Annotated in this window: 32 protein-coding genes and 1 pseudogene (2 of these 33 cut by a window edge); 28 read left to right on the top strand and 5 right to left on the bottom strand. The window is 40.4% G+C overall.

The features are described from left to right. The 26 genes and pseudogenes from AAHJ11_RS15720 to AAHJ11_RS15595 all read left to right on the top strand — a co-directional run. Positions 1 to 1025 carry the final stretch of an acetate--CoA ligase family protein gene (locus AAHJ11_RS15720; RefSeq protein WP_320979509.1) on the top strand. The gene continues 1036 nt to the left of window position 1, outside the view, so the window shows 1025 of its 2061 coding nt (coding positions 1037-2061); the start codon falls outside the window, past its left edge; the stop codon is at positions 1023 to 1025. Positions 1026 to 1124: 99 nt separating this feature from the next. After that, a complete protein-coding gene (locus AAHJ11_RS15715) occupies positions 1125 to 5141 on the top strand; it encodes a two-component regulator propeller domain-containing protein (protein WP_148365672.1) in 4017 nt (1338 codons plus the stop codon). Positions 5142 to 5197: 56 nt separating this feature from the next. Further along, positions 5198 to 6205 carry a family 43 glycosylhydrolase gene (locus AAHJ11_RS15710; protein WP_217720909.1) on the top strand — a complete coding sequence of 336 codons (1008 nt, stop codon included), beginning with the start codon at positions 5198 to 5200 and terminating at the stop codon, positions 6203 to 6205. Positions 6206 to 6244: 39 nt separating this feature from the next. After that, positions 6245 to 7540 (top strand): Gfo/Idh/MocA family oxidoreductase, encoded by a 1296-nt coding sequence (locus AAHJ11_RS15705; RefSeq protein WP_217720910.1) that lies wholly within the window; start codon positions 6245 to 6247, stop codon positions 7538 to 7540. Then, positions 7537 to 7779: a hypothetical protein gene (locus AAHJ11_RS15700; protein WP_117932775.1), complete on the top strand. Its 243-nt coding sequence runs from the start codon at positions 7537 to 7539 to the stop codon at positions 7777 to 7779. The genes AAHJ11_RS15705 and AAHJ11_RS15700 overlap by 4 nt, the downstream gene beginning before the upstream one ends. Before the next feature lie 26 nt (positions 7780 to 7805). Next, the gene (locus tag AAHJ11_RS15695; RefSeq protein WP_148365666.1) at positions 7806 to 9224 is read left to right on the top strand and encodes a Gfo/Idh/MocA family oxidoreductase; all 1419 of its coding nucleotides are present in this window, start codon (positions 7806 to 7808) and stop codon (positions 9222 to 9224) included. Between the two features lie 62 nt (positions 9225 to 9286). Further along, complete coding sequence (locus tag AAHJ11_RS15690) at positions 9287 to 10636, top strand: DUF1080 domain-containing protein (RefSeq protein WP_234133756.1); 1350 nt, start codon at positions 9287 to 9289, stop codon at positions 10634 to 10636. Between the two features lie 140 nt (positions 10637 to 10776). Further along, positions 10777 to 11580, top strand: coding sequence for an FAD:protein FMN transferase (locus AAHJ11_RS15685; protein ID WP_320975060.1), 804 nt, complete (start codon positions 10777 to 10779; stop codon positions 11578 to 11580). Between the two features lie 677 nt (positions 11581 to 12257). Next, on the top strand, positions 12258 to 15512 hold the full coding sequence (locus AAHJ11_RS15680; protein WP_148365660.1) for a SusC/RagA family TonB-linked outer membrane protein: 3255 nt from the start codon (positions 12258 to 12260) through the stop codon (positions 15510 to 15512). 19 nt (positions 15513 to 15531) lie between these two features. Further along, entirely contained in the window at positions 15532 to 17538 is a 2007-nt protein-coding gene (locus tag AAHJ11_RS15675) for a RagB/SusD family nutrient uptake outer membrane protein (protein ID WP_148365659.1), read from the top strand. 223 nt (positions 17539 to 17761) lie between these two features. Then, positions 17762 to 20716 (top strand): glycosyl hydrolase 115 family protein, encoded by a 2955-nt coding sequence (locus tag AAHJ11_RS15670; RefSeq protein WP_148365657.1) that lies wholly within the window; start codon positions 17762 to 17764, stop codon positions 20714 to 20716. A 120-nt stretch (positions 20717 to 20836) separates the two neighbouring features. Continuing rightward, positions 20837 to 21943: a glycoside hydrolase family 88/105 protein gene (locus AAHJ11_RS15665; RefSeq protein ID WP_413579779.1), complete on the top strand. Its 1107-nt coding sequence runs from the start codon at positions 20837 to 20839 to the stop codon at positions 21941 to 21943. 470 nt (positions 21944 to 22413) lie between these two features. After that, a complete protein-coding gene (locus AAHJ11_RS15660; protein ID WP_148365653.1) occupies positions 22414 to 24285 on the top strand; it encodes a family 43 glycosylhydrolase in 1872 nt (623 codons plus the stop codon). Between the two features lie 61 nt (positions 24286 to 24346). Further along, positions 24347 to 25765, top strand: a complete 1419-nt coding sequence (locus tag AAHJ11_RS15655; protein ID WP_148365651.1) for an IPT/TIG domain-containing protein — start codon at positions 24347 to 24349, stop codon at positions 25763 to 25765. 21 nt (positions 25766 to 25786) lie between these two features. After that, complete coding sequence (locus tag AAHJ11_RS15650) at positions 25787 to 28906, top strand: SusC/RagA family TonB-linked outer membrane protein (protein WP_413579778.1); 3120 nt, start codon at positions 25787 to 25789, stop codon at positions 28904 to 28906. 11 nt (positions 28907 to 28917) lie between these two features. Further along, positions 28918 to 30996 (top strand): RagB/SusD family nutrient uptake outer membrane protein, encoded by a 2079-nt coding sequence (locus AAHJ11_RS15645; RefSeq protein ID WP_148365647.1) that lies wholly within the window; start codon positions 28918 to 28920, stop codon positions 30994 to 30996. Between the two features lie 22 nt (positions 30997 to 31018). Next, entirely contained in the window at positions 31019 to 32068 is a 1050-nt protein-coding gene (locus AAHJ11_RS15640; RefSeq protein WP_259021695.1) for a DUF4973 domain-containing protein, read from the top strand. Between the two features lie 137 nt (positions 32069 to 32205). Further along, the gene (locus AAHJ11_RS15635) at positions 32206 to 34062 is read left to right on the top strand and encodes a hypothetical protein (RefSeq protein WP_148365645.1); all 1857 of its coding nucleotides are present in this window, start codon (positions 32206 to 32208) and stop codon (positions 34060 to 34062) included. Positions 34063 to 34116: 54 nt separating this feature from the next. Continuing rightward, positions 34117 to 35832 (top strand): endonuclease/exonuclease/phosphatase family protein, encoded by a 1716-nt coding sequence (locus AAHJ11_RS15630; protein WP_148365643.1) that lies wholly within the window; start codon positions 34117 to 34119, stop codon positions 35830 to 35832. Between the two features lie 42 nt (positions 35833 to 35874). Beyond that, on the top strand, positions 35875 to 38592 hold the full coding sequence (locus AAHJ11_RS15625; RefSeq protein WP_148365641.1) for a glycoside hydrolase family 2 protein: 2718 nt from the start codon (positions 35875 to 35877) through the stop codon (positions 38590 to 38592). A 60-nt stretch (positions 38593 to 38652) separates the two neighbouring features. Continuing rightward, entirely contained in the window at positions 38653 to 39804 is a 1152-nt protein-coding gene (locus AAHJ11_RS15620) for a glycoside hydrolase family 130 protein (RefSeq protein ID WP_148365639.1), read from the top strand. Between the two features lie 14 nt (positions 39805 to 39818). Next, positions 39819 to 42746 carry a glycoside hydrolase family 2 protein gene (locus AAHJ11_RS15615; protein ID WP_148365637.1) on the top strand — a complete coding sequence of 976 codons (2928 nt, stop codon included), beginning with the start codon at positions 39819 to 39821 and terminating at the stop codon, positions 42744 to 42746. 12 nt (positions 42747 to 42758) lie between these two features. Continuing rightward, complete coding sequence (locus AAHJ11_RS15610; protein ID WP_148365636.1) at positions 42759 to 43862, top strand: glycoside hydrolase family 105 protein; 1104 nt, start codon at positions 42759 to 42761, stop codon at positions 43860 to 43862. A 172-nt stretch (positions 43863 to 44034) separates the two neighbouring features. Then, the gene (locus AAHJ11_RS15605; protein ID WP_148365634.1) at positions 44035 to 46068 is read left to right on the top strand and encodes a hypothetical protein; all 2034 of its coding nucleotides are present in this window, start codon (positions 44035 to 44037) and stop codon (positions 46066 to 46068) included. A 31-nt stretch (positions 46069 to 46099) separates the two neighbouring features. Further along, a pseudogene (locus AAHJ11_RS15600) lies at positions 46100 to 47088 on the top strand (glycoside hydrolase family 43 protein). An 84-nt stretch (positions 47089 to 47172) separates the two neighbouring features. Next, positions 47173 to 48564: an FAD-dependent oxidoreductase gene (locus tag AAHJ11_RS15595; protein WP_148365632.1), complete on the top strand. Its 1392-nt coding sequence runs from the start codon at positions 47173 to 47175 to the stop codon at positions 48562 to 48564. 468 nt (positions 48565 to 49032) lie between these two features. Here the strand turns inward: AAHJ11_RS15595 and AAHJ11_RS15590 are convergent, their stop codons facing one another. From AAHJ11_RS15590 to xerD, 5 genes are all read right to left on the bottom strand, one after another. After that, a complete protein-coding gene (locus AAHJ11_RS15590) occupies positions 49033 to 50586 on the bottom strand; it encodes a sensor histidine kinase (protein WP_148365630.1) in 1554 nt (517 codons plus the stop codon). Positions 50587 to 50683: 97 nt separating this feature from the next. After that, positions 50684 to 52222, bottom strand: coding sequence for a YifB family Mg chelatase-like AAA ATPase (locus AAHJ11_RS15585; RefSeq protein ID WP_074558049.1), 1539 nt, complete (start codon positions 52220 to 52222; stop codon positions 50684 to 50686). Positions 52223 to 52235: 13 nt separating this feature from the next. Beyond that, positions 52236 to 53306, bottom strand: coding sequence for a TlpA disulfide reductase family protein (locus AAHJ11_RS15580; RefSeq protein ID WP_148365628.1), 1071 nt, complete (start codon positions 53304 to 53306; stop codon positions 52236 to 52238). Positions 53307 to 53418: 112 nt separating this feature from the next. Then, on the bottom strand, positions 53419 to 55113 hold the full coding sequence (locus AAHJ11_RS15575) for a tetratricopeptide repeat protein (RefSeq protein ID WP_167511802.1): 1695 nt from the start codon (positions 55111 to 55113) through the stop codon (positions 53419 to 53421). Between the two features lie 135 nt (positions 55114 to 55248). Further along, positions 55249 to 56208 carry a site-specific tyrosine recombinase XerD gene (gene xerD / locus AAHJ11_RS15570; protein WP_148365626.1) on the bottom strand — a complete coding sequence of 320 codons (960 nt, stop codon included), beginning with the start codon at positions 56206 to 56208 and terminating at the stop codon, positions 55249 to 55251. A gap of 73 nt (positions 56209 to 56281) precedes the next feature. Between xerD and aroQ the strand changes: the two genes are divergently transcribed. Both aroQ and pyk read left to right on the top strand, forming a co-directional pair. Then, a complete protein-coding gene (aroQ, locus tag AAHJ11_RS15565) occupies positions 56282 to 56701 on the top strand; it encodes a type II 3-dehydroquinate dehydratase (RefSeq protein ID WP_004311171.1) in 420 nt (139 codons plus the stop codon). Between the two features lie 38 nt (positions 56702 to 56739). Next, a protein-coding gene (pyk, locus tag AAHJ11_RS15560; RefSeq protein ID WP_148365624.1) for a pyruvate kinase crosses the window boundary here: on the top strand, positions 56740 to 57671 show its 5' portion. It continues 526 nt past the right edge of the window; only the first 932 of its 1458 coding nucleotides appear in the window; its start codon is at positions 56740 to 56742; its stop codon lies off the right edge, out of view.

Raw genomic sequence — 57671 nt, 5'->3', positions numbered from 1 at the left:
GTGCTGCCGTCGGGAATCCTATTGATATTCTGGCTACCGGAACACCGGAGCATCTGCGTCTTTGCATTGACTACTGCGAGGAGAAACTCGACAATATAGACGCCATGATGGCCATCTTCGGAACTCCGGGACTGGTTGCCATGTTTGAAATGTATGATGTGCTTCATGAGAAGATGCAGACTTGCAGGAAACCAATTTTTCCCATCCTTCCTTCTATTAATACAGCCGGGGCAGAGGTTGCCGCCTTTCTGGCAAAAGGACACGTGAATTTTGCAGATGAGGTGACCTTGGGCACTGCTCTTTCCCGTATTGTCAATGTTCCTAAACCGGCAGTTCCTGAAATTGAACTGTTCGGAGTAGATGTACCGAGGATTCGTCGCATTGTCGATTCTATCCCGGAGAATGGTTATATTGCTCCCAATTACGTACAAGCATTACTGCATGCTGCCGGTATCCCGCTGGTAGATGAGTTTGTTTCCGATAATAAAGAGGAGATAGTAGCCTTTGCCCGTCGGTGCGGATTCCCGGTAGTTGCCAAAGTCGTTGGTCCTGTGCATAAATCGGATGTCGGTGGTGTAGTTCTGAACATCAAAAGCGAGCAACATCTGGCACTGGAATTCGAACGTATGATGCAGATTCCTGATGCAAAGGCAATTATGGTACAGCCGATGCTGAAAGGTACGGAACTGTTTATCGGTGCAAAGTATGAAGAGAAGTTCGGTCATGTGGTACTTTGCGGTTTGGGAGGTATTTTTGTGGAGGTGCTGAAGGATGTGTCTTCCGGTCTGGCTCCGCTTTCCTACGAAGAAGCCTACTCAATGATTCATTCGCTGCGTGCCTATAAAATCATTCAGGGAACACGGGGACAAAAAGGAGTCAACGAAGATAAGTTTGCTGAAATTATTGTTCGTTTGTCCACTTTGTTACGCTTCGCTACAGAAATCAAAGAAATGGATATAAATCCGCTTTTAGCTACGCAAAAGGCAGTTATAGCAGTTGACGCGCGTATCAGGATAGAAAAATAGGACTATTCTTTCATTCATTGAGACATATTTACTATCTTTCCGCTGTGATTTTGCCTACATTTGGTAACTCAAACGGAAAGATAGAAAACACGTATGTTTATGAAGAAAGTTCTAATACTTTTGATCTGTTTAATAGGCTATCAGATAGGCTGCCATGCACAAATGGCGGACGAACATTACTATTTTAAAAATCTTAGTGTACAAAACGGATTATCCCAGAATACGGTCAATGCAATTTTGCAGGACAGACAAGGTTTTATGTGGTTCGGTACAAAAGATGGCTTGAATAGATATGACGGTTTGTCATTCCGTAGATTCAAACATGATGACCGTACGCGGCGGAGCATCGGTAATAATTTTATCACAGCACTTTATGAAGATGCGAAAGGAGATATCTGGGTAGGTACCGATGTAGGACTTTATATCTATCATCCTGAAAAAGATTCTTTCCGGCACTTTGCCGAATTGAGTGAGGAAAACACTAAAATAGAACATACTGTAACTGCAATTTCCGGAGACAACAAAGGATGTGTCTGGGTGGCGGTAGAATCACAGGGGTTATTTTGTTATGACCTGGAGGAAGGAAAACTCCGGAACTATACATTAAAGAATTTTTCTTTTCTTACCACCAATATCCAGTCTTTTGTCTTCGATAATAGCGGAACTCTCTGGATCGGTTGCTATGGTGACGGGCTTTTTTATTCGAAAGACCGTTTAAAAACTCTTCAGCCTTATGTTTCGCCCGTAGATAATCGGGAAATCTATGCCAATGATGTCGTGACATCTCTGGTGAGAGGAGCATATAATTGTCTATATGTAGGTTCTTTAAAAGGAGGAGTGAAAGAGTTGAACCTGACTTCCAACAAACTGCATGACTTGCTTTCGGAGGATGAAAGTGGAGAGTCTGTTTTTTGTCGTGAACTGCTGGTTGCTTCTGACAATGAATTGTGGATTGGTGCAGAATCGGGACTTTATATTTATAATCTCCGGACGGCCAAACATGTTCATTTGCGCAGCTCGATTAACGATCCTTATTCTTTGTCCGATAATGCTATCTATTCATTGTGCAAGGATCGTGAGGGCGGCATTTGGATCGGTTCTTATTTTGGCGGTGTGAACTACTATCCGCGTTTTTATACGTATTTCGAAAAATATTATCCGAAAGGAACAGATAATGGTTTGCATGGAAAACGGGTACGTGAGTTCTGCCTGGATAATCAGGGTATTCTGTGGATTGGTACGGAAGACGGTGGTTTGAACCGTTTCAATCCGAGGACCAAGACTTTCTCCTTTTTTACACCTAGCAGTGCTTTTACAAATGTGCATGGGTTGTGTTTGATTGATAATTATCTTTGGGTAGGAACCTTCTCAAAAGGAGTGAAAGTGGTGGATACGCATACAGGGGCTATTGTGAAAACCTATCAGAAAACAGATTCTCCCCGTTCATTGATAGACAATAGTGTGTTCTCTATTTGCCGTACAACGACAGGTGATATTTATCTGGGAACTTTATTCGGCTTGCTCCGATATAATAAACAGTCTGATGATTTCGACCGGATACCGGAACTGAACGGCAGGTTTGTATATGATATAAAGGAAGATTCCGGCGGTAATCTATGGCTGGCAACTTATGCAAATGGAGCTTATTGCTACAATGTGAGCGAAAAGAAATGGAAGAACTATTTGCACGATGAAAATAATCCGAAGAGCCTTCCGTATGACAAAGTATTGAGCATCTTTGAAGACTCTCACCGGCAAATCTGGCTGACTACCCAAGGAGGAGGGTTCTGTCGTTTTCAGCCGGAAACAGAAACATTCGTCAATTATAATTTGTCTGCCGGATTGCCGAACGATGTTGTATACCAGATTGTGGAGGACAAAGATGGATTTTTGTGGTTGACAACTAACAACGGTCTGGTTTGCTTCCGACCTACCACTGGAGTGATGAAAGTATATACCACCTCCAATGGTTTGTTGGGCGATCAGTTTAATTATCGTTCAAGCTTTGAGACCGAGGATGGTACGATCTATTTGGGTAGCATTGATGGTTTTATCGCTTTTAATCCTAAGAATTTCTCGGAGAATAAGTTCATTCCGTCTGTTGCCATTACTGATTTCTTCCTGTTTGGTAAGGAGGTATATGCCGGCGAACCGGGATCTCCGTTGGAGCAGAGTATAACTTTCTCCGACCAGCTTGTGCTTCAATCCAATCAGAACTCTTTTTCTTTCCGTGTAGCAGCATTGGATTTCCAGGCTCCGAAAACGAGCCGGATTATGTATAAACTGGAGGGCTTTGATACGGATTGGCTGACGGTTGGCGAAAGCCCTATCGTTACTTATTCCAATCTTCGTTATGGTGATTATACTTTCCGGGTGAAGATTGCTAACAGTGATGGTATATGGAGTGACAACGAAGTGTCATTAGGGGTACATATTCTTCCTCCTTTCTATCTCTCTATATGGGCGTATTGTGTGTATGCTTTGCTGATTATCGGCTGTTCCCTGTATACGGTTATGTACTTCAAGAGACGTAGTAACAGCAAGCACCGCAGGCAGATGGAGAAATTCGAGCAGGAGAAAGAGCGTGAAGTCTACCATGCAAAGATTGATTTCTTTACGAATGTGGCCCATGAGATACGTACACCGTTGACGCTGATTAAAGGTCCATTGGAAAACATTATATTGAAGAAACAGGTCGATGCGGAAACGCGGGAAGACTTGAATGTAATGAAGCAGAATACGGAACGGCTGTTGAACTTGACTAATCAGTTGCTTGACTTCCGTAAAACGGAAAGTCAGGGATTCCGTTTGAATTTTGCGAAATGCAATGTAACGGAGGTATTGAAAGAGACTCATGTGCGTTTTACTTCTCTTGCCAAACAGAAAGGCCTGGAGTTCACCTTGCAAGTGCCTGAAAAGGACTTCTATGCACATGTGAACCGGGAAGCGTTTACGAAGATTATCAGTAATCTGTTGAATAATGGGGTGAAGTATGCTGAAAGCTATGTACACATATCTTTGGAAGTGCCGGAAACGGATGATAACAATTCATTCTGTATTCGTACGGAAAATGATGGAGTGATTATTCCCAATGAGATGAAGGAGGAAATATTCAAGCCTTTCGTTCGTTTCAATGAAAAAGAAGACGGAAAGGTGACTACCGGAACTGGAATCGGCCTGGCTCTTTCCCGTTCATTGGCCGAGTTGCATCAAGGGACACTGGCTATGGGAGAAGGAGAGAAAAACAATACTTTCTGTCTGACCTTACCGATTGTTCAGGATATGACAATTACCTTGACTCCGGAACCGGAAGGTGAAGTAGACAAGATGAGTGAGATTCCTGCCGGGGAGCCGGAAAAGAAAGATAACCGACCTACAGTGCTGGTTGTGGAAGACAATCCGGATATGCTTGCCTTTGTAGTGCGCCAGCTGTCGAAAGAATATACAGTATTGACTGCTACCAATGGTGCGGAAGCGTTGCAAGTGTTGGACGGCAATTATGTGAACTTGGTGGTTAGTGATGTTGTGATGCCTGTGATGGATGGTTTTGAATTGTGTAAGACGATTAAGTCGGATTTGAATTATAGCCATATCCCCGTCATCCTGTTGACTGCGAAGACAAATATCCAGTCTAAGATAGAAGGAATGGAGTTGGGGGCCGATGCTTATCTGGAGAAGCCTTTCTCTGTGGAATACTTGCAGGCTTGTGCTTCCAGCCTTATCCAGAACAGGGAGAAATTGCGTAAGGCTTTTGCACAGTCTCCTTTTGTGGCAGCCAATACGATGGCGTTGACGAAGGCCGATGAAGATTTTATAAAGAAGCTGAACGAGGTGATTCAAATGAATTATAGTAATCCGGAATTTAGTATGGATGATATGGCGGATAGCTTGAATATGAGCCGTTCCAATTTCTATCGGAAGATAAAAGGAGTGCTGGATTTGAGCCCGAATGAATATCTTCGTCTGGAACGTTTGAAAAGAGCTGCCCAATTATTGAAAGAGGGAAAAAACCGGGTGAATGAGATTTGCTACATGGTAGGATTCAATTCTCCGTCTTATTTTGCCAAGTGTTTCCAAAAACAATTTGGAGTGCTACCAAAAGATTTTGTAAGTTAATATTGATTTAGAGCTATAAAGATAAGGTAAAAAGGAACTTTTAAAAGAATGATTTGATGAAAAAGTATGTAAATTTGTTCGTTTTCATTTTCATGGTGGGTACTTGTTTTTCGCAGAACAAAGCACAGACGAAATCTGCAGTGAGCTATAAGAATCCGGTTGTAGATATTGCTATGCCTGATCCTACAGTGATTAAGGCTGCGGATGGTTATTTTTATGTGTATGCTACCGAATCTACCAGAAACGTTCCGATCATGAAGTCGAAAGACCTGGTGCAATGGACTTTTTGTAACACGGCATTCACAAATAAAACTCGTCCCAGATTTGAACCTAAAGCTGGGATTTGGGCACCGGACATCAATTATATCAACAATAAATATGTACTTTATTATGCGATGTCGGTGTGGGGAGGAGAACAGACGTGTGGAATTGGAGTAGCTACGGCCGACTCTCCACAGGGACCTTTTACGGATCATGGTAAGATGTTCCGTAGTAATGAGATCGGTGTGCAGAATTCGATCGATCCCAGCTTCCTGCAATATGAAGGGAGAAACTATCTGGTATGGGGAAGCTTCCGGGGAATATATGTTATTGAGCTGACTGAAGATGGTCTGTCGTTGAAGCCGGGAGCGGAAAAAAAGAGAATAGCAGGAACTGCTTTTGAAGCTGCCTATATTCATAAGCACGGCGATTATTATTATATGTTTGCCTCTATCGGAAGTTGTTGCGAGGGGATTAGGAGTACTTATAAAGTTGTAGTGGGCCGCTCTAAAAAAGTCTGGGGACCATATAAAGATAAGTCGGGCAAACCGATGTTGAAGAATGGTTATTCTTTGGTGATAGGTGCGAATAATCATTTTGTAGGCAATGGACATGGCTCACAGATTATCCGGGATGATGCGGGGCAAGACTGGCTTTTGTATCATGGCTTTTCAAGATCGGCTCCGGAGAATGGACGTATCCTGTTGCTGGACCAGATCAAGTGGGATAAAGAAGGATGGCCTTATGTGGAAGGTGAAGCTCCTTCTTACGAAACACAAAAAGCACCTGTATTTAATAACTGATTTTCAGATAAACTAATTATAATCTTAAATACCACAAGCATGAAACATACCCCTATTAGCAGGCGGGATTTTCTAAAGAATTTAGGCATGGCTGGGGCTGGCACTCTTCTTGCAGCGAGCCCTTGGCTTTCTGCTTTTTCGGAGGTGACGAACACCTCAAACGAAAAGTGTCGTCTGGCAATTATCGGTCCTGGTTCCCGAGGACGTTTTTTAATGGGATTTTTGGCTAAGAATCCCAAAGTCGAGATCGTAGCATTGTGTGACATTTATAAACCATCTATCGAAAAAGCGTTGGAGCTTGTCCCTAATGCCAAAGTATATGGTGACTACCGGGAAGTGCTGGAAGATAAGTCGATAGATGCCATACTCGTAGCTACTCCTCTTAGCTCGCATTGTAAAATCGTATTGGATGCTTTCGACGCAGGAAAGCATGTGTTCTGTGAGAAGTCGATAGGCTTTACGATGGAAGAGTGTTACCGTATGTATCAGAAGCACCGTAGCACAGGGAAGATTTTCTTCACAGGGCAACAACGTTTGTTCGATCCTCGTTACATCAAAGCGATGGAGATGATTCATGCGGGTACCTTTGGTGAAATAAATGCAATCCGTACTTTCTGGAACCGGAATGGCGATTGGAGACGCTCGGTGCCTTCACCTAATCTGGAACGTCTGATAAACTGGCGTCTTTATAAGGAATTTTCGAAAGGACTGATGACGGAACTTGCTTGCCACCAGCTTCAGATTGGAAGTTGGGCTTTGCGTAAGATTCCCGAGAAGGTAATGGGGCATGGTGCCATTACTTATTGGAAGGATGGTAGAGATGTGTATGACAATGTGAGTTGTGTATATGTCTTTGATGATGGGGTGAAGATGACATTTGACTCCGTTATTTCCAATAAGTTCTATGGACTGGAAGAACAGATCATGGGTAACCTCGGCACGGTAGAACCGGAAAAAGGAAAATATTATTTTGAGAATGTGGCTCCTGCACCGGCTTTCTTGCAGATGGTGAATGATTGGGAAAACAAAGTTTTCGATTCTCTTCCTTTTGCAGGAACGAGCTGGGCTCCGGAAACAGCAAACGAGAATAAAGGAGAATTTATTATTGGAGAACGTCCCAAGAGTGACGGTACGTCCTTATTGCTGGAAGCGTTCGTTGAAGCCGTCATAACACAGAAACAACCGGAAAAAATAGCGGAAGAAGGATACTATGCAAGTATGCTTTGTTTGCTGGGACATCAGGCATTGGAGGAAGAGCGGACGCTCTATTTCCCCGATGAATATAAAATAGATTATCTGAACCATCAATCTGTAAAAACACCCGAAGCAGTATGAAAGACACGATTGTAACCGCACGACGAAAGAAAATAGAGTTAATCACTTTACTTATTTGTTTCGTAGTATCCAATTTGATACACCTCTATGCAATTATTGCTTATCATGCGCCATTTACGGAGATGATAACCTCTATTTTCTATATCATCATATTTGCTTTTGTGCTTTATGCTTTTTGGGGGATTTTGCGTCTCTTGTTTTATGGGCTACGGGCACTGTTTACTCGTTCACGAACTTAATCAATATCAATGAAAATAATTAACTTATGGTAACACGAAGAGATTTTCTGAAAACGATGTCAATGGCTTCTGCCGGATTGGCGTTGGGAGCAGGTGACTTGCTGCATGCTCAAACGATTTCACCCAAGAAAGGAAGGGGTGACAAGGTAAAGATAGCTTATATCGGTATTGGTAACCGCGGGGAGCAGATTATTGAAGATTTTGCGCGGACAGGTATGGTAGAAGTGGTAGCGTTATGTGATGTGGACATGGGTGCCAAACATACGCAAAAGATAATGGCTAAATATCCGAAAGCAAAACAGTTCAGGGATTTCCGCCAGATGTTTGATAAAGCAGGTAATGAGTTTGATGCTGTAGCGATTGCTACTCCCGACCATTCACATTTCCCGATCAGCATGCTGGCATTGGCATCCGGAAAACACGTATATGTAGAAAAACCACTGGCGCGTACTTTCTACGAAGCCGAGTTGTTGATGCAGGCTGCGCTTAAACGTCCTAACTTAGTTACCCAGGTCGGAAATCAGGGACATTCTGAAGCAAACTATTTCCAGTTTAAAGCTTGGATGGATGCGGGAATTATCAAAGATGTTACCGCTATCACTGCCCATATGAATAACCCGCGGCGTTGGCATAAATGGGATACTAATATCTATAAACTTCCTTCGGGACAGCAACTGCCGAAAGATATGGACTGGGACACTTGGCTCGGAGTTACCCCTTATCACGAGTATAATAAAGATTATCATTTAGGACAATGGCGTTGCTGGTATGATTTTGGTATGGGTGCATTGGGCGACTGGGGGGCACATATCCTCGATACGGCTCACGAATTTCTGGAACTGGGATTGCCTTATGAAGTCACCATGCAATACGCAAATGGTCATAATGATTATTTCTTCCCTTATTCTTCCACGATTCTCTTCCGTTTCCCGCAACGTAAAGGAATGCCACCGGTAGACATTACCTGGTATGACGGTCTGGATAATCTTCCTCCTATTCCTGCCGGTTATGGAGTTTCGGGATTGGATCCGAACATTCCTTCGACGAATCAGGGAGATACTCCTGCGGCTAAATTGAATCCGGGAAAGATTATCTATACGAAAGACTTAATCTTTAAAGGGGGGAGTCATGGAAGTACTTTGTCTATTATTCCGGAAGAGAAAGCGAAAGAGATGGCTGGCAAATTACCGAAGGTTCCTAAAAGTCCTTCCAATCACTTCGAGAACTTTTTATTGGCATGTAACGGCATTGAAAAGACGCGCTCACCGTTCGAAATCAACGGTGTTTTGAGTCAGGTGTTCTCACTGGGTGTAATGGCTCAACGTCTTAATACACAACTGTTCTTTGACAGCCGCACGAAGCAGATTACAAATAATGAATTTGCTAATGCCATGTTGGCGGGACTTCCGCCGCGTAAGGGTTGGGATGAATTTTATAAATTATAAATAAAAACAGCTTTTTCCATTCCTTTCTCCAGGAGAAGGGGATGGAGAAGGACCAATAAATAATCATGAAAAATATTGTATTAACTTTACTTTTATTTTGTGCCGCTTCGTTGGGTGCACAAAACTGGGAACCTCTTTTCAACGGGAAAAACCTGAAAGGATGGAAGAAATTGAATGGCAAAGCCGAGTATAAAATTGTAGATGATGCCATTGTCGGTGTATCTAAGATGGGAACTCCCAACACTTTCTTGGCAACTACAAAGAATTATGGTGACTTTATTCTTGAATTTGACTTCAAGATAGATGATGGTTTAAATTCCGGTGTACAGCTTCGCAGTGAAAGTAAGAAAGACTATAAGAAAGGTCGCGTACACGGTTATCAGTTTGAGATTGATCCTTCTAAGCGTGCTTGGTCGGGTGGCATTTATGATGAGGCACGTAGAAACTGGCTTTATCCTTTGACGCTGAATCCGTCGGCAAAAACTGCTTTTAAGAATAACGCATGGAATAAAGCCCGTATTGAAGCTGTTGGTAATTCGATCCGTACCTGGATAAACGGAGTACCTTGTGCTAATATCTGGGATGACATGACTCCTGTAGGTTTCATCGCTTTGCAAGTACATGCTATTGGAAATGCAGCAGATGAAGGAAAAACAGTTAGCTGGAAGAATATCCGCATTTGTACGACGGACGTAGAGCGCTATCAGACATCGGAAGCGCAAGCTGCACCGGAAGTGAATCTGATTGCCAACACGATTTCTCCTAGCGAAGCAAAAGAAGGCTGGGCTCTATTATGGGATGGCAAGACTACTGACGGATGGAGAGGTGCTAAACTTTCTACTTTCCCTGCAAAAGGCTGGAAGATAGAAAATGGTATTCTGAAAGTAATGAAGAGTGGTGGAGCTGAATCTGCTAATGGTGGTGATATTGTGACTACCCGTAAATACAAGAATTTTATTCTGAAAGTAGATTTCAAGATTACTGAAGGTGCAAATAGCGGAGTTAAATATTTCGTAAATCCGGGGCTGAATAAGGGTGAAGGTTCTGCTATCGGCTGCGAATTCCAGATTCTTGATGATGACAAGCATCCTGATGCAAAACTGGGTGTGAAAGGCAACAGAAAGTTGGGGTCTTTGTATGACTTGATTCCGGCTCCAAAAGATAAACCTTTCAATAAGAAAGAATTCAATACTGCTACTATCATTGTAAAAGGTAATCACGTAGAACATTGGTTGAACGGAGTTAAGCTGATTGAATATGATCGTAACAATGATATGTGGAATGCATTGGTAGCATACAGTAAATATAAAAACTGGCCTAATTTCGGAAATTCGGAGGAGGGTAATATACTTCTTCAAGACCATGGAGATGAAGTATGGTTTAAGAATGTAAAGATTAAAGAACTGGAATAGTTCCGTTTTCTAGTTATTAGGAGATACGTTAAAACTCTTTTATGATTTTTCAGGCACGGATTACACGGGTTTCACGGTTACGCTAATGAAATAAAAAACGTGTAATCTGTGTAATCCGTGCCTAATTTGTATTTTATACGATGCAGACCACTATTCAACATCTATACAAACCGTCAAATGATGATAATTCCTTGTTTTATGCCTGGTTTCTTGCCATGCATACGCGGGTGGATATTATCTTATGTAGCCGGAAGTCGGAAGGAGAATTGCTGCTTGTGGTCAATCGTATTTATGATGCATTGTGCCGGTTGGAAAAGATGGCGAACTTTTATGATCCGGCCAGTGAATTGTCTGTTGTCAACCGGACAGCCTTTGTCTCTCCGGTCGTTCTTAGCGAAGAACTTTATTCAATGATCGATTTATGTTTGGAATATAACAGCAAGACTTTGGGATGCTTTGATGTCACAGTTCATTCGGAAAATTATAACCAGAACACAATACATTCAGTACATTTATCAGCCGGAGATCATAGTATCTGTTTTTCACAGCCGGGAGTAACTATCAATTTGTCCGGCTTTCTCAAGGGATATGCTTTGGAAACAATCAGAGGTATATTGAATGAGGCTCTGATAGAGAATGCATTGATAAATATGGGAAACAGTTCCATTCTTGCTTTGGGTAATCATCCGGTAGGTTCGGGATGGAAAATTAATGATATACTTCTTCACAACGAATGCCTTACAACCTCCGGCAATGACTCTCCCAATCGTCGGCACATCGTTTCTCCCCGAAATGGGAAATTGGTGGAAGGCGTTAAACAAATTGCTGTAGTAACGACTGACGGATCAATAGGGGAAATCTTGTCTACCGGCTTATTTGCCGCTGATAGCGAACAGCGTGAAGCCTTGTTGGGTATATATCGACAATATCGCGTGTATATATAAGCTGTGCTGGTAAGTTTTTTTGTAGAGCATGCGCTATTCTTTAATTCTATTTTGGAAGGTTAATATTCTTTTCATAAGTATTCGTGTAGATTTTTCAAGTGTTTATGCTTCTTTTTTCGAGTTTGAATACTCCATACGCGGGTGTTAATATTTGAGAACTCAACTGTTAATATTGGATAGATGGGGTAGTAATGTTTGTGAAGAACAGATGCAATAAAGAAATGAAGACATCTTCTTGGTTTAACTCTCTTAAGTTATTCGTATAGTTTGGTAGGCTAATATGGTGGGACAAGATGCATAGATTATGAAAATTACTTTTATTACGGCTATATATAGTAGGGGGAATTGACTGAGAAGTGATTTTGATATTTATCCTTATTGTGCAAATTGGAACATTTTACGAAGTTTGAATTTTTAAATGTTGATTTGAACAAATATTTCTTTTTTTTGAGACTATTTTTATACTAGTGATTGCTAGTAGGTAAGTATATTTGCAGTGTGAGGGTTGAGAGAAAAAAGTGCGTGGAGAATGATTGAGGAATGGTTGATACTGTGCAAATGGAGAATAAAAATTGCATAAATAAAGAGCGATAAACATTCTAACTCAAATAGTAAACGGAATACGAAGCGATGAGTTACAATCGCATAGATGTAATATAAAACTTAAAATTAATAGTATGAAGAAGAAAGATTTAGTTTTCCTGAGGGGGGGCTTGATGCTACTATTGATGGCATTGTGTTTTTGTACAGTGCAAGCACAGGTTCTTAAAGTGACAGGGCAGGTGAAGGATCAGGCGGGTGAACCGTTGATTGGAGTAAATGTCATAGAAAAAGGTACGACAAACGGTACTGTGACGGATATCAATGGACAGTACAGTGTTTCTGTGAAAAATGCGAATGCGGTGCTCAGTTTCTCATACATTGGTTACAAGACGCAAGAAATCGCTTTGGCAGGAAAGAAAGTTGTGAATATTACGTTAAAAGATGATTCTGAAGCGCTCGAAGAAGTGGTAGTCATTGGTTATGGTACGGCGCGCAAGAAAGATCTTACGGGGTCCGTCATTCAGGTGCGTCCGGACAATATTGCAATGGATAACCCGAAAACGGTACAGGATATTCTGCGTGGAACAGCAGGTCTTTCCGTAGGGTATGATGCTTCTGCCAAGGGAGGCGGTTCCATGTCTATCCGTGGACAACGCTCGGTATATACGGATGGTGGACACAACGATCCGCTACTTATTCTCGACGGAATGATGTTTTATGGTGAACTCTCCGAGATTAATCCTGACGATATCGAGCAAATTGATATCCTTAAGGATGCCTCCTCTGCAGCCGTATACGGAGCGAAAGCTGCCAATGGTGTCATCATTGTGACAACTAAAAAAGGTAAGCAAGGCAAACCGGTCGTAAACCTGAGTGCTAACGTAGGTTTTGTGCAGCGTGCAGGGTATCGCAAGCGCTGGGAGACACCTGAAGCCTATCTTCAACATTATCAAGACTGGAAAGAGGTTTCTACATATGGTTCCAATCCTGAGACAGGAGAGTGGGAGGCTTACCGCTCTGGCAATTATATAGACCGCCCGGGGTACTACGCTAATCCCGCTCACCTTTCGGGAGTATCTCTTGAACAATGGAGAGGATACTCCGGTAACGATGCCGATGAATCTGACCTAAGTATTTGGGCTCGCCGTCTAGGCTTTAACGCCGGAAGTAACGCTTTGCAGAACCTGTTGGATGGTCGGTGGACGGACTGGGATGACATTACCTTTCGCACAGGTTTACAACAAGATTATAATGCCAGCGTCAGCGGAGCTACAGAGAAGGCGAACTACTACCTTTCTGTAGGCTATCTCAATAATCAAGGTGTGAAGATTGACGATGACTATACATCAATACGTGCCAATATGAAGGTGAACATGAATGTCAATAAGTACCTTGAAGTAGGTGCCAATGTGAACTTCCAGAATCGTTCGGATGGTTCTATCGGTGTGGACGAAGACTATCAAATGCGTAATTGTCCATATGCTGACTACAAGGATGCTGATGGCAACCTCGTGCAATATCCGCTGGATGGTAGCTATAGTCAGCGCGGATACAACTATGAGTTTCAGAAGCAATATCTCGAACTGGAGAAGGGATATACCACTTTCAACACTGTGTTTGATGCGAAGTTGAAGCTGCCTTTCGGTATTACATATACGTTTAACATCGCTCCGCGCTTTCAGTGGTTCTACGACCGTTACTTTATGTCAGCGGATCTTCCCGGATCTGTTGCCACAGATCGAGGTGTGAATCGTGAACAAGCAAAGCGCTTCGACTATTCACTCAACAATACAATTAACTGGGATTATACATTCAGTAAGGTGCATCACGTGACATTAACATTGGTGCAGGAGGCGGAGGAACGCCGTTACTGGTCAGATCGTATCGAGGCGCGTAACATTCTGCCTTCTGATGCACTAGGATTTCATAATACACAGAATGCTTCAAAAGATGCAAGTTCGTTCTCTACCAACGACACTCACTCTACGGCTGATGCCTTGATGGCACGCGTGTTTTATGCATATGACAATCGTTACATGTTGACTGCCTCCGTACGTCGAGACGGTTACTCTGCATTCGGTTCTTCCAATCCGTACGCTACTTTCCCTTCCATAGCTCTCGGTTGGACATTCACTAACGAGAAGTTCTGGAAGTGGGACAATATTATGGACAATGGTAAGTTGCGCCTGTCTTACGGTAAGAATGGTAACCGTTCGTTGAGCGATCCTTATGTTGCCCTTGCCAACTTGTATTCTGGTGCAGGCAAGACGATGGGATATATTCAGGCGGACGGTAAGATGGAAGAGGTGAAATATCTCATGGCGCAGCGTCTGGCCAATCCGAATTTGCAATGGGAAAAAACGGCTTCATGGAATGCAGGTTTGGACTTTAGTTTCTTGCAAGGGCGTATCACTGGTGCACTGGATGTTTACGTTATGCAAACGAAGGATATGATTATGAGTCAGAAGCTGCCTAACTTCACGGGATTTTCTACTATCACCACGAATTTGGGACAGGTAGACAATAATGGCGTTGAACTGACATTGAACACGCAGAATATCAAGACGAGAAATTTTGAGTGGACGTCTACCGTCAACTTCTCATATAACAAGAATAGAATTAAGCATTTGTATAATGATTATAAGAATGTAACGGATGCCGATGGCAACGTTATCGGTCAGAAGGAGGCAGATGACGAGACGAACGGCTGGTTCATCGGACGACCCATCTCCAACATCTGGGACTACAAAGTGACAGGTATTTGGCAGAAAGACCAGTGGGAAGAGGCCGCCAAGTACGGGCAGAAACCGGGCGACCCGATTGTAGCCAATCTCTGTACGGACGACGACATTATCAATGCTGACGGTTCAAGAACACCGGTGTATAACTCGAAAGATAAGACATTTCTCGGACAGACAGTCGCTCCTTATCGTTGGGCATTTCGCAATGAATTCTCTTACAAGGACTTCACGTTGGCATTAAATATGTATTCTTACATGGGACAAAAGAAAACCAGCACTAACTATTTGAATAATGATGATGATGGAGGACGTATGTCCTACGCGCTTGCCAACAAGGAGGCGAAGACGTATTGGACATTAGACAACGCGACTAATCACTATGGCCGCATTGATGCGAAGGGGCCTACAGGAGCGCAGACGCCTCCTATGGTGTATAATGCCGGCTTTATCCGCTTGGATAACCTAACGTTGGGTTATACCCTGCCGAAGGAATTGACTAAAAAGGTGGGTATCGAACGTATCCGCTTATATGGAACGATTAAGAACCTTGCCATGATTACCTTCGACAAGTACTGGGAATACGGTGATATCGAGGCTAATGGATTGGCTGTACGTTCTTATACATTGGGTGTGAACTTTACATTTTAATTCTTAACAATGAAATGACATGAAAAATATAATTAAAAATATAAGTAGGGTATGTTTAATCATGGCCGGAACTGCAGTACTCTTGTCTGGTTGTAGCGAGGATTTCTTGGCAACCGATCCTCTTTCGTTCTATGAACCGGGGGCAACGTTCTCTACGGAATCTGGGTTGAGGGCGGCAATGGGTATCTGCGATCGTCACTTGAAGTTGTATTACGCTTGCGATCACAACGAGATGTTGCCGATGGGAACTGAATTGATGTTTTCTGACCTGTGTGTAGCCGCGAATACGGATAAGGCAAGGATGCTATGCAACATTGCCAACGACTTGACCCCGAACAGTGATCAGAGTACTCAGAATTATCTGGACCGTTCAAACAGTATTTGCTTTTTCTGGGATGAGGGGTGGATAGGTGTCAGACATGCGAATACGATTATCAAATATGCTCCGGGTGTGGAAGGACTGGATCCAACCATCCGGGATGCTTATATCGGACGCGCCTATTTCCACCGTGCTTTTCGCTATATGGCATTGATGATGCAGTTTGGTGAAGTGCCTTTGGTGGCCACACTGATTGACACTCCAAAACAGAATTATTATTCAATAAAGCGTGACGCCCTCCTGACTATGCTGATGAAGGATATGGAATGGGCCGTTGAACATGTCCCCGAGCAGCAAGACATGAACGAGATCGGTATGGTAAACAAAGGTGCCTGCCGCGTGCTGCTGACGAAAATCTATCTTGCTATCGGTGAATATACGAAAGCAAAAGAACAATGTGATATTTTGATCGACCAGAGTCAGTATAAGCTGGTTAAGGGAGAGGAGTTTGGAACGTTCAATGACGGAGGAGAACCTTTGACATGGCCTATTACGCGTAACGTTATTTGGGATATGCACCGTGCGGAGAACAAACTTATCAGTTCAAATACAGAATGGATTATGGGTATGCCTAACAGGGGATCAGATCAAGAGTCATTCGTAAAGATGCTGACAATGCGTATCTTCTATCCTTTCTTTTTTAATAGTGGTCTGACAGATCCCGACGGTAAGCAGGGATTGCAAAACTATAAGCGTAACGACAGTAAGTATGATGCAGAGTATGACTATATGCGTGCCTTGGGCCGCGGTATCTCTACATGGAGAAACAGCTATTGGTATACGCATTCTTTATGGTACGTCAACGGCAAGGAGGATAAGGGAGACCTTCGGCACAGTTCTGAGACAGGAAACTGGATGCGCATGGAGGACCTGAAATATAACAATAGAGAATCACAGTATTACGGACAGAATCTGCGCCTGTACAGCGACAATGGCGATTTGTTGTGCAGTGATACCATCCGCCGCTGGTATGATGTGCCACATTATAAGATGTACCTAGATGACCCTGTGAACGATGCGAATGTTTCCGGTTCTGACGGTAATCGTGGTGCGACCACTGGTGGTAATGCAGACTGGTATTTGTATCGTCTTGCCGAAGTCTATCTCTTGCGCGCGGAAGCGAAATTTTACATTAATCCGAGCGACGCTACCATTGCAGACGATGTAAACGAGATCCGCAAGCGTGCACATTGTGATGAACTGTATAAGGCGGGCAGTGTTACTATCGGTGATATTATGAATGAGCGTGCTCGTGAGTTGTACTTTGAAGAATGGAGAAACTGTGAGTTGACTCGTGTGTCCTTGTGCTTGGCACGTAGCGGACGTCCTGACGAATGGGGTAATATGTATAGCCTTGAAACGTTCGACAAACAGCAGGGTACGGATGAAGAAGGTGGCAGCTACTGGTATCAGCGTGTTAACCATTATAACATCTACAACAAGGGTGTAGTCAATGTGACAGCTTCTAATAATTCACTTAACTATACCATTGATAAGAAGAACATATACTGGCCTATCCCGGAAAAGGCAATTACTGCTAACAGCAAGGGACAACTTCACCAAAACTTCGGCTACGATGGATATGATGCCAATGTGAAGATGTGGGAGACTTGGGAAGAGGCTGTAGCCGATGAGGCGACTAATTAACGGCGTTTATTTTCTCCTCTTTTTATACTTATATGCCACCACAATTCGGATGTTTGGAATTGTGGTGGCTTTGTTGTGTGCATATATTATCCACTATCTCTTCAAAATAGTTTTCGAAGTTTTTTTTGAATATATACTGCTATTTATAGGTCAGATTGTTTCATTTAGTTTGTGTATTTTTCTTTTTCTTTGTCGCATCATTAATTGTCAATCTAACGTTTATATGAAAAATAAGATTTTATTGTTGGGCTTATTTTGTTGTAGCCTGATTTCGGCAGAAGCACAAATTTTACTCGACAAAGGAACCGGAAAGAATAGTTTTCCTATTGTTTCTTCATCAACGAATGCAGTTGTTTGTTTTGATGGAAAAGATGCGACTGTAGTACGTAAGAGTGCATCTCTTTTGGTAGATGATGTTCGCCGTGTGACGGGTCAAGAGTTGAAGATGAATGAAAGCAAGCCCGGAAAAGTATCCGCGCGTTATGCGATTATTGCCGGAACTATAGGAGAAAGCGGATGGATTGACGTTTTGGCATCCGGAAACAAAATAGATACGGCAGCTATTGCCGGAGGTTGGGAACGCTATATGATAGAGGTAGTCAACAATCCTGTTCCGGGTATAAAGAAGGCAATTGTCGTTGCCGGAAGTGACAGGCGCGGTACTGCCTACGGACTTCTTTCTATTTCAAAGGCAATCGGAGTATCTCCCTGGTATTGGTGGGCGGATGCTCCGGTCAAACAACAGAAACAAGTAAGTGTAAAAGTCGATAAGTTTATCTCCAAAACACCATCAGTCAAGTTCAGAGGTGTCTTTATCAATGATGAAGACTGGGGACTTTACCGTTGGTCAAGGGATAATTACGAAAAAGAACGTGGAAACTTCGGGCCGAGAACGTATGCAAAAGTATGCGAATTATTGCTTCGTCTTCAGGCCAATTATCTTTGTCCGGCTATGCATGATGCATCTATGGCTTTCCACCGTATTCCAGAAAATCGTTTGGTAGCGGATAGTTTTGCTATCGTCATGGGTTCCTCTCATTGCGAACCATTATTGTTTAATACAGCAAGCGAATGGAAACGTGATAAAATGGGCGAATGGGATTATATCAATAATAAGGATGGTGTCGACAAAGTCTTGAAATCGCGCGTAGAAGAATGTGCTCCGTTTGAAAATGTATATACTCTGGCTTTGCGTGGATTGCACGATCGGGCAATGAATGCAAGCAATAATATGTCCGATAGAAAAGATATGCTTCAGGAAGCGTTGATGGCACAAAGGCAAATGCTGGTAGATGCCATCGGTAAGCGTGCGGAAGACATTCCTCAAGCCTTTACTCCATATAAAGAAGTGCTCGATGTATACGATCAGGGGTTGGAACTTCCGGATGATGTGACCATTATCTGGCCGGATGATAATTATGGATATATGAAACGCTTGAGTAGTCCGAAAGAGCAGAAACGTTCCGGACGTTCGGGAGTATATTATCATTCATCTTATCTGGGTAAACCTCATGATCATCTTTGGATGAACACAACTTCCCCTACATTGATGTATGAAGAACTCCGTAAGGCATACGACATGACGGCTGACCGCATTTGGCTACTCAACGCCGGAGATATCAAGTCCTGTGAATTTGCTGTAGATTATTTTCTGACAATGGCTTTCGATATTGACTCATTCAATTTTGAAAGAGCGGCAAACTATCGTACCGAATGGTTGTGCGGTATGTTGGGCGATGACTACCGAGTTGAATATCAGGATGTGATAGATTCTTTCTATAAATTGGCTTTCGCCCGTAAACCTGAATTTATGGGATGGGGTTATCAGTGGGCTACCGATAAACACGGAAGAGAGCGAAATACGGATACTGATTTTTCGCTTGCCAATTATCGTGAAGTGGATACTCGTCTGGCTGAATATCAACGGATAGGAAATATGGCAGAGAAGATTCTGAAAGCTTTGCCTGAAGACAAGAAAGCATGTTATTATCAATCATTGTATTATCCGGTCAAAGGATGTGAACTGTTGAACCGTATGATTCTTAACGGGCAGAGAAATCGTTGGTATTCTATTCAACAGAGGGCGACTACTGCAGAACTGGAGAAAATGACCAAAGCTTGTTATGACAGTCTGGAAGTAATAACAAAAGGATATAACTCATTACTTGGAGGTAAATGGGATCACGTAATGACCATGAAACAAGGATTTGCCGCAGCCTATTTTGAACTCCCGGCTCTGCGGAAGGTCAATCTGGCACCTACAGCCTCTTTGGGCATATTAGCAGAAGGAGAAGATGTTTTGAAAGGACAGAAGAGTTTCCATTCACTGCCATCTTTCAACACATACTTCCGTCAATCCTATTACGTAGACGTTTTCAATAAAGGAGCGACTCCTCTGAAATGGAAAGCATCGGTTTCAGATAGTTGGATTCTGTTAAGTCAGAAAGCCGGAGAAACTGCTACGGAAAATCGTATAGAAGTCTCAATCGACTGGGCTAAGGTCCCGACTGGTGAGAAAGTATTCGGAATATTGGAAATCGTGTCTGATCGTGGTGAGAAGGAAAATGTCTATATTTCTGTCTTCAACCCTTCTTCTCCTTCATTAGCAGAAATGGATACTTTATTTGTGGAGCACAATGGATATGTTTCTATTGATGCTGCCGGTTTCCACCGGAAGGTAGAGAACAAAGCAATTCAAATGAGAACGATTCCTAACTTGGGAATAGAAAATACAGCTATTCAACTAGGTGATCCGACAGCCGCCCCACAGCGGACTGCAGGTCGCAGTGCCCCTCGTCTGGAATATGATTTCTATACATTCGAACAAGGTTCGGTTGATGTTTACACATACGTATTGCCTACATTTACCTTAAGTAAGGACCGTGGGTATGCCGGACATGAAGCAACGAATGTGGAAACGAAATATGGAGTATGTATTGACGAAGGTCCTGTGATGAATCCTTCTACTTCTTCTTTTGAGTATGCACAAATTTGGTACGAAAGTGTGTTGAAGAACTGTAGAATCAACAAAACCACTTTGCATATCGACAAACCGGGTAAACACACTGTGAAAATTATATGTGGCGATGCCGGAACTGTTCTGCAAAAGATTGTTTTGGATTTTGGAGGAATGAAGCGTTCTTATTTAGGTCCGCAACCGACGAGAAACTCAAAATAAGGGTTGCTCAGATCTGGGAAAATGAAAGGAGGAAGGTGCTGTAACTCTGTATATCGATGTCACAGCACTTTTTTCAATAATTAAATCTAATAAATTTATTCACCTTAAAATAGTGAGAATATGAAAACAAGTCGTAGTTTAATCTCTTTTTTATTATTGTTTTTAATTAGTTCTGTTGCAGCACAGAATTATTGGGAGGATTTTCCTGTACGCGCAAACCCTAAGACTGTGGGTGATAAGTTAAGTAAACGTTTTTTGGAAAGTAATCACCAGCTATATTTCGATAGAGGAATACATTATGCTGAAGTGTGTACTTGGTATGGTGCACTTAGGTTTGCCGAGTTGACGAATAACAAAGAATTGATCAAACAACTGCGAAATCGTTTCGAAGTATTGTTTCATATAGAAAAAGATCTTCTTCCGCCTCCAATTCATGTAGATCAGAATATGTTCGGTTGTCTGCCTTTGAAATTGTATAGTATCACAAAAGATCAACGTTATCTTGATCTGGGGTTACCCTATGCCGATACTCAATGGACATTACCAAATACTACCAATGAGGAAGAATGTAGCTGGCATAAGAAAGGATATTCCTGGCAGACTCGCCTTTGGATCGATGATATGTATATGATTACAATAGTGCAATCGGAGGCTTACAAAGTAACGGGGGATAAAAAATACATAAACAGAGCTGCAAAAGAAATGGTGTTATATCTAGATGAATTACAACATCCGAACGGACTTTTCTACCATGCACCCGATGTGCCTTATTATTGGGGACGTGGTGATGGCTGGATGGCTGTGGGAATGACAGAGCTCTTATTTAACTTGCCAGAAAATGATCCCAATCGAGCACGCATACTTAAAGGTTATCTTTTGATGATGAATAATTTGAAAAAATACGTAAATAAGGACGGGCTTTGGAATCAATTGATAGATGAACCTGATTTTTGGACAGAAACATCTGGCTCTGCAATGTTTGCTTATGCCATGATTGTAGGTGTGAAGAACGGATGGTTGGAAAAAGATGAATTCGCTCCTGTTGCGCGTAGAGCTTGGCTTTCTTTATGTAATTATATAGACGATAATAATAATCTAACCGAAGTTTGTATTGGTACCGGCAAAAAGAATAGCAAACAGTACTATTTGGATCGTCCTCGTATAGCTGGAGACTTTCACGGACAGGCTCCAATATTGTGGTGTGCTTATGCATTACTGAATAGATAGCTTTTTATATTGATGGGAATAAATAAGAATGCTCACTTTTGTTTGATATTAAAGTGAGCATTTTTACTATTAGTATATTAGATAAAATCCAGCCTATGAAATAGGCTAGATTTTCTGACCAAATATAAGTGGAGTTTGCTTTGTTGAATAAGCAATAAATTATTCAATAAAAGCAATAATTTGTTCAGAATAAAAATATAAAAGGGACTAATAATTGTCTTAAGACAATTTTTCTATCTTTAGATTAGTTTGGGACTAATTTTTCATTTATTGACCTGTTTATAATATCTTCGATAATTCCATTTTTCTACTTTTGTATCAGTCAATAAGGACTGCTGGAGCTTCTATTATGAAGATAATGATCATTATTATAGCACGATTTTTAGTTTTTGGATACGGTTGAGGAGACTGTTAAAGGATAACATTTTTTGATTATAAAACACACTAAGTTTTACTTAAATCTATGTGTAATGAATAACAAATCGATTAAAAAAAACATTCTTAAGATTAGCACAATGTGCCTACTGATAGGATTATTCCTATTTATATCATGCGGTTCAAATGATAGTGGAGAGGATGACAAAGTTCTGACTAAACAGTATTTGTCATTGAAGTCATATGGTTTAACCGATTTTAAAGTTACTAATTATTCAGAAGAGGAAACATTTTCTCTTGGGATAAAAAGAATTGGTGGAACATTTACTACCGAACTCAATGCTAAATTGGAGACATGGAGTAAAGAGGAATTAGAAGCCTATAATAAAAAGGAGGAAGTTACTTATATTCTTTTACCAGAAACGTCTTACTCGATATCTAAAAATGTATCTTTTGCTGCGGGAGCAGATGAAACTACGGTCGAAATAAAAGTTAATCCAACAGAAATTTTTTCTAAGCAAGAAGATTTGTTAAAGGATTATGTAATTGCATTAAAACTTAAAAGTGATGATGTAGAGTTGAGAAAAGGACAATCGGATTTGCTGCTTCGTCTTGTTGTTGATTACGCTAGGGTTGGTTTTACTTCTACTGAAGTTGATAGAGTGAACGTAAATGAGGCAATAACCAACTTTAAAATAATGACATCTCTTGACTATAAAGTAAATGGCGTTATTAGTGGTAGTAATTGGGATTTTTCTTGTAAACTTAAAGTTCCAGATAATGCGGCGGAATTAGTCGCAGCTTACAATCAAAAATATAAATCTAATTATGAATTATTGCCTCAAGGTAGCTATACATTGGGTGATGTGACCTATACTGTAGGTTCTAAGGAAGCGGAAGGTATGCTTACTATTACGCGCAATGCTATAGAAGTCAAATATTATATGTTACCATTGACTTTAGCAAATATTTCTACAGAAAGTGTGTTGTGTAATGATGAAGTACATTATGCCACGATTGGACAAACGTATAGCAATCCTATTATCACACATACAAGTGCGGCGGATCCTACTGTAATAAATGTAGATGGAACCTTTTATTTGTATGCTACTCAGACGGGTAGTTATTGGGTACCAGTTTATAGTTCAAAAGATTTAGTGAATTGGAAGTATGAGCGTACCGCCTTTGTAAATGCTTATAAGCCTAACTTGCCAGGTGGAGGTACATTTTGGGCACCAGAAATACGTTATATCAATGGACAATATGTACTTTATTATTCATGGGCTAAATTGAATGGTGCAAATCAGAGCTATACGGCTGTAGCGGTTTCTGATAATCCGCTAGGTCCTTTTAAAGATAGTAAAGAATTGCTTGGTAATGAGGAGTTTGGCTCTAATTGTATTGACCAATTCTACATAGAAGATGGTGGGAAGAAATATATGTTTTATGGAAGTTTTCAAGGTATTTATGTAACAGAACTGACAGACGATGGACTTTCTGTTAAACGAGATGCGGCTAATAATCCAGTTTTGAAGAAAAAGGTTTGTGGTAATGCTTACGAAGGAGTCAATATTTATAAGAAGAATGGATTTTACTACTTGTTGGCTTCCATTGGATCCTGTTGTGCTGGTGAGAACAGTACTTATGAACTGGTGGTGGGACGTTCTCAAAATATTCTAGGTCCGTATGTCGATAGAAAGAATGTAGATATGATAAATAATAGCTGGGAGTCTGTTTTGGCTGGTAATATTACTAAATGGATTGGTCCTGGACATAATGCTATAATTGTCCAAGATGATGCAGGTACGGAGTGGATGGTATATCATAGTTTTCGTAAAATTGGTACCCAGTTTACAGGACGCCATGGAATGTTGGATCGCTTGCAGTGGTCGGATGATGGTTGGCCTTATGTTAAAGGTTATGTACCCTCTGATACAGATTTGATTCCAGTTTTCTATAATAAGTAAATCATTTCATGGAGTATATAGAGAATAATAGTGAATATGTTAATTAACTAAAATTTAATTTATGAAGAAAAGTAGTTATTGGAAAGGTGGGTATGCCTCTTTGTTGGGGGTGATGCTGGCATTGATTACTCTTTGCTTTATCGGTTGTAAAGATGATAAAGATTCAGCCGGAGTAGCATTCGATCCCAGTAAGCCCGTCGTAATTACGGATTTTATGCCCAAAGAAGGTGGGTATGGTAGTAATTTGATCTTGTATGGAGATAATTTTGGTAATGATCCTGCTAAATTAAAGGTAACAGTAGGAGGACAGTCTGCCAATATTATTAGTGTACAAAATGACAAATTGTATTGTGTTGTTCCACAGAAAGCCTATGATGGGGATATACAAATCAGTATTTGTAATGATAGTGGAGAGGAAGTTGCTTATGCAGAGGCAGAAGGTACATTTGAGTATACTAAAAAGTGGTTAGTGACTACTCTAGTAGGAACTCGTTATACGAATGCTAATGATGCTGAAGAAAAATCTGGTCCATTTAATGATTGTGGGTGGATTACATATCAAATGTGGTTTTCTTTTGATCCACAGTCAAATTTTGATCATCTGTATGTGACTACTCACAAGACCAAATTGCTTCGTAAGGTTGATTTGGCAAATGAACGTGTAGATATACTTCCGCAGTTTAGTAGTGGTCTTGACAGACCTGCTATTATTAATTGGACTGTAGATGAAAATCAGGATATGATTCTGACTGATGACCGTTCGGAGGGGAGTAATGTGAATGCGCATTTTGTATTTAAGCGTAGTACTGATTTTAAAAATTCCGAACCATTGGTAAATGCGAAAGCAAGAAGCCTTACGGCTGCGATAGTCCATCCTAAAAATGGTGAGCTTTATTATACTGCATATTACGATCAGAACATATTTAGATATGATTTTGAGACACAGCAGGTAACAACTCCGAATAGGCATTTTGCCACCAAAGAAACTATACGTATGGTGGTTCATCCAGAAGGAAAATATGCATATCTTATGAGATATTACCATCAGAATGGTGGAGGGTACATTGCACGTATGGATTATGATGATAATGCAAAGGCTTTTACCGACCCTTATATTATTTGTGGAACAACAGGAGCAGGTGGCTATGTTGACGGAGTAGGTGATAGAGCTAAAGTAAATAAGCCAGCACAAGGAGTTTTTGTAAAGAATCCAAATTATGAAGGAGAAGAGGATGAGTATGATTTTTATTTCTGTGATGAAGGTAATAATTGTGTTCGTATGATGACTCCGTATGGAAGGATAACGACATTTGCAGGACGTGGAAATGGTATAGCAACAGGAGATTACGCTGATGGTGAATTGCGTACAGAGGCCCGTTTTAATGCTCCATGTGCAATTGCATATGACGAAAAGAGAAAATGCTTTTATGTTGGTGATTCCGGAAATAATGTGATACGTAAAATTGCTCTAGAAGAATAATAAATGATAAACACACATTCTATGATGAGAAATTTCTTATTTATATTGATGTTACTCGGATTTTCTTTGGGTGTGCAGGCACAAGGAAATATAGAGGTAACAGGAGTTGTGACCGATGGGAATAAAGAACCTATGATCGGTGTGAACATTTCTATCCAGAATATGCCGGGACTTGGTGTTATTACTGATATAAATGGTAAGTATACAATTAAGATGCCTCCTTACAATAAATTGGTCTTTTCGTATATTGGATACGAGACCCAAGAGGTTTTGGTAAAGGAGCAACGTGTGGTGAATGTTACCATGAAAGAATCTTCTTCTACTATTATTGATGAAGTAGTGGTAACTGGTACAGGGGCACAGAAAAAGATAGCCGTAACTGGTGCTATCACTAATGTAGATATAGATGCGTTGAAATCTGTACCTTCTACATCGGTTGCTGACGGTTTAGCAGGTGTTGTTCCTGGTGTTATTGCTATGCAAACTTCAGGCCGTCCTGGTAGTGTGTCTGAATTCTGGATACGTAGTATTTCTACATTTGGTGCTAGTACGGCTGCTTTGGTATTAGTTGATGGCTTTGAACGTGATATTGATGAAGTGAATGTGGAAGATATTGAGTCTTTTACAGTTTTGAAAGATGCTTCAGCTACTGCCATTTATGGTAGCAAAGGTGCTAATGGAGTTGTATTGATTAATACTAAACGTGGTAAAGAGAGTAAGATTAATATTAATGCAAAGGTAGAAGGGTTTTATAGTACTTTTACTCAGGTACCAGACTTTGTGGACGGATATACGTACGCTTCTATGGCAAATGAGGCTAGGTTGACACGTAATCAGGATGCTCTATATTCTGCGTCGGAGTTGGAACTATTTCGTACAGGATTGGATCCGGATCGTTTTCCAAATGTTGATTGGATGGATGTTATGATGCGTGATGGTGCTTGGAGTTCACGTGCTACGTTGAATTTAAGTGGTGGTGGAAAAACTGCGCGGTACTTTGTTTCAGGAAGTTATCAGGATCAACAAGGTATGTATAAGGTGGATAAAACAATGAAGGATTATAACACCAACGCAAATTATCGGAAATGGACTTATCGCATGAATGTTGATATTGATATTACGAAAACAACTTTATTAAAAGTGGGTGTTTCTGGGTCGTTACGTAAACAAAATGATCCAGGTTCCGGGACAGATGCTATTTGGACAGCGCTGATGGGATATAATTCAATTATGATGCCTGTTACTTATTCTGATGGAAAGATTCCTACTTGGTCTAATCAAGATGATAATCTGAATCCTTGGGTACAAGCAACGATGACTGGATTTAATGAAAGCTGGAAAAATAATATTCAGACAAATGTGACGTTGGAACAAAAGCTGGATTTCATCACGAAAGGTTTACGATTTATTGGAAAATTTGGATATGATACTAATAATTCCAACTGGATTAAACGTTATAAATCTCCTGCACTATATAAAGCTGACCGTTATCGACAACCAGATGGCTCTTTACATATGCAGGAAGTGAGAAAGGAAAAGCCAATGGAACAAACTTCAAATTCGGAAGGTGATAGGCGAGAATTTTTTGAATGGGAATTACATTATGATCGTGGTTTTGGAAATCATCATGTCGGAGGAGTTCTGAAATATACACAATCTTCCAAGGTGTTTACGCAGAACTTGGGAACAGATCTAAAGACTGGTATGGCACAACGTAATCAAGGATTAGCAGGACGTTTCAATTACAACTGGAGTTATCGTTATTTTATTGATTTCAATTTTGGATATACAGGTTCTGAAAATTTCCATAAAGACTACCGTTTTGGCTTTTTCCCGGCTATTTCGGGAGCGTGGAATGTAGCTGAAGAATCATTTATTAAGAAGCGCGCAGGAAAATGGCTGAATATGTTAAAAATCCGCTATTCGTATGGAAAGACGGGTAATGATTATTTGGGAAAAGATATCCGTTTTCCTTACTTATATGATATAAAGGATGGTGGTTCATTTAATTTTATAGATGTATCTGCTCAAAATCCAGATAATCCAGGGACTTGGACTGGTAAATATTATGCAACAGTTGCTTCTCCTACTGTTTCATGGGAAGTAGCGACTAAACAAGACTTAGGACTTGATTTCTCTTTGTTTGATGATAAACTATCGGGTGCTATTGATTATTTCCATGAACGCCGTGAAGGGATCTATATGGAACGCAAATCTATTCCATATATGGTCGGAATAGAGAATAATCCAAAGGCAAACGTAGGTAAGGTGAAATCTCAAGGTTTTGATGGAAACTTTACTTTCAAACAGAAAATAGGTAAAGTCGATTTTACGTTGCGTGGTAATATTACTTATAGTAAGAACGAGATTTTGGAGAGAGATGAAGAAAATACAATTTATACGTATAAATTGGATGAAGGTCATCGGGTTAATCAGGCTAAAGGTTTTATTGCTCTAGGACTGTTTAAGGACTATGAAGAAATTCGGAATAGCCCGAAGCAGGAATTCAAATATACAAAGACTCAAAATGGATTCACAAAAGATGATATATATGAACTCATGCCGGGGGATATTAAATATAAGGATGTTAATGGTGATGGTATCATAGATGATAATGATAAAGTGGCTATTGGAGCTACAGTGAAGCCGAATTTAATTTATGGTTTTGGACTTTCTGCTAAATGGAAAGGATTAGATGTAAATGTGCATTTTCAAGGGGCTGGAAAATCAACTTTCTTTATAAATGGTACTACCGTACATATGTTTAGTGGTGGTGATGGCTGGGGAAATGTGTTAAAAGAAATGGCTAGTGGTAATCGTTGGATTTTGGGAGAGAATGAAGACACCAATGCAGAATTTCCCCGTTTGACTTATGGAGAAAATCCGAATAATTATCAGACATCGGATTATTGGTTGAGAAATGGTGCGTATTTACGTTTGAAGACATTAGATATTGGATATACACTTCCAAAGACTTTAGTAAACAAAATTCGTCTTAATCAGGTACGGATATTCTTTGTAGGAACTAATTTGCTTACTTTCTCTAAATTCAAACTTTGGGATCCAGAATTGGGTAGTTCGGATGGAAAGAAATATCCATTGAGCAAAACTTTCTCTATGGGAGTATCGGTTAATCTATAAACAGTAGAAATATGAAAAATATTATTATAATTTTGTGTTTTGTGACAGGACTTGGTACTACTTTGACAGGATGTACCGATTATCTGGACTCAGATTACATCTTTGACGAACGTACTACTATTGAAGATGTTTTCTCAGATAGAGACTACACTAATCAGTGGTTAGCATATGCTTATTCATTTTTAGGAAATAATTATCTGCAGCAGGTATGTAGTAAAAAGAGTGTACCATTTAATTTTGCAGATGATATGTATTATGGCGATGGTGATTATGTCGATTGGAAATATGGTAGGTACACTGAGAAAGGTTTAGGCAGCGGAAATAGTTTGTATATTTGGCAGGCTGCTTATAAAGGTATTCGTCAAGCATCTATATTCCTGAATCACATTGATACGAGTACGCAATTCACCGCAACGGAAATTGCTGATTTAAAAGGTCAGGCTCATTTTTTGAGGGGTTATTTCTATTGGATGTTAATTCGCTCTTTTGGTCCGGTTCCTATTCTTCCTGATGAAGGAGTTGATTATACAAAAGATTATGATGAAATAGCTCAACCACGAAATACTTATGATGAATGTGCAGATTATATATCTAATGAACTAGTAAAAGCTGCTGCCCAGCTTCCTGATGATCGGGGGTTGCAAGAAGTGGCTCGCCCTACGCGTGGTGCTGCGTTAGCACTTCGTGCCAGAGTACTATTGTATGCTGCAAGTCCATTGTATAATGGAAAAGCTCCATCAGAAGTACTTACCGCAATGGTAGATAAAGAGGGAAGACAACTACTCTCATCTACTTATGATGAGGTAAAATGGGCGAGAGCTGCTGCTGCTGCTAAAGATGTGATGGAGTTGGGAAAATATAATTTGTACGTAGTATATGCTAAAGAAAATGGTGATATTGCAGAGCCTGCAACTATTACTCCTCCAGATGATAATGGGACTTTTCATTCAAATCCTTGGCCGAAAGGTTGGCAGAACATTGACCCGTTCCTGTCATATCGTTCCTTGTTTGATGGAACGGCTATTGCGTATGGTAATGATGAATTGATTTATACCAGAGGTTCCAATCAAGGAAATGAAGGCATTGATATCATGGTGATTCATCAGTTGCCTCGTTCGCAAGGTGGAGGATACAATTACCATGGTATAACACAAAAGCAGTGCGATGCTTATTACATGAAAGACGGTGCAGATTGTCCTGGTATGAACAGTATGTATCAAGGCAGGGAGGGATATACTGATCCAAGCCGCTATGATGTCGAAGCACGTCCCTCTGGTGTGATAACACAGAATGAACTTGCAGAATATCCGGAATTAGGTTCAATGGGAACTGGGGTTTCTAAACAATATGCAGCTCGTGAGCCTCGTTTTTATGCCTCGGTTGGTTATAATGGTAGTATTTGGCATATGCTGAATGCAAATACAGATAAAGGAGAGAAAACGAATGTACAGATTTTCTATTATAGAGATAAGCCAGACGGATATAAGGCAGGGGCTTATTGGTTACATACTGGTATTGGCATTAAGAAATTTGTAAATCCACATGATAGAGCTGATTCTGAAAAAACGTATGATGTCAGCCGCGTACAAGCGAAGACTGCTCCTGATATTCGTTATGCCGAAGTTCTTTTGATTTATGCGGAAGCACTAAATGAATTGGAAAATGTGCATGAAATACCTTCTTGGAATGGTGAAAAAACGTACACAATTCAACGTACAGAAACTGAATTAAAGAAAGGGATACAACCTGTACGTATCCGCGCAGGATTACCGGATTATGACGTGTATGGTGATCGGGAACAATTCCGTATGAAGTTGAAACGTGAACGTCAAATAGAGTTGTTTGCAGAAGGACATCGTTATTTTGATTTGCGCCGTTGGTGTGATGCTCCTTTTGAAGAATCTACTCCTGTTTATGGATGTAATATTTATGTTGGTAGCTCAAATCCGGATGCATTTCATAAACCGGTTGAAATACCTTCATTACCTGCAATCTTCACTACTAAAATGTGGTTCTGGCCCATTCATCATTATGCGATGAAACGTAATGCGCTGCTAACTCAAAACCCTGGTTGGACTGATCCTGAATAAACTCAATAATTTGCATATAAAAATGAAAAAAATACAATACTTTTTTCTAGCGATGATAACAGCAATATGCTGTACTTCATGCAATAATGAATGGGAAGATGAACAATTTGTGCAATTGGCTTCTTTTAAAGCTGTACCGAATAGTGATGGAGTAACTTCTGTTTATGTGCGTTATAAACCTGGAGGTGTGGTGACATATAATCTTCCTATTCTTTTAAGTGGTTCTACTGCAAATACTCAAGACCGGACTATTCATGTTGCTTTAGATAAAGATACATTGAATACATTGAATGAAGAGCGTTATGGCCAACGCGATAAACTCTATTACCAATTGTTGGAGTCGCAATATTACACAACACCAGAGAGTGTAGAAATACCAGCAGGTGAGAGTATAGGTGTATTGCCTATTGATTTAACCCTAGGTGGAGCCGAGGGAGGTAATCCTATAGATATGTCAGATAAATGGATTCTACCTTTATCTATTATGGATGATCCCTCATATAATTATCAGGTAAATCCTCGTAAGCACTATCGGAAAGCTTTATTGAATATTACTCCGTTTAATGATTATTCTGGTACTTACAGTGGCAGTAACTATTTGATTTACTTGGATGGTCAGAGTGCTGCTTTTACTAAGACTCAATGTAAAGCTTATGTACATGATGATAAAACAATTTTCATTTATATGGGACTTAGAGATGGGGAATATTTAGATCGGAAAGACTATAAATTATTTATAGAGTTTACTGATGAAGAAATAAATCCGGTGAAAAAGAAACTGCGACTATATACAGATAGGCAAGATCAAAACAAATTTGAAATATCTAAAGGAAAAAATGATTATGGTGAAACTGTAGAACTTCAAGCTTACTACATGGTCGATACAGAAAAGGATGCGGCAAAACCTTATTTGGAGCATACTTATATTACACTTTATTTGGCTTATGAGTTTGAAGATAGTACACTTAGTCCAGGGAATCCGTTAAAGTACAAAGTGGAAGGTACATTGAGTATGCAACGTGACTTGAATACATTAATTCCTGATGAAGATCAGCAAATTCAATGGGATTAAATTCTACTTTTAATTAGAATGGAAAGAGGTTGGACTCAAATCCGAATTTGAGAGCAACCTCTTTACCTCTATACATATCTTTTTGATTGAATTATTAGACAACTCAACTTTCTCAACTTGAATTAAACAATATTTTTATGAAAAACCCGATTTACTTAAGGCTATTTTATCTGCATTTGGTAATGCTATCAGCAATCGTATTTGCTGGTTGTCAAAAAAACGACGATACTCCCAATGATTTACCTTTAAGCAAAGGAGAAATAATATTTAATTTGCATGTTCCTGGAGCATTTCTTACCAGAGCTACGGGGCTTGGTGATGAGAATGGAAGTTCCAGAGACAAGATTGCTTTCTATCAATTTAATAAGGAAGGAAAATATGAGCAGAGATATGTTCTCAATTATGCAGCGGCTAGTTTTGTAGCTGAAAGTGGCAATACAAGATCATATACCTTAGAATTAACTTCTTCGACTGGGGGAGAAAAGAGGTTCGTTATTGTAGAGAGTGAAGATGAGAATAATTTTCCCAGTATGAGTGAGTCAAATACAATCAATGATTTACTAAAAAGCAAAACTATTGTTGAGAATGGCAAGTTAAATCCTCCATTTGTTATGTCTAATGTTAGAACTGATGGAAAAGAGTACGTAACTATTGCTGATGTAGAATCTTCCGATAATCAAGTTGATGTAAAACTTAAAAGACGCGTAGCCAGATTTGATTTGTTGAATGATCCGGCTGAATCAGGAGTAGTTCTTGATAAAGTGTATATCAAAAATAGATATACTCAAGGATTCATTGGTGATGTAAGTGGAAATGCAGGCAATATATCTGCTGATGTTCTGGAAATACCGGCAGCTGATTTAGTTAATGATGGAAAGAGTTTCTATCTTTATCCGACTCAGTTGACGTCAACTCTTGACCAGAATGAAAAGACAGTTGTATGGGCTACGACCAAACTTGCTAATACCAATACGGCAGGTCCGACTCTATATCTTAATCTTGCATCTGATATTAACGTTGAGGCTAACTACTTGTATCAGCTTAATACAAAACGTATAGCAGGTTCTGCAGGCTTTGAGGTATCAGTAGAGGAATGGAAAGATGGTACATCTATTGACTGGGTAACAGTTGAAAATGGGATTTCTGTTATGGATGATAATGCTAAAATTATAGCAGGTACCGAGATTAAGGGAACTTATATAAAAATTGGAGTTGATGCCACAATGCCATATACTATAAAACGTGTTGTTACGGATTATCACTCCGCTGCTTTGGAAGCATTGTATGATGGAAGTCTGCCTTCATGGCTTACGATCTCTTCATCTACCATAGCTGCAGGTAGTGGGCTTTATCGTCACGAAATTGTTTATACAGTGACAGGACGTCCAGGAAACTCTTATCAGTATGCGGTTACATACCTTAATGGAGCAGTATCGGATGAAAATTTACTTGTGATAGGGTTTATTGATCCGTATCCTGGAACTCCTCTTCCTTGTCTATCATGGGGCACTAAACTTTACTCACCTATTCATGCTAAACAGTCTACCTATCTTACACATAACAGTGTAGATAGGGCTTATTTCTGTGGTGCTGAGGGATATACGTTTAGCGCAAATATGTCTTCGATTAATAATGATGTTGCCGTAAATCCGTGTCCGGAGGGGTGGTCTACTTTGAATGATAAGGAGGCGGAAGATTATATTTCGTGGGTAGGTAAGAATCTCAAATCTCAGGTTTCTGAATCAGTATATGCCTATCGTTGGTTTGAACCGGTGGGGGAAGGTACTTATATGCGTATACTTGCAGGTTATCCATCAACAAAGGCGAATTTAAAAGATTTGGCAGCTTTTGGTACGTGGCCAAATGTTGCCTGGGTAAATATAAAATTGTCAGATCTTACCGTACAGGACCAGACTTTTGGTAGTGCATGGGTAGTGAAAAAGGAATATGGAATCCCTTACAGATGTATCCGTGATAAGGCAGGTTGGAATTGATTTGCATATTTATCGGTTGATATCTTCTAATATAATGATTAAATTTGTAAGACAATGCTAAAGAATACCTTATTAGTGATTCTCCTGATGATTTCTAGCTTGTTCACGGCTTGTGCTGAGGGATATGTAAGTGATGAGCAGAAAGAGGGAGACATAAAAGAAATATGTTTCAGTTTAAATATGGATGGAGGGAGTCCTACCAGATCCTCTGTGTCTTTGGACGGAATGAAATGGAAAATATTCTGTTTTGATGACCAGTATAATTATCTGTTTGAACGAGTTGGAAATGTAGGTGATGTGACAAATGAAATAAAACTTTCTGTAACTAAAGGTATCATTTATCGATTCCTGTTTTTGTTTACTACAGCTGATAATACGTTTCCTACGTTAACTTCCGGTGATACTTATTGGGATTTAGAAGCATATTCTCCGCAATTGCCGTTAACTGATCCTATGACAATGCTTGTCAGCAAAGGTGAACAAGATGGCACACTCCGTGTAGCTGCTTCTACGTCATCGGTGCAAGTTACTCTTTCCCCACGTGCATCCAGAATAGTGCTTGAGAAAGATCCGGATACTGCTTCAGATATTATAGTGAATTCTATGACTTATACGAATGCTGTATCTTCTGTTCCTTATCCTCATATTGAGCCGCAATATTATAATGAGTATGAGAAGCTTCCAGTAGCTGACAGAACAACTTATCAGTATGTACCTCAGGAAGGTATATGCTATATGCTTCCAGATATGTGTGCTAACTTATTCGGAATGAATGCCACTTTGCATATAACAGATCCAGTTTCAGGGAATCAGGATATACCAGTGGCAGTGCCGGTAGGTCTTGCGCTTAATGTTGGTGGAGGAAAGACCTATTATATTGAAATAGCAGCCGATGCAAACGGGAAAATTACTGCTACTTGGGCAACACGCGTTGTTCCTAAGACTCTGAAACTTGCAACCCAGAATTTATGGGGTAAAGCGACTTCTACAGTCATAGACTATTTTAACAAGATAGATGTGGATGTACTTTGTGCGCAGGAATGTAGTAAGCTTTCTGAAGCTGAAATAAAAGCACAGGGACTTTATATACATACTCATTCCAACAATGGACAAGGGAAATGTAGTATCATATCGCGTTATCCGTTTTCAGGGACTACTCCAAATGAATATGGAGTTTATATCGACTTGGGTGAGGGAATTGTCGCGTTAGTGATGAATTGTCATGGTGCTTTCTATCCTTACGGTCCTTATCAATTGAATGGCATCGAGTATAAAGGATATCCCGGCACGGACGATGTCGATTATGTGGTAAAAGTAAATAAAGAAGCGCGTCAGGCAATGGTGGACAAATTATTGGAAGACCTAGCTTCGGCTACTACTCCATTTATTTCCCTTTCAGGTGATTTCAACGAACCTTCATGGCTTGATTGGACTGTAGATGCTCAATCGGCAGGCATTGTTCCTTATGTGGTACAGTGGCCCACGACCCGTTCATTGTGGGAAGGTGGTATGCAAGGCGATGCATACAGGACAATACATCCGAATCCTGTCACACATCCCGGATACACATGGACACCTTTCCCGAGCGAGAAGGATACAAAAGATCGTTTGGATCTCACTCTTTATACCTTGTCGCCAAATACAACGGTGAAAAGTTGCCAGATAATAGGGGAGAATGCGGAAACATCGGATATTGTTTTTCCAGGATGGATTTCCGATCGGATTTTCGATCATAGAGGATTGCGTACAGAGTTTGTTTATACCAGATAAAATTTAAATTAAATATCAACAATCTTAAACCCATTAGTGAACATGTACAAATTATCAAATTTACTTTTTATTCTTTTATTGTTGTTCCTTTTTTCCCCTTTTTCCATGGGGCAAACTCCTCCGAATTTGTCAAGATCATCAGATCGACTTTGGCTCGATTCTGAAATAGGTCATCAGGGAGATTGTCAGTGGAAAATGATTAAAGCTGGAGATGCAACAGATCCCGGAGAAAAGATTTCGTTATCCAATTATGCAACTGCAAATTGGATGCCGGCTATCGTACCCGGAACAGTGTTGAATTCTTTGGTGTATAATAAAAAATATCCGGAGCCTTATTATGGAATCAATAATAAGATTGAATCTAAATTGATACCGGATATTTCTGAAACCGGACGTGATTTTTATACCTACTGGTTCCGTACAGATTTTACAGTTCCGCAGTCATTTAAGGGAAAGACTGTCTGGTTACAGTTGGATGGTATTAACTATCGGGCGGAAATTTGGGTGAATGGTAACTTGTTGAGTACAATGAACGGCATGTTCATTCAGGACTATATTGATGTCACAGACTTTGTAAAAGTCGGAGAGAGCAACGGGCTGGCCATAAAAGTCTATCCAGTAGATGTTCCCGGAAGTACAAAGCCAAAGTCTTGGGGGGCAGCCGGTGAGTTCCATAATGGTGGAAATGGCAATATTGGTTTGAATACTACCATGTTGATGACGGTAGGTTGGGACTTTACCTTTATGGACGGTATCCGTGACCGTAATACAGGCATATGGAAGAATATTTCTCTCTATGCTACAGGTAGAGTGGCATTACGCCATCCTTTTGTTAAATCTGAATTGCGAAAGCCTGATTATGACCAGGCTCGTGAGACTGTATCAGTTGAAATTGTCAATCCATCAACCAGTAACCGGGTAATCAGTTGCAAGGTAAAGGGTGAAATTGTGGGTGAGAATATCACTTTCGAAAAAACTTTCCGATTAATGCGTGGAGAAGAAAAGATAGCTACCTTCTCTCCTGAAGAGTTTCCTCAACTTATCATCAATTCTCCAAAACTTTGGTGGCCTGTTAATAAAGGACCACAAAACTTATATGACCTGAAGCTGACAGTGTCAGTTGATGGTAAAGAATGTGATTCAGTGAAAACGAGATTTGGTATTCGAGAAATTGTTTCGGATAGAAAGACTCCGGATAAATCACGTGTCTTTTATGTGAACGGTAAACGATTGTTTATTCGTGGTACTAACTGGATACCGGAAGCAATGTTGAGAACTTCAGATGAACGTACTTATGCTGAATTGCGCTACTCCCGTCAGTCCGGTGTCAACCTTTTACGAATGTGGGGAGGTGGAATTGCGGAATCTGATTATTTCTTCCAATTGTGTGATGAATTGGGATTGTTGGTATGGCAAGAATTCTGGATGACCGGTGACACTCGTCATCCACATGATAAAGCTCTCTATATGAGTAACGTGGAATCTACCGTAAAACGTATTCGTAATCATCCTTCTTTGGCTTATTATGTTGCTTCTAATGAAAGTACAGAAGTTACCGGCACTCCTGAATTACTTAATAAACTGGATGGTACACGTGGATTCCAGATGCAGTCCGAATGTGAAGGAGTGCACGATGGCAGTCCTTACAAGCAGGTAAATCCGATGCAACATTATGAAAATACAGCCTCTCCCAGAGGAAGCCGGGTAGACGGATTTAATCCGGAATATGGTGCACCTACTCTTCCGACTGTGGAAATTCTTCGAGAAATGATGGATGAAAAAGACCTGTGGCCTATCAATAAAGAAGTATGGGATTATCTGGATGGAAATGGTTTCCATCTGATGAGTACTATGTATACAGACTTGGTGAATAACTATGGAAAATCATCATCAATCGATGAATTTGCGCAGAAAGGGCAACTGTTGGGAGCTATTAATTCGAAGAGTATCTGGGAAGTATGGAACTATAATAAACTGGACTATGGTGATCGTTTTTGTTCCGGGCTCTTGTTCTGGTATCATAACTGCTCTATGCCTCAAGTGGCTTCCCGTATGTGGGACTGGTCTTTGGAACCGACAGCATCCCTTTATCATACTGCTAACTCATTAGAGCCATTACATGCGCAGTTTGACTATCTTAAAAATACGGTGTCTGTAGTGAATGACTATTACCGTGAATTTAAGAATTATAAAGTAATAGCACAGGTTTATGATATTGACAGCAAGAAAGTATTTGAAGAGTCAGCAATGGTTAATTTGCCTTCGGATGGAGTGGTGAACGATGCGTTGACTATTCGTTTCCCGGAAAATATATCTCAAGTTCACTTTATTAAATTGATACTGAAGGATGAAAAGGGAAAAGATGTTTCTTCTAACTTCTATTGGCGTTCTAATGACAAATATGAAGGAAGCAAAACTTTGACCGGGCCGGCTGCTTCTGGTTTTGAAGATTTGAGTAAACTAAAACAGGCAAAAGTGAAACTTACCTATAAAGTAAGAGAAGATAATGATAATTACTTTGTAGATATTACTTTGAGAAATACTTCCGAGCAAATTGCTTTCTTTAATCAGTTGCAATTCCTGAATTCAAAGATGAGTCCGATACGTCCGTCGTTCTATACAGATAATTTCTTCTCCCTGATGCCGGATGAAAAGAAAACGGTGACTATTGAGACTGCAAAAGGAAAGCTGAAAGACGGAGCTGTATTGGCGCTAAAAGGTTGGAATATAAAAAGACAAGAGTATAAATTGAAACAATAGGTGCGGAATCAATCATTTGCATTATAGAAAAATCATTATTAATTATAGAAAAGGAATAGGATGAAACTAAAATTGAAACTTATTATTGGTGTAGTCGGTGTATTATCTGCGTGTGGATTTACTAATGCACCTTCTTTGGATATTAATCAGGAGGAACAGGATAATAATTGGATGCTTGGTCCATTCCAACGCCCTGAAGGAGTTAATCCTGTTATATCACCGTTGCCGACAGAGTTTTACTGTCCGATGCGCAAGCAGCAAGTTAAGTGGGAGGAAAGTGACACATTTAATCCGGCTGCTACTGTAAAAGACGGAAAAATTGTCGTGCTTTATCGTGCAGAAGATAATTCTGCTCAAGGTATAGGTAAAAGAACTTCGCGTATCGGCTATGCTGAAAGTAAAGATGGGATTAAGATGAATAGACTGGATAAGCCGGTACTTTTTCCTGGCGAAGATAATTTTAAGGATCAGGATTGGCCCGGTGGTTGTGAGGATCCTCGTGTGACTATGACTGAAGATGGACTATATGTGATGCTTTATACGGCATGGAATCGGAAAAAAGCGCGTCTTGCAGTAGCTACCTCCCGAGACCTGAAGAACTGGACAAAACATGGACTTGCTTTTGATAAAGCCTATAATGGTCGGTTTAACAACCTTTTCTGTAAATCGGGGTCTATTTTAACAAAATTGAAAGGAAATCAATTAGTCATCGATAAAGTTAATGGTAAGTATTTCATGTATTGGGGAGAACATGCTATATATGCTGCTACTTCTGATAACTTGATAGATTGGTATCCTATCTTGGATGAAAAAAATGAGCTAATGAAGATCATACAACCGCGTAAAGGGCATTTTGATAGCCTGTTGACAGAGTGTGGACCTCCGGCAGTTCGTACCAAGCATGGTATTGTTCTTATGTATAATGGTAAGAATAGTGGCAGTACTGGAGATCCCGACTATCCAACCAATGCGTATTGTGCCGGACAACTTTTATTAGATGGTGATGACCCTTATAAAGTATTGGCTCGCTTGGATAAACCCTTCTTTGCTCCAGAGGCTCCTTTTGAGAAGAGTGGACAATACAAGGATGGAACAGTATTTATTGAGGGACTTGTTTATCACAAGAAGAAACTATACCTTTATTATGGATGTGCGGATTCGCAAGTGGCAGTAGCTGTATGTGATGATGTAAAGAAATTGAAAACTAAATAGTAGATTATAAGACGATGAAAATAAGGCTGAATACATATATTGCTTGTGTAATTGTTTTTCTGTGTGCTTCTACAGAATGCATTTATTCACAAAAATTAAAATGGAATTTTGGTTTATCCCGTAAACAGAGTTCCGAAGTGATACCTCATTCAAAACATTCATTTCAGACAGCTAAGCCTAAAAAGAAGGTGGTAGAACCCGGAGAATTGAGTCCGCTTTCTGATTGGGAATATCAACTTTCCAAAGGTTGGGAGATGATAGAAGGATATAAAGCTCGGGCAGCTGAAAAATCGGTATTTGCACAAGATTTAGATACAAGCGAATGGTATTCGGCAACAGTTCCCGGTACGGTATTAACTACATTGGTGGATCAGGGAGTATACCCTGATCCCTATTGGGGGCTTAATAATCTGTTGATTCCCGATACACTTTGCCGGATGGATTGGTGGTATCGAAATTCATTTAATATTTCCCGTAATAGCAAGGGAGAAAAAGTAAAATTGATTCTGAATGGAATTAATTATAAAGCGGAGGTATGGTTTAATCATCAGTTATTAGGGACCATGACGGGTGCTTTTGAAAGAGGAATCTTTGATATAACTCGTTGGGTAGATTATGACAAAAAGAATCTGTTAGCCATCCGTATTCTTCCGCCTAATAATCCCGGTATTCCTCATGAGGCAAATAAGAAAGAAGGAATTGGTCCCAATGGTGGGGCATTATGTTTAGACGGTCCTACTTTTATCTCTTCGGAGGGGTGGGATTGGATTCCTGGTATACGCGACCGAAATATGGGGATTTGGCAGGATGTCAGAATAAAATTTGGCAATGAACTCGAAATTGTTGATACGCACGTGATTACGGATCTGCCTTTGCCTGACACTACTTCTGTTAATTTTATTGTTAATACGGAGATTTATAATTCTTCTAAAACTGCGTGTACTGCTGATTTGCATTTTAATATTGGCGGAGTATCTGCCATTTATCCGGTTTCTTTGAATGCCAATGAAAAGAGGATGATTAAACTGACTCCTCGTGAGTGTAAGGTATTGCAAATGAAAAATCCACGTCTTTGGTGGCCCAATGGATATGGAGAACAGTATTTATATGATGCATCTTTAAGTCTGGTCTCGTCAGGTAAGGACACACTTGATGTTAAGAAGATGCGTATCGGTATCCGTGAGCTGGAGTATGAATTGTCTGCATATGAGGATAATTCTCCTGTAGTGCGGTTAAACTATAATCCGACTGCTGCTTTGCAGGATGGAAAACCAGTTTTTGATGCTGTGAAACGCAAAAGAACGGATAGTAAGGTTCGCTATACGAATTATGATGGAGAATTTGTACCGAACTTATTGAAACCGGTATCTTCACAGGGAATAGAGTTAATAAAGGATTCGCTGATGAAAGAATATATGGTGATAAAGGTGAACGGTCAACGAATCTATTGCAAAGGAGGTAACTGGGGTATGGATGACGGTATGAAGCGTGTTTCCCGGGAGCGATTGGAACCAGCTTTGAAGTTGCATAAGAATATGAATTACAATATGATTCGTAATTGGACGGGTGAGAGCACGGAAGAAGTGTTCTATGAACTTTGTGATGAATATGGCATGTTGGTGATGAATGACTTTTGGCTTTCAACAGACGGATTTAATCTTAATCCATTAGATTATCGTCTGTTCATAAGGAATGTGACAGAGACAGTACGTCGTTTCCGTAATCACCCTTCCATTGCTTTATGGTGTGCACGTAATGAGGGGTTTGCTCCGAATGAACTTGAATACATGTTGGCTGCTACTTTGGCTAAAGAAGACCGTAGCCGGCACTATACAGGAAATTCTCGTTCATTAAATAGTTCAGGAAGTGGGCCTTGGCGTTATCAATATGATGCCGGATGGTATTATCGTTCTTTGGCTGGTGGTTTCCGTTCAGAAGTGGGTACTCCTTCGTTACCAACGGCTGAAACCATTCGTGAATTTATGGCGGAAGAGGATACTTGGCCTATCAGTGATGTTTGGTATTACCATGACTGGCATAACCATAGATATGGTGACAAGACTTTTAGTGAACTTTATAAGGAAGGGATGGATCGTAAACTGGGACCTTCCGATAACTTGGATGATTTTTGCCGGAAAGCACAATTGATTAATTACGAAAGTCATCGGGCTATTTTTGAAGCATGGAATAGCAAGATGTGGAATGATGCTTCTGGAGTGCTACTTTGGATGAGTCATCCCGCATGGCCTAGTATGGTTTGGCAGAACTACAGTTCGAATGGGGAAACAGCCGGTGCTTATTATGGCACGCAAAAAGCGTGCCGTCCTCTTCATATTCAGATGAGTCTTAATCATCATAAAGTAGATATTATTAATACTACGCTGAAGGAATATCGGAATTTGAAAGTGGAAGTTGTGGTTTACGATAAAGTAGGAAAAAAGATACGCTCCTCACAACAGAAGGTAGCTCATGTGAAAGCTAATGTACTGACTCCTGTAATACAATTAGAGGATATAAAAGGACTTCCTGATTTCTGCTGGGTAAAGTTGGTGTTGACAACTAATAGCGGAAAGTTGCTTGATGATAATGTTTATTGGCTCAATCAGAAGGAATGGGACGGAAAAGTCTTGGCTAATTTGCCGGTTTCTTCGGTGAATGTTTCGGTGAAGAACTTCACGAAAAAGGCTAACCATTATGAGGGCAGGCTTATTGTGAAAAATCCGGGGCAATACTTGGCTGCTGCAATAGCATTGACATTAAGAGATGCGAAAACTGATGCGCCTATTCGTCCGGCTTATTTTGATGACGGATACTTTTATTTGATGCCTGGCGAATCTAAAGAGGTCCGTTTCCAAGTAGACTGTAAAGAAGGTATTGATAAGATGCTTTTACGGGTAGATGGATATAATGTTGAATTGAAAGATATATTGTTGAATAATTAAAGACTAGGTGTTATGTATAAGAAGGTATTAATATTATTGTTTTTTGTTCCTTTTCAGTTGTTGTTTGCTCAAACAAGTATGTTGAAGGACTTTCCGGAAGGTTCTACTCCGGAAGAAATTGGTAAACGATTGGCATATCGCTTTCTAACCGAGAAGCATGCACTCCATATTGGAAAATGGATTGGTTATCCGGAAACATTTTATTGGAACGGGGCTTTGCGATATGCTTATCTTGCAAAAGATAAGGAACTTCTCAATCGTTTGCAAGATAAGTTTGAGCCTTTATTTACTGAAGAGAAGGCGTTGCAACCCATAATGAATCACGTTGATGTAAATATGTTCGGTAGCTTACCTCTTGAGTTGTATCTTGTGACAAAAGATAAGAAATATTGGTATTTAGGGTTGCCTTATGCCGATTCTCAATGGAAAGTGCCAGCAAACGCAAAACCGGAGGAAAAAGAATGGGCTGAAAAAGGATATTCCTGGCAAACACGTTTGTGGATTGATGATATGTATATGATTACAATCGTGCAGACTCGTGCTTATAAAGTGACGAAGGATAAGAAATATATCGATCGTGCAGCTAAAGAGATGGTGATGTATCTGGATGAACTACAACGTCCGAATGGCCTTTTCTATCATGCACCAGATGTTCCTTATTATTGGGGACGTGGAAATGGTTGGATGGCTGCAGGTATGACGGAGTTGCTTCAATGTTTGCCTAAGAATCATAAAGACCGTCCGCGTATTTTAGAAGGTTATCGGACAATGATGGAAAGTCTGAAGAAATATCAGAATCCGGAAGGTCTGTGGAATCAGTTGATCGACCAGTCTGATTGTTGGACTGAAACTTCAGGTTCGGCTATGTTTACTTTCGCATTTATCAAAGGGGTTAAGAATGGCTGGCTAGATGCAGAAGAATATGCTCCTGCGGCTCGTAAAGCATGGATGGCTTTAGTTTCATATCTTAATGATAAAAATCAGGTGAGAGAAATTTGTGTGGGAACGAATAAGAAGAACAGTAAACAGTACTATTATGATCGTCCGCGCCGTACGGGTGATTATCACGGACAGGGTCCTTATTTGTGGTGTGCTGCCGCTCTTATGGAAAAATAATCGTTTGGGTATGGGATCATAGTTGAGGCTTTGGAGAATTTCTGCCGATTTGGATAATTATTTCTATTTATAGCTCAATTTGTTTTATTCAATGTGGAGGATGTTCCCTAATTTTGCCTTAACAATTTAGTACAAATAGAATCAGGCAGGCTGATTCACATTAATATTTTATATGAGTCTGAAATATTTACTTTGTGGGATAGCTTTTGTAGCATGTGCTACTATTGCTAAAGCTTTTAATAATGTGCCGGAATCGATTTCGGCATCTATTTCCTTGAAAGTCCCGGGAAATAGCGCGAAATGTTATCCATTGACTTTTCAGAAGTCGCAGAATAATAACGGCACTTATTATTTGGAGAATTCGGAAAAAATACCGTTGACTGTGTCTCAAAACATAGTGGATGGTAACGATGGGATATGTATTAGTGTGTCTATCACTGCATTGGAAGATATTTACTTTAATTACAATCAGCAGGTGGCAACAGACTTCCGCCATAACGATTGCCTGTTCTATATGCCGGGATTCTGGTATCGGCGTAATCTGCGTTCGCCCAAAGAAGCCCCTTCATTCCATACTTCAGACAGTTGGATTGTAAGTGAGGACAGGTTAAGCGCACCTCTCACCGGGATTTTCTGTGAGAAGAAACAACGTTTTATGACTGTCAACAGATTGGATAAATTCGTAAATAACACGTTGGCTACTCATCGCGAAGGGGAGGTTATTCTTTCGGATAAGACTTCTTTGGGGTATACCGGATTTGAAAATAAGGATGGGGTTGCTACTCTTTCTTTCGGCTTTCCTTATCGGGAGGCCCCTAAAAGTTATATCCGTAAATTGACATTAGCTCCGGCTGTAACGGCTTATCAGCATCTTAGAAAAGGAGAGACGATTTTGTTGACTTGGCAAATTACTGAAGGTGAAGCAAAAGATTATTCTGATTTTGTGCGCCATACTTGGGAATATTGTTATGATACATATTTGCCCAAGCCTGTAGATGCTCCCTATTCAATTGAATATATGAAGCAGACTCTTAGCCAATTCTTTGTAAGTAGTTTTGTGGATAAATATCCGTTGGTATATAATTCGGGCATACATCTTAGAACAGATGCATGTACAAGTAATGGGCAGGCAGAAGTTGGTTTTATAGGACGTGTTCTTCTGAATGCATTCAATGCCTGGGAATATGGTTGGGAATGTAACCGGGAAGATTTGAAAGTTAACAGTACCAAAATATTCGATAGTTATTTGAAGAACGGCTTCACGGTAGCAGGCTTTTTTAAGGAATCGGTAAACTTTGATAAGAACTTTGAGGATCCTGTTCATAGTATCCGTCGTCAATCGGAAGGGCTTTATGCAATCTTCCATTTCCTGGCTTATGAAAAAGAAAAAGGGCGCAAGCATCCGGAATGGGAACAGCGATTGAAAAAGATGTTGGATATGTTTCTGCAATTGCAAAATGCTGATGGTAGTTTTCCACGAAAGTTCCGTGATGACTTTTCCGTTGTAGATAAAAGCGGGGGAAGTACTCCTTCGGCTACATTACCTTTAGTCATGGGATATAAATACTTTAAGGATAAACGTTACTTGGATAGTGCCAAGCGGACTGCGGGTTATCTGGAGAAAGAATTGATTTCTAAGGCAGATTATTTTTCATCTACCCTTGATGCAAATTGTGAGGATAAAGAAGCGTCACTTTATGCTGCAACTGCTACCTATTATCTTTCATTAGTTACTAAAGGGGAGGAACACAAGCATTATGCTGATCTGACGAAGCAAGCCGCTTATTTTGCATTATCGTGGTATTATTTGTGGGATGTTCCTTTTGCTCCCGGACAGATGCTGGGTGATATTGGTTTGAAAACACGTGGTTGGGGAAATGTTTCGGTAGAAAATAATCATATCGATGTGTTTGTATTTGAATTTGCCGATGTACTTCGTTGGTTATCGAACGAATATAAAGAATCCCGTTTCTCGGACTTCGCAGAAGTGATTTCAACCTCTATGCGGCAGTTATTGCCTTATGAAGGACACATGTGTGGCATTGCCAAAGTGGGTTACTATCCGGAAGTTGTCCAACACACCAGTTGGGATTACGGGAAGAATGGCAAAGGATATTATAATGACATTTTCGCACCCGGATGGACTGTTGCTTCTTTATGGGAATTATTTACTCCTGGGCGTGCCGAGATTTTCTTAGAAAAATAATTTAAATTGCTGGTATAGGGTCTCTTAAAGTATGAATAAACTCTTTTATTCGTTATTGTTCTATTGTTTATCCGTTTCCCTTTCATTAGAAAGGGAAACGGATAATTCGCTTTTATTCGAGCGAGCAAATGAGTCATCTATGTTGATAATAGAGGACCGTTTGCCTATTGCCGATCCTTATGTGTTGTTTTATGAGGATAAGTACTATGCGTACGGTACTCGCACAAATGGTTTTGAAGTTTATATTTCTGATGATTTAGAGCATTGGAGACGTGGGGATAGACTGGCTTTGTCACCGCAAGACTCTTGGGGAACAAAGTGGTACTGGGCCCCTGAGGTGTATTATATAGAGTCAGAGAAGAAGTTTTATATGTTCTATACGGTAGATGAGCATATTTGTGTTGCCACTTCTGATAGTCCGGAGGGGCCTTTTGTGCAGGATGAAAAGAAGCCGGTCAGAGAAGAAAAAGGCATTGATGCTTCGTTGTTCATGGATGATGATGGTAAAGCTTATCTCTATTTTGTTCGTTTTACAGGAGGCAATGTGATTTGGGGTGTGAGATGAACTCCGATTTGAAAAGTGTCAAAGAAGAGACTTTGAGAGAATGTATAAAGGCTGATGCCAGTTGGGAATTACAGCAGGCTAAAGTAGCGGAAGGTCCCTCACTTCTTAAAAGAAACGGGGTATATTATTTGATTTACTCTGCTAATCATTTCAGAAGTCAGGATTATGCAGTGGGATATGCAACAGCTACCTCTCCGCTAGGACCTTGGAAGAAATATGACGGGAATCCTATTTTGTGCAGAGATAAGGATGTGGCTGCAGGATTGGTTGGAACAGGGCATGGAGCACCTTTTTTATGCAGGGATGGAAGTTACAAATATATTTATCATGCTCATTCGAGCGTAAATCGTGTAGAACCACGTACCTCATATTTGAATGATTTGATTTTTGGAGATGATGGAGTGATTTCTATCGTGGGAAATGTCATTAAGCCTGTAGTAGAATCATCTGAATAAAGATTGTGCCGATAACTTAGCTTCTTTGATCTATCAAGAGCAGTAAGTTATATCTAAATACTATAAATAGACAAATAGATTATTATGACTTCAAGAAGAGATTTTCTTAAAAAAGCAGGGTTACTCACTGCATCTTTGGCTGTCCCCGCTCTTAATGCGCAAGGGGAAACAGTGCAATCTAAGATACGTTTAAAGAACACAAAGATTGCGGTGGATGATCGGTGGGATGTTATTGTAATTGGTGGAGGACCTGCTGGGTGTACTGCTGCGATTTCTGCAGCCCGGGAGGGAGCTAATACTTTGCTGATTGAGGCAATGGGACAACTTGGCGGTATGGGAACAGCAGGTATGGTTCCGGCATGGTGTCCGTTTTCTGATGGCGAAAAGATTATTTATCGAGGTTTGGCGGAAAAGATATTCGAGGCATCGAGAAAAGGAGTTCCTCATGAGAGAAAGCAAAAACTGAATTGGGTGAATATAAATCCTGAATATTTGATGCAGGTTTACGATCGGATGGTCGCTGAATCGGGGGCAAAAGTCCTTTTCTTCTCGAGGGTTGCTGCTGTTGAGATGTCAGCTGATGATACGGTAGATGCTATTATTGTAGCAAATAAATCCGGGCTTGTTGCATTCAAAGCAAAAGTCTTTATTGATGCGACGGGAGATGGAGATGTGGCTACTTGGGCAGGTGCTTCATTTAAAAAGGGAGGTGAGGATGGTATACTGCAAAGTTCTACTTTGTGCTTCTCGTTTGCCAATGTTGATAGCTATAACTACAATCTCATAGGTCCTTCATTGCATACGAGTAACAAAAATAGCCCTATCTTTGACGCGATTAGGTCCGGGAAATATCCATTGATAGGCAGACATTTCAATAGTAATTTGATCGGCCCGGATGTGGTACAATTCAATGCAGGACACATTGATAATGTTGATTCGACCGACCCATGGGCTACTACGCGGGCGATGGCTACCGGTAGGCAAATCGCTGAACAATACTTGGAGGCACTGAAAGAACTTCAGCCTAAAACTTTTGGTAGTGCTTTTGTTGTAAAGACTGCCTCTTTGTTGGGGGTTAGAGATAGTCGTCGGATTGAAGGGGATTATACGTTTACTTTCCAAGATTGGTTGGAGCGTAAAACATTTGAAGATGAGATCGGACGTAATTGTTACTATATTGATGTTCATAAACCGGGGCATAAAGAGACGCGTTACAAAAAAGGTGAATCTCATGGAATTCCTTATCGTTGCTTGACTCCTAAAGGTCTGAAGAATCTATTGACCGCCGGACGCTGTATTTCTACTGATGAAGAAGCTTTTGGAAGCTTGCGAGTGATGCCACCTTGTCTGGTGACTGGTGAAGCTGCCGGAATGGCTGCGGTACACGCTATTAAACAGGCAAAGAATGATGTTCATAAGATTGATGTCGGTTTTCTACGCAAAAGATTAAAAGAAGAAGGACAATACTTTTTATAAATATGTTAAGAACGATTTTTATAGGATATTCGTCTTGACAAATGCTTTTTAATGTTGTATCTTTGTAGTACGAGCTTTAATAAATAACAGATAAAAGAAGATGAAATAAATGACTTAAATGATATAATATTATAACAAATTCGGGCATGTTTCCTGATAAGTATCAGGAATGGTGTATCAGATATGGGCAAAAAGGCTGCAAATTTTATGAAATTTGCAGCCTTTTTGTTGTAAAAGATGGATTTGAAAACTTGGAAATCCGATTGCAGAGTTTTTAATAAACTCAGATACCATTTATAATAAACTGCTCAAAAGTTTATTAAAAACGTGAGATCCGTTTATATAGAAAATTGTTCATATTTTTATATGTTCTCAAGTTTGCGTTTAGAATATTCTTGGTTAAAGGTAACTATACTTAACAGACCAGAAAGTAATCAAATGAGGCAACAGCTTTCCTGTTGGCTAAATTTATACGTGAAGTTCCAGAACAAACCGTGCTCCTTTCGTGTAATTCGTATCCAGTGTCAGGCTTCCGTTCATCTTGGCAGCAATCAGTGAACAGATCGGTAATCCTAGTCCATCCCCTGTAGTCAGGTCTTTTACTTCTGTGAAAGGCTTAAAGAGATTTTCCTGTTGCTCTGCCGGAATTCCTGTCCCTGTATCCGTAACGATGAATTGGTGCGTGTGTGCTCCCCGTTTCTTGAATTCGAGACTGATACGACCCTGTTCGGTGTAGAAAGCGGCATTTTTCAGTAAATAGAGAAGAATGCGTTCCAACTGTTCCTTGTTTGTCTTTACCTGAAGTTTTGGTGCATTGACTGAAGATGTGACATCCGGTTTTATGTGTTCTTTGGCTCTATCCATCACATTTTCACAGAAAGTTCCCACATTGGTTTCACTTAGTTCATAGAACTCGGTTAGTGAGTTTTCCAAAGATGACAGTTCTTGAATATCATCACTGAATTTCTTCAAAGCTGCAACTTGTCCCTGCATTTGGGCAGCTTCTTGAGGAGCCTTCTGTGACAGTTCTTCGGCTGAAGTAGCCAGCGTATTCAGGGTAGGTTCCATTTGCGAAGATATATTCTGTATAAATTTGGTTTTTAGTTCATTGTGTTCATTGGCAATTTTCACGCTTTTCTTTAATTTACGATTGCCGGCGATGAATCGCAGCAATATCACAGCCAGTATTGCCAGGCCGGCTACCAATATAGCCACTAGCACACAGAGACTTATGATAATATACTGCTTGGCAGATAGTGAGTCGTCTTTCTCCTGTATGGTCAGTTGGCTTTCGTCATATTTTCTCTTCAGTACATTTAGCTCATCCTGTGCGGTTAACGTTTTTACAGAGTCTGTCCAGACAATGAAGCTTTCGTAAGTGCGTTCCATCAGTGGAGCATTGTTGCCTTTCCGTGCAATACTGATAAGGTTCTTGTAGCAATCGCTCACTTTGGCATAGTCTTTCTTTTCTTTATATTGGTTGATAAGTTTGCGGAAACAGGCATCGCCTTGTGTGTTCTGGTTGAAAGTATAATAATAGTTGGCTTTTGTATACAGCAGTGCCTCCGTTAGGGAGTCGTTCTTTGCAAGATTAGCTGTTTCTTCCAGTTTATCCAACTGTGTCTTTGCCTGTGCGGGGTTTTTCAGTGCGGTGTACATCTGCAATCGTTCCTTATTGATAAGGAAACGCAGGTCATAAAAGACTTTCTTTTTATTCTGTTCTCCGGTCCATAGAAGCTGCTCCATGTCACGGCAAAGCTCGAATCCTTCTTTATAGAAATTCTCTCTGACATATAAAGCATTGGCCTGAACACCACATTCTATTGCCTGTGGGTAGTTTTCGCGGGCGGCAAATGCTTCGTATGCTTTTTTGAATAAATAGCGCGCTTTGATATAATCTTTCTGTTTAAGGCTGCTCTGCGCTTGTTCCTTTAGCTCTGTAGCTCTGTCTTGGGGAGTTTGCGCAGAAGTCAGTATGGTGAAACAAAATATTATCAGGAGGCTTGTTATGGATGCTTTCATATTATTGCTTATTTGTTTGTCACAAATGTAAAACAAATATATGAAAAAAGGTAGCGTTCACGGTGAAATAATTTTTATCTGTTTATATTTACTGTGATTACCCTGCCCAGTTCTCTCTGTCGAGATTCCGATAACTGATGGCTTCTGCCAGGTGGCTGGGAAGTATTTGCTCTGTTTCTTCCAAATCGGCAATGGTGCGGGCTACTTTTAAAATCCGGTCATAGGCACGGGCGGATAAATTGAACCGTTCCATGGCGTTTTTTAATAACACAAGCCCTTTATCATCCGGTTGGGCATATGTTGCCAGCAATCTGCTGTTCATCTGTGCATTGCAATAAATACCCGTACATTCGGCATACCGTTTCTCCTGTATCTGACGCGCTTTTATTACTCGCTGCCGGATGATACTGCTCGACTCTCCCTGTCTTTGATCGGATATCTTGTCAAAGGGTACGGGAACTATCTCTATTTGAATGTCTATACGGTCTAATAACGGGCCGGATATCTTATTCAGGTATTTTTGTACTTGTCCGGGACTGCATACGCATGCTTTTGTCGGATGATTGTAATATCCACATGGGCATGGGTTCATAGATGCGACAAGCATCAGGTTAGCCGGATAACTAATGGTGCTTTTGATACGGGAAATGGTGATGTGTCGATCTTCCAGCGGTTGGCGCAATACTTCCAACACGCCCCTGTTGAACTCTGGTAACTCGTCCAGAAATAAAACCCCATTATGTGCCAGACTGATTTCTCCCGGCTGCGGGAAACTTCCGCCACCAACCATTGCTACTTGCGAGATCGTATGGTGTGGATCGCGGAACGGGCGTTGGGTAATCAATGAGGACCCGCGTTGCAGTTTTCCGGCAACCGAGTGTATCTTGGTCGTTTCCAGACTTTCCCCTAATGAAAGAGGGGGAAGAATGGACGGGAGTCGTTTAGCCATCATTGATTTGCCACTGCCTGGAGCACCTATCATGATTAAATTGTGTCCTCCGGCTGCTGCAACTTCCAAGGCTCTTTTCACGTTCTCTTGTCCTTTTACATCTGCAAAATCCAGGTCACTATGATTCTGTTGTTGATAGAATTCTTCCCGGGTATTGACAATAGTTGGTTCCAGTTCGCGTTCGTTGTTGAAAAACTCGATGACTTCTTTGATATTACTGACTCCGTATACTTTTAACTGGTTGACAACGGCGGCTTCCCGTGCATTTTGTTGGGGAATGATAAGTCCCTCGAACCCGTCTTCGCGGGCTTTGATGGCGATAGGGAGTGCTCCCTTGATAGGCTGGATACTTCCGTCCAGACTTAGTTCACCCATCAGTAAATAGCGGGAGAATTTCTCGGAAGAGATTGTTTCACTGGCACCCAGCAGTCCGATGGCAAGCGGTAAATCATAGGCTGAACCTTCTTTGCGGATGTCAGCCGGTGCCATATTGACTACTATATTGCTTGTAGGCATTTTATAGCCATTCACTTGCAATGCGGAGATAATGCGTTGATGGCTTTCTTTGACCGCAGAGTCCGGAAGGCCGACGAGATAAAACATACAGCCGCGCGAGCTGTTGACTTCGATTGTGATGAGTGTTGCATCAATCCCTTGAACAGCCGCTCCGAAAACTTTGATTAACACGTTTGCTTACAGGTTATTTTTTCTTTTTATTGTCTTGTTTTTCCTTTTCTTCAGCTGCTGTGACTACTTCTTCAATTTTCTTTTTCAGCTGCTCTCCTTTGAGGTTTTTTGCCAGAATCTTGCCGTCTGCTGCCAAAAGAATGTTGCTGGGAACTTGTTTGATAGCATATTGTTTGGCAACCTCGGAATTCAATCCACCAAAATCACAAACTTGTTCCCAATTTAGCGTATCGCGTTTAATAGCATCCTGCCATTCCTTCTTGTCCATATCAAAGGAGACTCCGAGCATAGCGATGTGTTTGTTCTTTTTGTACTTCTTATAAAGTTCTTTTAACTCGCTGTTGCTTTGATGATTGGAGATACTATCTGCCCATGAGGCCCAGAAGTTGATTAACAGATTCTTCTTTTTGAAATCTTCGGATGAACGGGTAATTTTCTCTCCTTTTATATTGGGCAGGCTGAAAAACGGAGCATATTTGCCTGTCTCTGTCTTTTCGGACAAGGAGATAGCTTCGTTCAATTTCTCGATATATAGCTTGTCTTGCAGTATTCCTGTCATGACTTCAATTAATTTCTTTATCTTGTTGAAATCAGGAGAGTCTTTCTGCACAAAGTATTTATCCAACAGGTAAAGACTGACAAAAGAAGAATGATGTATCCTGATGAATTCTTCCGCCTTTTGCTCTAAATCTTTTTCGGAAGGGTTGTTTAAACTACTCAGCTCTTTCTGAAAGGCTGTGAACTCTTCATTATATCTATTCCCGTTGATGTCCAGAAATTCGGGGTGGTCTATATTTCCTTTTATCTTGATTTGGTTTCCTTTATCGAGGAAGATCGGATATTCTATTTGGTTGTCAATCAGCAGATAGGCCGAAGTTATGGTATCTATGGAGGTGGTGTAGGAGAATTTGTCTCCTTTCGCGAAAATAGTATCTATCCGGTCAAAGGATTCGTCCATTCCGTACAGGTAGAGCGTATCTGTACCCAGTCCCTTGATTTCTCCGGTTATGCTTGTTTTCTTAGACGATTTGCCACAACCGCACAGACAGATGATTATGAGGATTAAAATGCTGCTCTTTTTCATTGCTTTGAATTCTTTTCTGCGAAAGTACGGTTTTTATGGATAAAAAAAAAGAATTGCCCGTCATTTATAATGACAGGCAATTCTTAATATTTAAAATAGAGTGGTAATTCTCTTATTTAATGATGCTCATGAAATCTGCATTTGTGAAGTATTTTGCAAATTCCAGGTCAGTAGCTGCTTTCTTAGCTAATGAAGAATCTTTAGCAACTGCGCTCTTCAAGCTGCTTGTTACCATAGAAGAATTGTTAGTTCTAGCACCTAAAACTGCCATCAAGTAGTCAGTGTAAGCATCCGGTCTTGTTACGTTAGCCAATGTGTTTTTAGCTTTGTTGTAGTCCTTAGCAAGGATTTGAGCCAAAGCAGCACTGTTAGTCTTAGAGTCACCGAATGAGTTAACTGCTCTTTCATATTGACCTTGAGCGATGTACAGGTTACCCATAGATTCGCCAAGTTCTTTTGTTCCGGCAGCTTTACCGAAGTATGCTTCTGCAGCAGTTTTGTCACCCTTCATCAAAGAGATCAAACCTAAGTTCATGTTAACTTCAGGAGTAGCATTAACGCTGGCAGCTTTCTTGAAGTAAGATTCAGCTTTGTCAATGTTACCAGCCTGGTAAGCTAATTTACCCAAGTTGTTGTAACCACGGTAATCGTTCGGGAATTGTTTGGTAGCTTGAGTATAGATAGCTTCTTGTTTAGCAGGATCGCTAGTCAGTGTAGCAGCATACAGCAATTCTTCTACATTCAGTTCAGAAGGATTAGAAGAAGCCAGTTTAGTGATTTCTTCGTCAGACTTACCGATGATTTCATAGTTCAAAGTCAAACGAGAACGACGCAACTGAGGAAGAATAGTGTTAGCCAATTCTTTGTATACAGCAGAGATGTTTTTGATTTCGCTTTCTCTTTGAGCAGGATCTTGGTACATTGCAATAACGCGGAGGATCAACTCTTTGTCTTGGATGTTAGATTTAGAAACTAATTCTTGGAAACCTTCCCAGTCCTGTGCAGTATATTTAGCATCGATCGGAGCGTCGATTTTTGCTTTCTTCAGGTCTTTGCTCAACAGCTTAGTTGTGTTGTCTTCGCGGTTTTCAGCAAGAGTTGTATTCAAGCTTACACCACCATCAGGAGAAGCGTATGCAGAAACTTCGATGTTGCTGATCTTCTTGTTAGCAGCTTCGTTTACGTTAGCTACTTCTTTGTTGAATTCCTTAGCAGTCTTCAATTCGCTGGAACGAATGTTAGCCTGTTGGATCAAGAACATGATGTTAGCATCGTGTTTTTCTTTAATGATACGTTGGAAAGCGTCTTCGCCCAATGCAGGGTTAGCGTTACCTAATGTATTGTTTACTAATTCAGAAGTAGAAATTACACCATCAGCAATTTTCACAGCAGGAATAGTAACTACTTTCTTACCGATAGTAGCTTTGAATTCCAGGTACAATTCAGACTTAGCCATTTCCGGAACATAGTCGAAAGAAGTTTTCATAGTGTAGCTACCGCCCATCTTGTAAGAGATAGACTGGTCGTTACCTTCCACTTTTTCACCTTGGAAAGTAGCTGGTTGGCCTTTAGCTTCGCCGCCATTCCATTTCAAAACCGGAGTAACTTCTACAACCGCTTTCTTGTTGAAATACTTTTCAGGAAATTTACCATTGATGGTCGCAGGAACTTTACCACCTACTGCCTCCAGCACTTGCGGAGTAACAGTGAAGTAATCAGCTGATAATTCACCCATTTTTTTGCTGCAAGAAGAGAATAATGCAACAACCATTGCCATGAGTAAAGGCAAGTACAACTTCTTAGTCATTTTAGGTATAAATTAAATGTTTGTAATTGAAATATCGTCTATTTGTCAACCTCCTTCTGCTCGCACAGAAAAAGTAACGCAAAGATATTAATTCTTAATATAAATATATAGATAAGGGGCTGATTTTATCATAATTTAATGAAATAACTCCTCTTTTTCTTTCCGGTACTTGATATTTCGCGGGTGATGCTCAATAATCTCACTACGAAGCATGTTGCGGTCGATATGTGTATAGATTTCCGTTGTCGCAATAGATTCATGTCCGAGCATGCATTGAATAGCTCGCAAATTGGCTCCACCTTCCAGTAAATGAGTGGCGAAGGAATGCCGGAAAGTGTGCGGACTGATGTTTTTGGTAATACCTGCTTTTTCCGCTAATTCTTTTATCATGTGAAAGATCATAATCCGGGAAAGTCCTTTGCCTCTCCGTTGGCTGACGAAAACGAAATCCTCATGCCCTTTTTTAACTTCAATTTGATTGCGGTCTGGTATGTAAAGTTTTATTTCATTAATGGCTCGCGGAGAGATGGGGACGAGGCGCTGTTTGCTTCCTTTTCCTTCTACTTTGATAAAACCTTCATCAAAATAAAGGTCGGACAGCTTGAGAGTGACAAGCTCCGATACGCGAAGTCCGCAACTGTATAATGTCTCTAAAATAGCTCTGTTTCGCTGTCCTTCGGTTTTGCTGCGGTCAACGGCAGAGATGATCCGGTCAATTTCCTCCACAGTCAGTACTTCAGGAAGTTTAAAGCCTATTTTAGGTCCTTCTAACAACTCACTGGGGTCTGCTTCCAAGTAGTCTTCAATGATGAGAAAACGGAAGAATGATTTGATTCCTGATAAGATGCGGGCCTGTGAACGAGGGTGAATGCCAATGTCGTGTAATCCGGCTGCAAAATGTTGAAGATCAGATAAACATACGTCTAATATATCTATCTTTTCCTGCTCTAAAAAGTTTATCAGTTTGTCCAAATCCGTAAGATAGGCATCCAGCGTATTAGGAGATAAAGACTTTTCCAGTTTGAGATACTGCTGATACTTCCTGATTATCACGTCTTGTTGTTCCTTCTTCCTCTTTTTTTCGTTGATTTCCATTTCTTTTTTCTACCTTTGCACCTTGAAATATTGTTCTTTGGATACAAAGGTATATAAAAAACAGGATTGCGCGATGAAGATACAAATTATTAATGGCCCGAATATTAATCTGTTGGGTAAGCGTGAACCTTCCATTTACGGAAGCGTTACATTTGAAGATTACTTGGCTGATCTTCGCAAAAGATACGTTGACGTGGAGATCGACTATTTTCAATCGAATATTGAGGGTGAAATGATAGACTGCATACAGCAGGTGGGATTTGATGTGGATGGCATTATTCTGAATGCAGGTGCGTATACACATACTTCCATAGCCTTGCAGGATGCTATTCGCTCTGTGACGTCTCCGGTGATTGAGGTACATATTTCCAATGTGCATAGTCGGGAGTCTTTCCGACACGTATCGATGATTGCTTGTGCCTGCAAGGGAGTGATTTGTGGCTTTGGGTTGAATTCGTACCGTTTGGCCTTGGAAGCTTTGTTAGATAGATAATAAATAAGGTAATATAATATATAATAGGTAGAAAGACTATGTTATTGAAACAGACTAAAATTGTGGCTTCCATCTCGGATAGACGTTGCGATGTGGATTTTATAAAACAGTTGTTTGAAGCTGGGATGAATGTGGTGCGTATGAATACAGCGCACGCTAGCCGTGAAGGTTTTGAAGCTTTGATTGCAAATGTACGTGCTGTGTCCAACCGTATTGCGATCTTGATGGATACAAAAGGTCCGGAAGTTCGTACGACGGCTAATGCAGAACCAATTCCATATAAGACAGGTGATAAAGTAAAGATTGTAGGTAATCCGGATTTGGAGACAACCCGTGAATGTATTGCTGTTTCATACCCGAACTTTGTGTCCGATCTGAATATCGGTGGTACGATCCTGATTGATGATGGTGATCTGGAACTGGAAGTTATTGATAAGACTAACGATTATTTGTTGTGTGAAGTCAAGAACGATGCTACTTTGGGAAGCCGTAAGAGCGTAAATGTTCCGGGTGTTCGCATTAATCTTCCTTCATTAACGGAAAAAGACCGTAACAATATCCTTTACGCTATTGAAAAGGATATTGATTTTATCGCTCATTCTTTTGTACGCAATCGTCAGGATGTGCTTGATATTCGTGAAATTCTGGATGCTCATAATAGTGATATCAAGATTATTGCTAAGATTGAGAATCAGGAAGGGGTAGATAATATCGATGAAATTCTGGAAGTGGCAGATGGTGTAATGGTGGCCCGTGGTGACTTGGGTATCGAAGTGCCTCAGGAACGTATTCCGGGGATCCAGCGTGTACTGATTCGCAAATGTATTTTGGCAAAGAAGCCGGTAATCGTTGCTACTCAGATGCTCCATACGATGATAAATAACCCTCGTCCGACTCGTGCGGAAGTGACTGATATTGCTAATGCAATCTACTATCGTACAGATGCATTGATGTTGAGTGGGGAAACTGC

Origin of the sequence: Bacteroides sp. 90-K9/2 (genome assembly GCF_047310725.1) — a bacterium.
GTDB lineage: Bacteria > Bacteroidota > Bacteroidia > Bacteroidales > Bacteroidaceae > Bacteroides > Bacteroides vicugnae.
Note: the sequence above shows the minus strand (reverse complement) of the source record. Positions and strands in the feature narration are given on the sequence as shown.

Excerpts from the sequence above, each read along its gene's own strand:
- AAHJ11_RS15715 (WP_148365672.1), top strand. The coding sequence starts at position 1,125 with ATGAAGAAAGTTCTAATACTTTTGATCTGTTTAATAGGCTATCAGATA.
- AAHJ11_RS15710 (WP_217720909.1), top strand. The coding sequence starts at position 5,198 with ATGAAAAAGTATGTAAATTTGTTCGTTTTCATTTTCATGGTGGGTACT.
- AAHJ11_RS15705 (WP_217720910.1), top strand. The coding sequence starts at position 6,245 with ATGAAACATACCCCTATTAGCAGGCGGGATTTTCTAAAGAATTTAGGC.
- AAHJ11_RS15700 (WP_117932775.1), top strand. The coding sequence starts at position 7,537 with ATGAAAGACACGATTGTAACCGCACGACGAAAGAAAATAGAGTTAATC.
- AAHJ11_RS15695 (WP_148365666.1), top strand. The coding sequence starts at position 7,806 with ATGGTAACACGAAGAGATTTTCTGAAAACGATGTCAATGGCTTCTGCC.
- AAHJ11_RS15685 (WP_320975060.1), top strand. The coding sequence starts at position 10,777 with ATGCAGACCACTATTCAACATCTATACAAACCGTCAAATGATGATAAT.
- AAHJ11_RS15680 (WP_148365660.1), top strand. The coding sequence starts at position 12,258 with ATGAAGAAGAAAGATTTAGTTTTCCTGAGGGGGGGCTTGATGCTACTA.
- AAHJ11_RS15675 (WP_148365659.1), top strand. The coding sequence starts at position 15,532 with ATGAAAAATATAATTAAAAATATAAGTAGGGTATGTTTAATCATGGCC.
- AAHJ11_RS15670 (WP_148365657.1), top strand. The coding sequence starts at position 17,762 with ATGAAAAATAAGATTTTATTGTTGGGCTTATTTTGTTGTAGCCTGATT.
- AAHJ11_RS15665 (WP_413579779.1), top strand. The coding sequence starts at position 20,837 with ATGAAAACAAGTCGTAGTTTAATCTCTTTTTTATTATTGTTTTTAATT.
- AAHJ11_RS15660 (WP_148365653.1), top strand. The coding sequence starts at position 22,414 with ATGAATAACAAATCGATTAAAAAAAACATTCTTAAGATTAGCACAATG.
- AAHJ11_RS15655 (WP_148365651.1), top strand. The coding sequence starts at position 24,347 with ATGAAGAAAAGTAGTTATTGGAAAGGTGGGTATGCCTCTTTGTTGGGG.
- AAHJ11_RS15650 (WP_413579778.1), top strand. The coding sequence starts at position 25,787 with ATGATGAGAAATTTCTTATTTATATTGATGTTACTCGGATTTTCTTTG.
- AAHJ11_RS15645 (WP_148365647.1), top strand. The coding sequence starts at position 28,918 with ATGAAAAATATTATTATAATTTTGTGTTTTGTGACAGGACTTGGTACT.
- AAHJ11_RS15640 (WP_259021695.1), top strand. The coding sequence starts at position 31,019 with ATGAAAAAAATACAATACTTTTTTCTAGCGATGATAACAGCAATATGC.
- AAHJ11_RS15635 (WP_148365645.1), top strand. The coding sequence starts at position 32,206 with ATGAAAAACCCGATTTACTTAAGGCTATTTTATCTGCATTTGGTAATG.
- AAHJ11_RS15630 (WP_148365643.1), top strand. The coding sequence starts at position 34,117 with ATGCTAAAGAATACCTTATTAGTGATTCTCCTGATGATTTCTAGCTTG.
- AAHJ11_RS15625 (WP_148365641.1), top strand. The coding sequence starts at position 35,875 with ATGTACAAATTATCAAATTTACTTTTTATTCTTTTATTGTTGTTCCTT.
- AAHJ11_RS15620 (WP_148365639.1), top strand. The coding sequence starts at position 38,653 with ATGAAACTAAAATTGAAACTTATTATTGGTGTAGTCGGTGTATTATCT.
- AAHJ11_RS15615 (WP_148365637.1), top strand. The coding sequence starts at position 39,819 with ATGAAAATAAGGCTGAATACATATATTGCTTGTGTAATTGTTTTTCTG.
- AAHJ11_RS15610 (WP_148365636.1), top strand. The coding sequence starts at position 42,759 with ATGTATAAGAAGGTATTAATATTATTGTTTTTTGTTCCTTTTCAGTTG.
- AAHJ11_RS15605 (WP_148365634.1), top strand. The coding sequence starts at position 44,035 with ATGAGTCTGAAATATTTACTTTGTGGGATAGCTTTTGTAGCATGTGCT.
- AAHJ11_RS15595 (WP_148365632.1), top strand. The coding sequence starts at position 47,173 with ATGACTTCAAGAAGAGATTTTCTTAAAAAAGCAGGGTTACTCACTGCA.
- AAHJ11_RS15590 (WP_148365630.1), bottom strand. The coding sequence starts at position 50,586 with ATGAAAGCATCCATAACAAGCCTCCTGATAATATTTTGTTTCACCATA.
- AAHJ11_RS15580 (WP_148365628.1), bottom strand. The coding sequence starts at position 53,306 with ATGAAAAAGAGCAGCATTTTAATCCTCATAATCATCTGTCTGTGCGGT.
- AAHJ11_RS15575 (WP_167511802.1), bottom strand. The coding sequence starts at position 55,113 with ATGACTAAGAAGTTGTACTTGCCTTTACTCATGGCAATGGTTGTTGCA.
- xerD (WP_148365626.1), bottom strand. The coding sequence starts at position 56,208 with ATGGAAATCAACGAAAAAAAGAGGAAGAAGGAACAACAAGACGTGATA.
- aroQ (WP_004311171.1), top strand. The coding sequence starts at position 56,282 with ATGAAGATACAAATTATTAATGGCCCGAATATTAATCTGTTGGGTAAG.